Annotated in this window: 30 protein-coding genes, 1 pseudogene and 1 riboswitch; of the genes and pseudogenes, 19 read left to right on the top strand and 12 right to left on the bottom strand. The window is 59.1% G+C overall.

The window, feature by feature from the left end; translation table 11 throughout:
- The first annotated feature begins 62 nt into the window (after positions 1-62).
- The 3 genes from ACYPYD_RS02520 (at position 63) to ACYPYD_RS02510 (ending at position 3,344) form a co-directional block, all read left to right on the top strand.
- Positions 63-1,085: an amidohydrolase family protein gene (locus ACYPYD_RS02520; protein WP_459661950.1), complete on the top strand. Its 1,023-nt coding sequence runs from the start codon at positions 63-65 to the stop codon at positions 1,083-1,085.
- Complete coding sequence (locus ACYPYD_RS02515; RefSeq protein WP_459661949.1) at positions 1,085-1,978, top strand: amidohydrolase family protein; 894 nt, start codon at positions 1,085-1,087, stop codon at positions 1,976-1,978. Before ACYPYD_RS02520 ends, ACYPYD_RS02515 begins: the two co-directional genes overlap by 1 nt.
- 419 nt (positions 1,979-2,397) lie before the next feature.
- A protein-coding gene (locus ACYPYD_RS02510; RefSeq protein ID WP_156106025.1) for an IS630 family transposase occupies positions 2,398-3,344 on the top strand; the annotation gives its coding sequence in 2 pieces (ribosomal slippage) (positions 2,398-2,734 and positions 2,734-3,344; 948 coding nt in all).
- 12 nt (positions 3,345-3,356) lie between these two features.
- On the opposite strand, the gene ACYPYD_RS02505 is transcribed toward ACYPYD_RS02510, so the two are convergent.
- The gene (locus tag ACYPYD_RS02505; protein WP_459661948.1) at positions 3,357-4,283 is read right to left on the bottom strand and encodes an NmrA family NAD(P)-binding protein; all 927 of its coding nucleotides are present in this window, start codon (positions 4,281-4,283) and stop codon (positions 3,357-3,359) included.
- Between the two features lie 56 nt (positions 4,284-4,339).
- On the opposite strand from ACYPYD_RS02505, the gene ACYPYD_RS02500 reads away from it, so the two are divergent.
- Complete coding sequence (locus ACYPYD_RS02500; protein WP_459661947.1) at positions 4,340-5,041, top strand: TetR/AcrR family transcriptional regulator; 702 nt, start codon at positions 4,340-4,342, stop codon at positions 5,039-5,041.
- A 334-nt stretch (positions 5,042-5,375) separates the two neighbouring features.
- Here ACYPYD_RS02500 and ACYPYD_RS02495 read toward each other — a convergent pair whose 3' ends face one another.
- The 5 genes from ACYPYD_RS02495 to ACYPYD_RS02475 are packed head-to-tail and all read right to left on the bottom strand — an operon-like array spanning position 5,376 to position 10,152.
- Complete coding sequence (locus tag ACYPYD_RS02495) at positions 5,376-6,335, bottom strand: aldo/keto reductase (RefSeq protein WP_459661946.1); 960 nt, start codon at positions 6,333-6,335, stop codon at positions 5,376-5,378.
- The gene (locus ACYPYD_RS02490; protein ID WP_459661945.1) at positions 6,323-7,204 is read right to left on the bottom strand and encodes an alpha/beta fold hydrolase; all 882 of its coding nucleotides are present in this window, start codon (positions 7,202-7,204) and stop codon (positions 6,323-6,325) included. The genes ACYPYD_RS02495 and ACYPYD_RS02490 overlap by 13 nt, the downstream gene beginning before the upstream one ends.
- Positions 7,201-8,217: an NADP-dependent oxidoreductase gene (locus ACYPYD_RS02485; RefSeq protein WP_459661944.1), complete on the bottom strand. Its 1,017-nt coding sequence runs from the start codon at positions 8,215-8,217 to the stop codon at positions 7,201-7,203. Before ACYPYD_RS02485 ends, ACYPYD_RS02490 begins: the two co-directional genes overlap by 4 nt.
- A 22-nt stretch (positions 8,218-8,239) precedes the next feature.
- Positions 8,240-9,337, bottom strand: coding sequence for an alkene reductase (locus ACYPYD_RS02480; protein WP_459661943.1), 1,098 nt, complete (start codon positions 9,335-9,337; stop codon positions 8,240-8,242).
- A 35-nt stretch (positions 9,338-9,372) separates the two neighbouring features.
- Positions 9,373-10,152 carry an SDR family NAD(P)-dependent oxidoreductase gene (locus ACYPYD_RS02475; protein WP_459661942.1) on the bottom strand — a complete coding sequence of 260 codons (780 nt, stop codon included), beginning with the start codon at positions 10,150-10,152 and terminating at the stop codon, positions 9,373-9,375.
- A 107-nt stretch (positions 10,153-10,259) separates the two neighbouring features.
- Between ACYPYD_RS02475 and ACYPYD_RS02470 the strand changes: the two genes are divergently transcribed.
- Entirely contained in the window at positions 10,260-10,826 is a 567-nt protein-coding gene (locus tag ACYPYD_RS02470; RefSeq protein WP_459661941.1) for a TetR/AcrR family transcriptional regulator, read from the top strand.
- The gene (locus tag ACYPYD_RS02465; RefSeq protein WP_459661940.1) at positions 10,823-11,290 is read left to right on the top strand and encodes a PaaI family thioesterase; all 468 of its coding nucleotides are present in this window, start codon (positions 10,823-10,825) and stop codon (positions 11,288-11,290) included. Before ACYPYD_RS02470 ends, ACYPYD_RS02465 begins: the two co-directional genes overlap by 4 nt.
- 570 nt (positions 11,291-11,860) lie before the next feature.
- Here the strand turns inward: ACYPYD_RS02465 and ACYPYD_RS02460 are convergent.
- Together ACYPYD_RS02460 and ACYPYD_RS02455 are read right to left on the bottom strand one after the other, a co-directional pair.
- Positions 11,861-12,595, bottom strand: coding sequence for a DUF4198 domain-containing protein (locus tag ACYPYD_RS02460; RefSeq protein WP_459661939.1), 735 nt, complete (start codon positions 12,593-12,595; stop codon positions 11,861-11,863).
- A gap of 38 nt (positions 12,596-12,633) precedes the next feature.
- The gene (locus ACYPYD_RS02455; RefSeq protein WP_459661938.1) at positions 12,634-14,670 is read right to left on the bottom strand and encodes a TonB-dependent siderophore receptor; all 2,037 of its coding nucleotides are present in this window, start codon (positions 14,668-14,670) and stop codon (positions 12,634-12,636) included.
- A 243-nt stretch (positions 14,671-14,913) separates the two neighbouring features.
- Positions 14,914-15,168, bottom strand: a riboswitch (cobalamin riboswitch).
- 416 nt (positions 15,169-15,584) lie between these two features.
- Here ACYPYD_RS02455 and ACYPYD_RS02450 point away from each other — a divergent pair.
- Both ACYPYD_RS02450 and ACYPYD_RS02445 read left to right on the top strand, forming a co-directional pair.
- A complete protein-coding gene (locus ACYPYD_RS02450; RefSeq protein WP_459661937.1) occupies positions 15,585-16,895 on the top strand; it encodes a surface lipoprotein assembly modifier in 1,311 nt (436 codons plus the stop codon).
- A gap of 382 nt (positions 16,896-17,277) precedes the next feature.
- Positions 17,278-18,765 (top strand): HupA family protein, encoded by a 1,488-nt coding sequence (locus ACYPYD_RS02445; protein ID WP_459661936.1) that lies wholly within the window; start codon positions 17,278-17,280, stop codon positions 18,763-18,765.
- A gap of 634 nt (positions 18,766-19,399) precedes the next feature.
- Here the strand turns inward: ACYPYD_RS02445 and ACYPYD_RS02440 are convergent.
- Positions 19,400-21,730 (bottom strand): CHAT domain-containing protein, encoded by a 2,331-nt coding sequence (locus ACYPYD_RS02440; RefSeq protein ID WP_459661935.1) that lies wholly within the window; start codon positions 21,728-21,730, stop codon positions 19,400-19,402.
- Positions 21,731-21,931: 201 nt separating this feature from the next.
- Here ACYPYD_RS02440 and ACYPYD_RS02435 point away from each other — a divergent pair, with 201 nt between their 5' ends.
- From ACYPYD_RS02435 to ACYPYD_RS02415, 5 genes are all read left to right on the top strand, one after another.
- Positions 21,932-23,980 carry an ATP-binding protein gene (locus tag ACYPYD_RS02435; RefSeq protein WP_459661934.1) on the top strand — a complete coding sequence of 683 codons (2,049 nt, stop codon included), beginning with the start codon at positions 21,932-21,934 and terminating at the stop codon, positions 23,978-23,980.
- Between the two features lie 503 nt (positions 23,981-24,483).
- Positions 24,484-25,404, top strand: coding sequence for a hypothetical protein (locus ACYPYD_RS02430; protein WP_459661933.1), 921 nt, complete (start codon positions 24,484-24,486; stop codon positions 25,402-25,404).
- A 101-nt stretch (positions 25,405-25,505) separates the two neighbouring features.
- Positions 25,506-25,880: a hypothetical protein gene (locus ACYPYD_RS02425; RefSeq protein WP_459661932.1), complete on the top strand. Its 375-nt coding sequence runs from the start codon at positions 25,506-25,508 to the stop codon at positions 25,878-25,880.
- Entirely contained in the window at positions 25,877-27,958 is a 2,082-nt protein-coding gene (locus tag ACYPYD_RS02420; protein WP_459661931.1) for an AAA family ATPase, read from the top strand. Before ACYPYD_RS02425 ends, ACYPYD_RS02420 begins: the two co-directional genes overlap by 4 nt.
- Before the next feature lie 249 nt (positions 27,959-28,207).
- The gene (locus ACYPYD_RS02415) at positions 28,208-29,734 is read left to right on the top strand and encodes an AAA family ATPase (RefSeq protein ID WP_459661930.1); all 1,527 of its coding nucleotides are present in this window, start codon (positions 28,208-28,210) and stop codon (positions 29,732-29,734) included.
- Here ACYPYD_RS02415 and ACYPYD_RS02410 read toward each other — a convergent pair.
- Both ACYPYD_RS02410 and ACYPYD_RS02405 read right to left on the bottom strand, forming a co-directional pair.
- A protein-coding gene (locus tag ACYPYD_RS02410; protein ID WP_459661929.1) for an IS5 family transposase occupies positions 29,665-30,422 on the bottom strand; the annotation gives its coding sequence in 2 pieces (ribosomal slippage) (positions 29,665-30,089 and positions 30,089-30,422; 759 coding nt in all). The genes ACYPYD_RS02415 and ACYPYD_RS02410 overlap by 70 nt on opposite strands.
- Before the next feature lie 251 nt (positions 30,423-30,673).
- Positions 30,674-31,054 carry a hypothetical protein gene (locus ACYPYD_RS02405; RefSeq protein ID WP_459661928.1) on the bottom strand — a complete coding sequence of 127 codons (381 nt, stop codon included), beginning with the start codon at positions 31,052-31,054 and terminating at the stop codon, positions 30,674-30,676.
- Positions 31,055-31,248: 194 nt separating this feature from the next.
- Here ACYPYD_RS02405 and ACYPYD_RS02400 point away from each other — a divergent pair, with 194 nt between their 5' ends.
- The 6 genes from ACYPYD_RS02400 to ACYPYD_RS02375 all read left to right on the top strand — a co-directional run bounded on the left by ACYPYD_RS02400 (position 31,249) and on the right by ACYPYD_RS02375 (position 44,103).
- Positions 31,249-31,620, top strand: coding sequence for a hypothetical protein (locus ACYPYD_RS02400; RefSeq protein ID WP_459661927.1), 372 nt, complete (start codon positions 31,249-31,251; stop codon positions 31,618-31,620).
- Positions 31,621-32,407: 787 nt separating this feature from the next.
- Positions 32,408-34,114 carry a TolC family protein gene (locus tag ACYPYD_RS02395; RefSeq protein ID WP_459661926.1) on the top strand — a complete coding sequence of 569 codons (1,707 nt, stop codon included), beginning with the start codon at positions 32,408-32,410 and terminating at the stop codon, positions 34,112-34,114.
- A complete protein-coding gene (locus ACYPYD_RS02390; protein ID WP_459661925.1) occupies positions 34,107-36,281 on the top strand; it encodes a type I secretion system permease/ATPase in 2,175 nt (724 codons plus the stop codon). The genes ACYPYD_RS02395 and ACYPYD_RS02390 overlap by 8 nt, the downstream gene beginning before the upstream one ends.
- Positions 36,278-37,672, top strand: a complete 1,395-nt coding sequence (locus ACYPYD_RS02385; RefSeq protein WP_459661924.1) for an HlyD family type I secretion periplasmic adaptor subunit — start codon at positions 36,278-36,280, stop codon at positions 37,670-37,672. The genes ACYPYD_RS02390 and ACYPYD_RS02385 overlap by 4 nt, the downstream gene beginning before the upstream one ends.
- Positions 37,673-37,760: 88 nt before the next feature.
- Entirely contained in the window at positions 37,761-38,480 is a 720-nt protein-coding gene (locus ACYPYD_RS02380) for a hypothetical protein (protein ID WP_459661923.1), read from the top strand.
- A gap of 7 nt (positions 38,481-38,487) precedes the next feature.
- Positions 38,488-44,103: a hypothetical protein gene (locus tag ACYPYD_RS02375; RefSeq protein ID WP_459661922.1), complete on the top strand. Its 5,616-nt coding sequence runs from the start codon at positions 38,488-38,490 to the stop codon at positions 44,101-44,103.
- Between the two features lie 253 nt (positions 44,104-44,356).
- Here the strand turns inward: ACYPYD_RS02375 and ACYPYD_RS02370 are convergent.
- Positions 44,357-45,211: pseudogene (locus tag ACYPYD_RS02370) on the bottom strand (molecular chaperone HtpG); the annotation flags it as partial.

Below are 45,211 nucleotides of genomic sequence, written 5' to 3'. Positions count from 1 at the left end.
CTTCCAGGCGGCCTTGCCGGCAAGGCCGCCGCCATTCTTGCATCCGACGGAAAACACGCATCATGATTATCGACTGCCACGGGCACTACACGACGGCTCCTGCAACGCACACAGAATGGCGCGAGGCCCAGAAGGCTGCGTTCAAGGCGGGCGGCGACGTGGATCTGGCTTATCCACCGATCTCGGACGATCAGATCCGCGAGACGATCGAGGCCAACCAGTTGCGCCTCCTGCGCGAGCGCGGCGCCGACATGACGATCTTCAGCCCGCGAGCATCGGCGATGGCCCCGCATTTCGGTGACGCCGCGACCAATCGCATCTGGGCGCAGCGGTCCAACGACCTGATCAAGCGGGTCGTGGACCTCTACCCAGAGGCCTTCATCGGCGTATGTCAGCTGCCCCAGACGCGCGACCTTTCCATCGCGCAGTCGATCGACGAGTTGGAGCGTTGCGTCGGCGACCTGGGCTTTGTCGGCTGCAACCTCAATCCAGACCCCTCGGGGGGCAGCTTTTCCGCCCCGCCGCTCTATGACCGCGCCTGGTACCCGTTCTTCGAAAAGATGGTGGAACTGGACGTGCCCGCGATGATCCACGTTTCAGGGTCCTGCAATTCGGCGATGCACGCGACCGGTGGATATTACCTCGCTGCAGATACCATCGCGTTCATGCAGTTCATCGAAGGTGACCTGTTCCGGGATTTCCCGACACTGCGGTTCATCATCCCGCACGGCGGCGGCGCCGTGCCCTATCACTGGGGGCGCTATCGCGGCCTTGCCGATATGCTGAAGCGACCGCCGCTGGCCGAACATGTGATGAAGAACGTGTACTTCGATACCTGCGTCTACCATCAACCCGGGATCGACCTGTTGTTCGAGGTAATCGACGTGGACAACATCCTGTTTGGCTCAGAAATGGTGGGCGCGGTGCGAGGGATCGACCCCGAAACCGGGCAGTACTTCGACGACACCAAACGCTACGTCGATGCCTTGACGATTAGTGACGAGGACAAGCGCAAGGTGTTCGAGCTGAATGCGCGCCGGGTCTATCCGCGCCTCGATGCGCAACTGGGCGCACGGGGGCTCTGATGGCTGACTTTCAGATGGACGCGGACTGGTTGAGCTGGGATCCCGCCCCGAGCACGCCACGCTATACGCCGCCCGAGGGCGCCGTCGATGCGCACTGCCACGTGTTCGGCCCGGGTGATGTTTTCCCGTATGCGCCAGAACGCAAATACACGCCGTGCGACGCCAGCAAGGAGCAACTGTTTGCTCTTCGCGATCACCTCGGTTTTGATCGAAACGTGATCGTGCAGGCGACCTGTCACGGCGCCGACAACCGCGCCCTGGTTGACGCCTTGCACGCAGCGGCAGGTCGCGCCCGCGGGGTGGCGACGGTGCGCGACACCGTCAGCGACGAGGAACTCGCCGAGCTTGACGCTGCCGGCGTGCGCGGGGTCCGCTTCAACTTCGTGCGGCGTTTGGTCGACCCCAAGCCCGACGCCTACTATCGGGCGATCATCGACCGCATCGCGCCGCTTGGCTGGCACGTAGTGATTTATTTCGAGGCGGCCGACCTTGCGGAGCGCTGGGACTTCTTCACCAGCCTGCCGGTAACGGTGGTGGTCGACCATATGGGGCGACCAGATGTGTCGAAGCCCGTGGATGGCCCTGCATTCGGTCAGTTTATTCGCTTGATGAGCGAGCACGAGAACTTCTGGACCAAGGTGAGCTGCCCGGAACGTCTCTCGCTATCTGGCCCTTCAACCTATGACGACGTGGTGCCTTTTGCCCGCAAGCTGGTCGAGATGTTCCCTGACCGCGTCCTGTGGGGCACCGACTGGCCCCACCCCAATATGAAGGGCCATATGCCGGATGACGGCGCGCTGGTGAACATCATTCCGCGGATTGCACCGAGGGAGGACCTGCAGCGTCGCCTTCTCGTGGAGAACCCGATGCGCCTTTACTGGGCAAAGGAGTAACGATCCGTCCCACCGGCTCCGGCGATTTTGGGCGCGCGATCTGATCAGGTAGCTGGCACTGTGGCTGCCGCCCAACATCCGTATTTCTGGAATGGCGTGTGTCGGCAGAACCTGTCATTGATGGAAAACTTCGAAACGGCAGAATTATCGCAGACCTAGCCGTAACTGATTGTCCGCTTCCGGGCGCGGCAAAATCGCTGTCGAACGGCTTGAATGGGCGCGAAGCTGGCAAGCAACACACGCCCTCATCTCAGGCATTCAGCCTGGCACGTCTCGCCCTTTCAATAGGACGTGCCAGGCTGTGGAATGCAGACGTGCGAGCGATTAGAGCGGTTTCCACACGATCTGACTCGTCAGGGATTCCCTTCGCGGCGCCGTTGTGATTCAGCCTTCCTGCTGGTGGCAGGAGGCCAGCATGGATGGCACGAACGCTATCACAGGATCTTCGGGACCGAGTTGTCGCAGCGATTGATGGTGGGCTGAGTTGCCATGCGGCAGCGGCCCGCTTCGGGGTCAGCGTGTCGAGCGCGATCCGCTGGCGACGGCTTGCGTTGGAGCATGGCCGGGCCGTTGCCAAGCCGCGCGGCGGTGACCGGCATTCAGGTAAGATCGAAGCGCACGGCGGCTTCATTCGGGAACTGATCGCCGAGCAGGGCGACATGACCTTGGTCGAGGTTCAGGCGCGGCTGATCGAGCGTGGGGCCCTGGTCGGTATCGGCACGGTGCACCGCTTCTTCGTGCGTCACGGGATCACGCGCAAAAAAAGACCGGTCACGCGATCGAGCAGGACCGTCCCGACGTCCTGAGGCAACGGCAGCATTGGTTCGACGGCCAGATCGACCTCGAACCCGAACGCCTCGTCTTCATCGACGAGACGTGGACCGCCACCAACATGACCCGCAGCCATGGCCGCTGCCGGAAGGGCGAGCGGCTGCGGATGGGCTTCCCGCACGGCCACCGCAAGACCACCACGCTGGTCGCGGGCCTGCGCATGGATGGCATGGTCGCGCCGATGGTGCTGGACGGGCCGATCAACGGCGACTGGTTCGAAGCCTATGTCGCCCAGGTGCTGGTGCCCGAACTGCGTCCCGGCGACGTGGTCATCATGGACAACCTCTCGAGCCACAAACGGGCCGCCGTGAAGGAAAGGATCGAAGCTGCCGGCGCGACCCTGCGCTTCCTCCCGCCATACAGCCCGGACTTCAATCCAATCGAAAAGGCCTTCTCCCGGCTCAAGGCCATGCTCCGCAAGGCAGGAGAGCGCACCGTCAGCGGCCTGTGGGACCTGATCGGCAGGCTCGTCGATATCTTCAAGCCCGACGAATGTGCAAACTACTTCAAATCATGCGGCTATGAACCGGAATGAATGGAAACCGCTCTAGCCGATGGCGAACTTGTCTCGGTTTTGCGCGATGAAGTCGTCGAGGGTCGTCAGCGGCAAGCCCCAACGGCGAACGGTATCAAGGTCGACTTTGTAGCCCTCGACGTTGTCCCATGTCTCACGCTGGTAAACCAACTCACCCATCGGCTTTTTCAGCGCCTCTTCTTTAGACACAGTCACGGCTGAAACGGACTTCCCCGTTCCAGCGGCGATCTTTGCCGCGAGGTCGGGCATAGTGAGGGTCTCAGCAGCGAGATCGATCTCATGGCCGTGGAAGCGCTCCGGATCAGCGAAGGCAGCCGCCGCGAATGCTCCGATATCGTCGGCTGCAATCCAGTCGACGTGTGATTCCGTTTCGATCCCGGTCTCGAACTGACCGCGCTCGCGCAGCGAGGGATACTGAAAATCTGCCGTTGGCGGCACGAGGTCTTCCATGATCATGGCTGGCTTGAGGATCGTCCAGTGGCGGAAGCCTAGCGATTTGACCATGTCGTTCACGGCCGATTTGTTGTTCCAGTATAGCGGCTCCCAGCGCCCCTCGTCCCAGCCAACGAAGTTGTGCTGATCGCCCGCGCGCGCGACAGAGGTGTGGACGACCATAGCAACGCCGGCGCGCTTGGCCGCGTCAAGGAACGCCTTGCCTGTTACTACCTCGGTATCAGGGTCGCCGGGGTGCGATCCCATCTGTACGGAGAACGCCCCCCATGCCCCCTCCATCGCCGCATCAAGGCTAGCGGAATCGTGATAATCGCCTTTCACGATCTCAACGCCCTGCGCCGCAAGCGCCTGCGCAGCGGCCGAAGCTGGATCTCGAACCAGACCACGGACGGAGCGTCCTGCCTGCAGCAACGCGCGGGCGACAGCGCCGCCCTGCTTTCCGGTGGCGCCGGCCACGAGGATCGAGTGGGTATCGGAGTTTAACATCTTGAGCCTTTCCTGAGGGACAGCGCGGGGTGCGCTGTCGCCCTGATGATCCAAGAATGGGGCTGCGAAATACGAAACGCAAGAGTTTCGATACGATTGATTTTCGTTTTGGGGTTTGCTACATGGTTGTCATGAACGATCAACCTCGCAGCCACGAACATCGCTTGCCCCCAGCGCAGCGCGGTCGCGCACAGGACAGCAGCCGTGACGACCTCATCATCAATGCGGCGCTCGATCTTCTCAGTTCCAATGGGTATCACGGTCTGACAATGACGGACGTGGCAGAGCGGGCCGGCGTTTCGAAGGCGACGCTATATAGGCGTTGGACCGCGAAGGCAGACCTCGTGGCCGATGCCGTTGCCACCCTGAGCCCTATGAAGACCCCGCGCTACCCCGGCACATCGATGCGCGACGATCTGCTTGCGCTCGTAGAGCAAGCTGGCAGTTGCGATGGCAATTCGGAAATAGTGACCGCGACATATGAGATGGCACGGTCGCACCCGGACTTATATCGGACCGTCTCCGACCGCTTTGGCGCCTTCGTGCGTGAGGAACTGGAAGGCTTCGCGGCCCGTGCCCTCCGGGAGGGATACAAGCCTCTCTCGAGTGTCGAACTCGATCTTATGCGTGATACCGTCGTTGCATTGCTGGCCCATTACGGCGGACCGGCCGGGGAGCCTGTTACGCGCGAGCGGTTGATCGACCTGGTTGATCATGTCCTGCTGGTCCTGCTGACGGGAACGCGTGCCGCTGAGTAGGTGATATTGCCGGAAAGCGGGTTGTACCGCTTCGAGCGGCCAAGCCCTGAATGGCGCTATCGCCATCCACCTGACCGGAAACGGCCATTCCGCTCTTCACCCCTCCCCGCTGCTGGACAACCTAGAAGGCAACGGAAATTTGGTTGGTCCGCTCCTTGGCGCGTCAAATCAGACACGCAGCGACCGACTTGGGCGCTGCGTTGGGCAGCTGCCGACCCAGACATAAGCTACCGGTGCAGCTGTTACCTCCGGCTTAGATCCTTATCTGCGCCATGTTTTGGCACGGCGCTATGCCAGTTGGCGGACGGATGAGGCGCTCGCCCTTTGGGATTGATCAGACTTTCGCCCCTGCCGGGATCGTGCTTGCAAAATCGAGCCTACTGAGATGTTCCGACGAGAGTGATAATGCGGCGGCACCAAGGTTGCTCCGCGCCTGCTCAAGTGTGCGCGGTCCGATGAGCGGAACGGCGCCATGCCCCATGGCCCAAGCGATAGCGATGCGGTCCGGGCTGGTGTCGAGTTCCTGCGCAATTGCCAGCACAGAATCGACCGTTGCAGTACGAATTGCGCTATCTTCCGCCTGGAAGACGCGGCCGCCAAAGCCTTCCTTCCGGCCGGTCTCGCCCTTGCGATACTTGCCGGTCAGCATGCCGCCGCCAAGCGGCGACCAGGTGACGGGAGCGATGCCGAGCGCGCGGCATGCCGGGAACAGGTCGGTCTCCGGATCGCGGTGCACAAGACTGTGCTCGAACTGGGCAGCCGCAATCGGCACCGCGTTTGTAAGCGCGGCGATCGTAGCAGCATGCGCCATTCGCCACGCGGGGAAATTGGAGAGCCCGGCATAGAGGATCTTGCCGGCGCGGGCGAGATCGTCGAGGCCGCGCACGATCTCTTCCGACGGTGTGGCGGTGTCCGGATGGTGAACCCAGTAGAGGTCGATCCGGTCGGTCTTGAGGCGCTTGAGGCTAGCTTCTACCGAGGCGACCATCGCCTTGCGGCTGTTGCCCGTGACGAGGCGATTCGGCGCAGGTACGGCGCCGTTGGCAAACTTGGTCGCCAGCACGAAATCCTCGCGGCGGCCCTTCAACAGGTCGCCGACGATCTCCTCGGACTGGCCGAACTGATAGACATCGGCGGTGTCGATGAAATTGCCACCAGCCTCAACATAAACGTTGAAGATAGCTCGCGCGGCGTCGGCATCGGCGCCATAGCCCCAGCCGGTGCCGAAATTGCCGGTGCCAAGTGCAAGGTTCGAAACTTGAAGACCGGTGTGGCCGAACGTCACGTAGTCCATGTTCGTGTCTCCATGTCGACCGCTAAGGCGGCGAGGAAGGCCCTGGCCTTTTCGAGAAAAGCTTCATGATATTGGAAGATGCCGCCGTGTCCGGCGTCGGGGTATAGGACCAGCTCGGCGCCGGCGATGCGCTGCGCGAGGTCGCGCGAATTTTCGGTCGGGACCATGATGTCGTGATCCCCATTGGCAACGAGAACCGGCTGACGGATCGTTTCCAACGGTTGCTGCGCCTGCAGCCCCCACGCCTTGATCGCCTTGAGCTGCCGTCCGAACGCGCCGAGCCCGACTGTCTTGTCGCGGTCCACCTCGCGCATCCTCAAACGCTTCAAAAAGGCCTTGGCAGCGCTGCGGCTCTGTCTACTCGCCGTGAAGAACAGATAAATCTTGGGATCATGGAAGGTCAGAAGGCCTTTGAGGATCAACGGCCAGGATATCGAACCGACCTTTTCGACGCCGACGCCGCCGGCCGGCCCGGTGCCTGCCAATATCGCCCGCCGTACCAGATCAGGCGTATTCAGCAGGATCTGCTGTGCGACGAAGCCGCCGAGGGAAAAGCCAATCAGATCGACCTGCTCGAGTCCGAGTGCGCGGATCGCCGCGATCATGTCCGCCGCCATCGTCGCAACGGTCAGCGGCGGTTCGCCACCAGATGCGCCAATCCCGCGATAATTTATGGCATAGACGGGCCTGTCAGCAGCTAGTCCCGTGACGATGGGTGGATCGAAATTGTCGAGGTTCGCACCCCAGTGGTTGAGCATTACCACCGGCACGCCCGCTTTCGGTCCGAGGCGGCGATAGGCAAAGCGTGTTCCTGCTGCCTCGACATGGCGGGTCTGCACGGTGTCCCAGTCATCCCGGCGCTGTGTCATGATCCGGCGGTGCCCTGCAGACTGACGACGACCTTCCCCTTAGCGTGGCCTCTGTCGACATAAGTCATGGCGTCATTCAACTTCCCGAACGGAAAAGTACGATCGACCACCGGACGCATTGCCCCATCCTCGATCAATTTTGCGATCTCGCCGAGTTGCGCGCCATCGGCGCGCATGAACAAGAACGAATAATCGACACCCACACGCCTGGCTTTTCGGCGAATACCTGCGCTCATCACGCGCAGAACGAGACGAAGCACGCCGTTCAGTCCCTGCGCCCGAGCAAAGGCCGGGTCGGGCGGCCCTGAAATCGAGATTAGCTGGCCGCCGGGCTTCAACACCTTGAGCGAAGCCTCCAGCGTTTTGGCATCGAGACTGTTGATCACGACGTCGTAGCCAGACAGCATCGCCGAGAAGTCCTGCGTCTTGTAATCGATCACCACGTCCGCCCCGAGGCTGCGCACCAGCTCGGCATTGGCCGCGCTGGTGGTGGTCGCGACGGTGGCGCCAAGATGTTTGGCAAGCTGGATCGCAATCGTTCCGACGCCACCCGATCCTGCATGGATCAGGATCTTCTGCCCGGCCTTCAGGCGCGCCCGTTCAACCAGCACCTGCCAGACGGTGAGCGCGACCAGCGGCAGCGAGGCCGCCTCTTCCATCGAAAGGGTGGCTGGCTTGTGGGCCAGATCGGCCTCGTTGACTGTGATGCGTTCGGCAAAAGTGCCGATCTTACCATCGCGAGGACGGGCATAGACGGCGTCGCCCGATTTGAAGCGCCGCACGGCGGAGCCCACCGACAGGACAACCCCAGCCAGATCATGGCCCAGTACGAAAGGCGGCTTGTACGGCAGGATCGGCTTGAACGCGCCGTCGCGAATCTTGCTGTCGAGCTGGTTGAGCCCGGTCGCCTGGATTTCGACCAACACCTCGTCGGAGCCGGGCACCGGATCAGGCAGATCGCCAAGGCGAAGGGGCTGCCCCTTGCCGTAGCGGTCCAGAATATAGGCCTTCATGGCATCTTCCCCTTGTGGTCGATCACGCCGCCGTATCGGCGTTTGCTACTGGGTAATCGGTGTACCCCTTTGCGCCGCCGCCGTAGAGGATGGCGGGATCGATATCGGCCAGCGCAGCGCCGGACTTCAGGCGTTCGACCAGGTCGGGATTGGCGATGAAAGGCCGCCCGAAAGCGATCACGTCAGCTTCGCCCTTCGCCAGATGCGCCTCGGCCAGCGCATGATCGAAGCCGTTGTTGGCAATGTAGGTGTTGCGGAACGTTTTGCGCAGTGCTGCGAAATCGAACGGAGCGACGTCGCGCGGGCCACCGGTCGCGCCTTCGACGACATGGATATAGGCAATGTCCAGCTTATCCAACTGGGCGACAATATAGTCGAATTGCGCCTGCGGATCGCTGGACGAGATACCGTTAGCGGGCGACACGGGAGACAGGCGGATACCGGTGCGGTTTGCGCCGATCTCTCCGGCCACCGCCGCTACGACCTCGAGCATCAACCGGGCCCGGTTCTCGACCGAGCCGCCATAGCTGTCGCTGCGCTGGTTGGCGCCGTCCTTGGCGAACTGGTCGAGCAAGTAGCCGTTGGCGCCATGAACCTCCACGCCGTCGAACCCGGCCGCGATCGCATTGGCGGCAGCCTGACGGAAGCTATCGACGATACCGGGGAGCTCATCGAGTTCCAGCGCGCGCGGCTCGGACACATCGGCAAAGCCATTGTTCACGAACGTCTTGGTCTCCGCCCGGATAGCCGAGGGGGCTACGGGCGCTTCGCCGCCATGGAGATCGACATGGCTGATCCGTCCGACATGCCACAGCTGCACGAAGATGCGGCCGCCCTTGGCATGGACGGCATCGGTCACCTTGCGCCAGCCGGCGATCTGTTCGGGCGTATAGAGCCCGGGGGTGTCCTGATAGCCCTGCGCCTGCGCTGACACCTGCGTCGCCTCGGTGATGATCAGCCCGGCGCTGCCGCGCTGGGCATAGTACTCAGCGGCAAATTCGCTTGGCACCAAGCCTGCGCCTGCGCCTGCGCGATTGCGGGTCAGCGGGGCCATCACGATGCGGTTGGCGAGCGCGATGCCGCCGAGGTCATAGGTCGAGAAAAGTGTGGTTCCGGTCATAAGCGGTCGTCCCTTCGTATCGATATGGTGAAAGTTCAGGCGACGTAGCGCGATGCGGGCTGCGTCGTGCCGAAGCCGGGGAGCATCGCCTTGCGGGCGCCATCGAATGCATCCCACAACCTGTCATCATGCAAAGGCGGGATGGTGACGCCCTCGCGCTTGTCGAAGCCGACCAGCGCCGCATCGACCAAAGCGTGCACGTCCATCATCGGCGGCAGGTTCGCCTCGTCGGCTCCGGCACGCCCCCACAATTCCGTACGGGTCGCGGCAGGAAGTACCGCCTGAACATACACGCCCTTTGGTCCAAGCTCCAACGCCAGTCCCTGCGACAGGAACAGAACGAACGCCTTGGTTGCCCCGTAAACCGACATACCCAATTCCGGCGCCAGTCCCACGACTGAACCGATGTTGATGATCGCGCCATCCCCGCGCACGGCCAGACGGGGGGCCACTGCACTGGTGAGGCGCGTCACAGATGTCGCGTTGAGCGCGATCAGCTGTGTGATCGCGTCCGTGGACTGATCGACGAAGCTGCCGTTCAGACCAGCACCTGCGTTGTTGAGGAGGATGCCGATCCGATCGTCATCGCGCAGCCGCGCCTCCACCGCCGCGATCTCGTCAGCGCGGGTCAGGTCGGCAGGCAGGATGTCGATCGACACGCCGTTCTGTGCGCGCAGGCCGGTCGCCAGCGCCTCCATGCGGGCGGCGTCGCGCGCAACCAACACCAGATCGTGGCCGCGCCGGGCAAACCGATCGGCATATGTGGCGCCGATCCCGGTCGAAGCGCCGGTGATAAGAACTGCAGGTTTGTTCATCGCATTGCCCTTTTTCCAGAAAATCACTATATTCATGATGATCATCGCGTTTCCATAAATGTGATGGCCATCATGAAAGTGTCAATGGGGATCGTGGAGATTTTTCGATGAGGGTCAGTCGTGAGCAGATGGTGGAAAATCGCGCGCGCATCCTGCGTGAGGCCAGCCGCTTGTTCCGCGAGCACGGCTTCGCAGCCGTTACTGTAGCGGATGTGATGAAGGCTGCCGGGCAGACGCATGGCGGCTTCTACAGCCACTTCGCCTCGAAGGATGATTTGATCGCGGCGACGGTCGCCGCGGCGATGACGGGCGAACGCAGCGGCATGGCGGATCTGGAGACATGGACGGATGCCTATCTCTCGACCCTACACCGCGATCATCCCGAACAGGGGTGCCCGACCGCAAGCCTTGCTGGGCTGATGCGGCAACAAGCGTCTGCAGCGCGTGGTGCGATGGCAGTGGGACTGGAAGCGCAAATTGAACATTTTGCGGCGGCGCTCCCCGGCGGCGATCATGCCGAACGCCGCCGCGACGCGATTGGTCGATGGTCGGCGATGGTCGGTGCAGTGGTGTTGGCGCGTGCGGTTGACGATCAGGCACTTTCGGACGAGCTGCTTGCCGAGACGCGCGCCTGGCTTTCCGAGAAGCCCACAGAACCAGGAACATCGGCATGAACGTGACGCAGGATCTCACCGACCTCGACGGCCATGATCAGCTGGCCGCGCTGATGGCGGCCAACCGTCAACCGCCAATCGGCGAGACACTGGAATTCCGGTTGGTCGAACTGGAGCGCGGGCGCGTGGTCTTCGAAGGATCGCCGTCACGCAAAGTGTTCAATCCGATCGGCTCGGTCCACGGCGGCTATGCCGCTACCTTGCTCGACAGCGCCTGTGGCTGTGCCGTGCATTCTAGCCTCCCGGCCGGACAGGGCTACACGACGCTGGAACTCAAGGTCGCCTATTACCGCGCGCTCACCGAATCGAGCGGCCCGGTTCGCGCAGAAGGAAAGCTGGTATCGCTGGGACGCCGTGTGGGCTTCTCCGAGGCGCGACTGGTCGATGCGCAGGGCAGGTTATGCGCCTCTGCAACCTCAACGTTGCTGGTGTTTCCGATCAGGCGCGAAGAGCGCGAAGATTGATTTCCAGCGCTCCGGACTGGCGACTTTCTCGAGTATGGCGCTAGCTCCTCGCCAGTCTTTTTCCTGGCAACACCAAACGCCGACGATGACAGGCGTGCAAGGTCGGTACGCCCGCGGACGACAAAACGCGCCATTAGAAAGACTACTTGGGAACGACGGCTTCGTCCCAGCCCGGTCCTCAGCAGAATGTCGGCTAATGGGCGCGCCATTTTCCCAATTGAACAGCCAGGATGGGCGCGTAGAAGCCTTTGCCGCCCTCGACCCATCCTTGCCATTCAGAAGCAAATTTCGCGTCCCCAGGAGCGGTTGGTCCGCTTTCGCATTTTGAGCGCTTAGGACCGCCGTTAGGAAGGTCCCGGGTGGCGTAAGGATCGCAAAGATGTGGGCGTTTCAAAAAGGGTGTGACCTACTGCTTTTCACCATTCACCCCTCAGAGATGCTAGCCGAAGATGCACGGCTTGCTCCGCCCTCTGGCCGTGCATGAGCGGAGTAACTCTTCCGATGGACAACCACAACTCTCTTCCTGCTGGCTCGCCTTACCGCTGTTTCGGCGCAAAGGCGAAGCCAACGCTACTCCGGCTTGTGCTCCAGCGTGAAACTCAGCGTCGCCGTAAGTTCGACGTTGCGGTACCTGGTCGGGTTGTCGCTCGGCCCGTTGTAGACGGCATGAACGACATTGAGGCCCTGGTTGCGCACTACGAGCATGACCGTGCCGTCCGCCCCGGTCACAACTTCCTTCGCGTCCGGGTCGTTCACGAAGTCGGCGATGAGGCGGGCCCCGGCCACCGGCTGCCCCTGGAAGAGAACCTTGTACTTCAGCTTCTGCCCCAGCAGCTTCGGGATCGGGCCGACCGGCATGATCTGCAGCGCCTGTCCGGATAGGGCCGGCACCCTACCCATAAGTTCGCCCTGGATGCGGACCGCATACTTGACGTTGTTGGTCGAGATTTCGGCGCCGGGCATCTCGTCGAGGCCCTTCTTCTCGTACTTGCCACCCTTCATGCGCGACCACACACCGTTCTGCAGAATGGCAGCGACGAATGCGGGCTTGGCTTCGGTCTCGACGAGCATGGCGAGGCCCGAGACCCGGTGGGATGCCTTGATCGGCGCGCCCGCAGCATCATAGGCGGCGACGGTGTCGATCAGCGGCTCGCGCTTCACCATGTCCATGTCGTCAGCCCCTTCGCCGTAGACGAGCACGATCTGCTTCGAGCGTTCGGTCAGGTAGATGCCATGGGCCTGCGCGGGCACGGCACAGAGCGTGAGGAGCGAGGTGAGGATCGTCGCATTCAACGCGGTTTTCATCGTGCACATCCTTGCTTGGTTTTGATCGAAGAGGCGCATCACAGGCCGACCGTGATGCTGGCGACCGCACTCAAGGGCGCGCCCGGATACAGATTGCTGCCGAAGCCGCGCTCGGCGTACTTTTTGTCGAACAGGTTGTTGACGTTGACCTGCAGCTTCACGTTTTCGGCCAGCGGGTAGTACGCGAGCAGGTTCACCGTGGCGTAGGGCCGGATGTATGGCGCGGTGGCCGCCGTGCCGGCTATGCGTCCGCCCAGATAGGTGACGCCCGCACCGGCACCCAGACCCTTGAGGGCGCCGTCCTGAAACTCGTAGACATTGAGCAGGCTGGCCGAATGGCGCGGCGTGTTGGGAAGCCGCTGCCCGAGCGGCAGGCGGTTGTCCTTCGTCACCTCGGAATCGGCGAAGGCATAACCGCCCACCACGCGCCAGGCGCGCGTGATGTTGCCAGTGACGGAGATGTCGATGCCCCGGCTGCGCACTTCGCCTGCAGCGATGCTGTAATCGAGGTTGTCCGGGTCGGTCGTGGCGACATTCTGCTTGGTGGTGTGGAACAGCGCCGCCGTCGCGCTCAGCCTGCCGTCCAGCAGTTCGAGCTTCACGCCCGCCTCGTAGCTGGTGCCCCGCTCGGGATCGAGCACGTTGCCGTTCGCATCGGCCGCCGTGTTCGGTTTGTTGGAGCGCGCATAGCTGCCGTAGAGCGATACCTGCCGGTTGAGCACGAAGACCGTGCCCAGACGCGGGGTGAAGACCGTCTGCTTGAAGGCGGAAGTCACGCCGTTGCGCAGGTTGAGGTTGTCGCTTTCGAAGCGTTCAAGCCGCCCGCCGACCAGCACTTTCAGCCAAGGCAGCAGCGATAGCTGATCTTGCGCATACCCGGCGAAGGTGCGCGTCTGCGTGCGGATGCTGGTGAAGCTGCCGTTGAGCGGCGGAATGGCCGATCCGTAGACCGGGGCGAAGATGTCGATCGTGAAGGGCGAGAGCGTCGGGCTCGAATTGCGGATCACCTCGGTATAGTGAAACGCCTCGAATTCGGCGCCCAGCAGCATTTCGTGCTCGATCGTGCCGGTGGCGAATTTGCCGGTCAGGTTGACCTGCGCATCGAGATCGCGCCATCGCAGCGTCCGTTCGCTGTAGGTGCGAACCAGGGTGCGGCCATCGGCCCGCACGCTGGATGCCTGGATGCCAGGGCCGCCCAGCTCGCCGTTGTAGTACTGCATCCCCGCGCGCAGCTGCCAATCGCGGCCCAGCTTGTAGTCGGCGACGATGTTGCCGAGCCCATTGCGTACGCGCCAGCGGCCGACCGACGGCTCCCCGAAGAACCGGGAGGAAGGGATAGCGATGTCCATCTGGGTACGGAAAGCTGGATTTCCGCGATCGAGCGGGGTCTTGACCTGCACGAACTCGCCGCCAAGCGTGAATGTCAGATCGGAGGACGCATCCCAGGCGACCACCGGGGCAACGACGATGCGGTCGGACTGGATATGGTCGCGGAAAGTGTCGCCGCCTTCCACCGCTGCGCCAAGGCGATAGCGCACGGTCTGGCCGCTATCGACAGGGCCGGTGGCGTCCACCGTGCCGCGCCATCCGCCGAAGCTGTCAATCCGCCCGCTGACCGTCTGCGCCGTCCGCTCGGCAGGCGCGCGCGAGACGATGTTGAAGGTGCCGCCCGGATCGCCGCGGCCATAGAGTAGCGCCGCCGGTCCACGCAGGACATCCACGCGCTCCACCGCGATCGAATCTGGGGCGGGTGGATAGCCACGGTTCATCGGGAAACCGTTGCGGAAATACTCTGAGGAGGTGAAGCCGCGCAGATTGTAGTCGGTCAGGCCGGTGCCGCCGAAGTTGTTGCCCCGCGTAATGCCGCCCGCATAAGCCAGCACGTCCTCGACGCGGTTGGCCTGAAGGTCGTCCACTACCTGCCGCGTCAATGCCGTCACCGATTGCGGCACTTCAAGGAGCGGCGTGTCGGTGCGGGTCGCACTGGTGGAGCGGGTGGCGTTGTAGGTGCCGCTCTTGCCCGTGACGACGATCGGATCGTCAGCGCTCTCGGACTCGGCGGCTTGTGCCAGCATGGGGACCGGGATCAGCGCAAATGCGCCAGCAAGCAGTCCGGCCTTGGTCGTCGGTTTCAAGTCATTCCCCCCGGGGCGTCGAGCAGCACCAGGCGGGAGGCGTCCGCGCGAACGGTCGGCACGCACGGCAGCCGGACACCCCAAAAGGCGGCCGACGCACGACACCGATGCGGCCCCCCGCCGCATTCTCGTCGCTCAGACGGAGAAAACTGACCGTGCCGAGACCATCCCCTGGGTCAGGCAAGAGCGACCAATGCTTCGGCAGGTCTCCTGGCTTGCGGGTCACAGCTTGATGCACGGCCTTCCCAGGCCTCGCAGGAGTTAGCGTCCGGCCCAGTGGCTGGCGGCGCGGGCCTTGCCCGTCCGCACATGTACATCGCGCTCGCCGCTCACAGTTGCAGGGACAGCCTCGGATTCGGGCGAGCCGAGAGTATCGGCCCATCCTCACCGCGTTCCCTTTTAAGCCTTTCTCAAGGCACCGACGCGATCAGCCCGGCTGCCGAAGCGGCCGAACACGACGGGCGTTATCCGGATTGATGTCAATTCGCAATAGCAGATCTATTGGTCAAGGCGTTCGAAGCCGACCCTTTGTGGACGTTCAGGGGCCAAATCCCCATGCTCAGGTGCAGACGGTCTGGTTCCGGCAGCTCGCAACCCTCCCCTGTCATGAAAAAGTCTAGATGTCCTTAGCCCCTACTCTTCAGCAGTCTTTCCTCCGCGCTGTGCTCCGCAGAAGGGCTTCGGTTGCTGGGATTGTCACAGGGCCTGTTCGTTAGACAACGCAAGACCGAGCTAAAAGCGAACGACGCACAAGACTGGCATGCGATCCATCTGGACAACAGCCGTTTTAGTACGATAGCAAGGCGTACAAACGGGGGTGTATCATTTCAATTCGTCGACTGCTGGTCGTGGCGATGCTGGCGGGCATCGCGACCAGCGCGGGCGCGCAGGTCCAGGGGGCCCTGACCGTGCCGGTTTCCGCGCCTGACCATCTCTCGGCCGCGCAAGTGTTCGCGCTGGCCGGGCGGGCGCGTGATCGCCGCGATTTCCCCACTGCCGAAGTCGCCTATCGCGCACTGACGCAGGATGTCGACCTCGAGGTGCGCACCGAGGCGCGCTTTCGCCTTGGCCTGATGCTGGCCGACGATCTCGGGCGCTACGGCGATGCCGCGCTCGAATTCCGCCGCATCCTCGACGACAAGCCGGGCGCCGCGCGTGTGCGCCTCGAACTGGCGCGAATGCAGGCGATGCTCGGCAACATGGGGGCGGCCCGCAAGGAACTGCGCGCGGCTCAAGCCGCCGGACTGCCTTCCGCAGTGGAGCAGCTGGTGCACTTCTACTCGCGCGCGCTCAACGCCCGAAAGCCGCTGGGCGGCTCCGTCGAGGTCGCGCTGGCGCCGGACAGCAACATCAACCGGGCCACGCGGTCCGACACCTTGGGCACCGTGATCGGCGACTTCTCGCTCGACGAGGATGCCCGCGCGAAGTCGGGCGTGGGACTTGCCCTTCAGGGCCAAGGCTACTTTCGCCTCGGCATCGAGCCCGGCGCCGATCTGCTGGTGCGCGCTTCCACGGGCGCGACGCTCTACCGCGAGAAAGACTTCAACGACGTCACCGTCGCGATCCAGGCCGGGCCGCAATATACCTGGGGCAGCAACCAGCTGACCGTCTCGGCGGGCCCGGCGCGGCGATGGTTCGGGGGGCATCTGTTCAGCACCACGATCGGCGGCGGCGTCAGCTGGCAGCGGCCGGTGGGCAAGCGCGGGCAAGTGCGGCTCGACGGCAACATCGCCCATGTCACCAACCGACGCAACGCGCTGCAGACGGCGGACGACTTCACGCTTTCGGCGAACTTCGACCGCGCCTTCAGTGCGCGCTTCGGCGGCGGCGTGCAGGCTTTCGGCTTCCGCGAGGCGGCGCGCGATCCGGGGTACTCGCTGGCGATGGGCGGAACCTCGGCCTACTTGTTTCGCGAAATGGGCCGCACGACGCTGGTGGGCACGCTGGCCTACAGCCACCTGGAATCGGACGCGCGCCTGTTCCTCTACCCGAACCGCCGGGTCGAGGACCGCTACAGCGCCAGCATCGCTGCTACCTTGCGGGCGCTGCACCTTGGCAGCTTCGCGCCGCTGGTGCGCCTCAAATGGGAGCGCAACCGCTCCTCCATCGAGATCTACGACTATCGCCGCGTCGTCGCCGAGTTCGGCGTCACTTCGGCATTCTAAAGGGGGAGGGCTCATGACTTCAATTCCAACCGCACGCAATTCGGCGATCGTTTCGCTGACCGCGCTGAGCCTCGCACTGGCGGCCTGCGGGGGCGGAGGCGGCAGTACCAACAGCACGCCCCCACCCCCACCCACGCCAAGCCCCGCGCCCGCGCCGACCCCGGCGCCGTCTCCAACGCCTACTCCGGTGCCAACTCCGACTCCCACGCCAACCCCGACCCCGCCCCCCACGCCTACTCCCGCGCCGGAGCCAACGCCCACCGCCGGAAATTCATCGCTTATCAATCCCAGCATCAGCGAAGTCTTCAGCACGGATGCCGGCACCGTCTCGGCTCTGTATCCCGGTGCGGGCACAAGCCCGGAGGCCAAGGGACGCACCACGTTGACGATCGCCTATGATGCGGCCAACGGCAGCTATACGATCACAGCGCCGCATGCATCGCAGACCTTTGGGATGGCGGACCGGGCAGCCGTCAGCGATGATGCCCGGATGGCTCGCTACGTGAAGACCCAAGGGACCATCACCGACAGCCTGGCCCTCACCAAAGCGGGCGAGAGCGGAATCCTCACCTATCGCTACGTCGGGGGCGGCATTCAGCGTCGCACTGACACGGCAGAAGGCATCCAGAACAATCGCCTGAACGTGTTCACTTATGGTGTGCGAACGGCAAACGGCGCCGTTCCTGGGACAGGAACCGGCAGCTTCGCATTCGACGTCATCGGCATCGAGGCGGGAGACCAAACCCTCATCAGGTTCGATGGCAGTGGTATCATGAACATCGACTTCGCATCGGCCACGCTAAAAGGGAGCGGCCTCAAGACATCGCGCATTCCGAGCCTGAACGGGTACTACGTGCCAAGCCAGTCGGCCTTCACCCTGGATGGTCGTTTAGGCGTCGGCGAAAACGTACTGACCGGTTCGATCAGCTTCAACGATGCCGCGGCTGTCCTTGAGGGGCGCTTCTACGGTCCCGCAGCCCAAGAGGTAGGCGCCACGTTCCATGGTGCCAATTCGCGCGACCAGATAATCTCCGGCGTGCTGCTCGGCAGATCGGGCAACGTTGCCTCCGAGTATGAAACGCTCGTTGATCTTGTCACTCCCGTGTCGCTACAGCTCCATTCGACGAGCATTGTCTTTACGTCCAATGTCGGCACCGGCGACTATGGCGATGTCGCGTTCGGCGGCGGCGGCCAGACCGAATTGTTGGCGGCTACCGATCCTCGTTCGTACAAATACTTTTATGACTTGAACGATGGCAACCGCGTGGCAGCGCAGTCGGATGCGCGCTTCACAACTTACGTGCCGACACCCGGGCAGACCTATCGTATCTACAACCCCGGCCGGGGCAACGACGAACTCGCGCTCACGTATACCGGCTTCGGTCTCAGGGATGTCCGCATCGCGGGCAGCCGGCCGATGAACGAGGCCTTCGTGTTCGGCCTCGAAACGGGCTTCCTGCAACTGCCTCGCAGCGGTCAGGCTAGCTATCAGGGCGTGGTCCATGGCAGCGCGCTCGGCAGCGGTGGAAATGCCGACCTGTTCGCCCTGCATGGCTCTGCCGCGTTCGAGTTCGACTTTGGCCGGAGCGCGTTCACCGGGTCGATGCAACCCACAGCCACCAACACGCGCACGCAGGTCGCGACCGACCTCGGCACTTTCACTTTCGTCAACAGCTGGATGCCTGGGGCTCCGGGCATGTCCAACGCCTTTGCCGCCGACATCGCCGGCGTGCCGGGTGCCAGCGGCCGTGTGACGGGCCGGTTCTACGGCCCTCAGGGTCAGGAAGTGGGGGCGAATTTCACGCTCATCACGCCCGGAGCAGGAACGGTCTTGACTGCAGCCGGAGCGCTGGTCGCCATGCAGCAGTAGACCCGGTTCAGGCAAAAGGCAGAGCTATCGTTCGATGTCCGTCTTGCAGCGTCATCATCAGGCCTATCGCTACCTAAAAAAATCGACAGCGAGGGACGGTTCCAGTTCATCGGGCCTGCCGCCGGGTATGGCGGCAACCCACTGCGCCCGGCGGAGCTTTTCCAGCGCGGGGCGGTCGAAAGGTATCGAGCCTGACGACGTCGTCTTGGGCAACGTCGGCGGGCCTTGTCGGGTCTTTCGGGCTGTCCGTGCCAGGCCTCTGTCTCGGCAAGCCCGGGCGATGGGGGCTTGAGCGGTTCCGGTCGCTTTCGAAAGCCGACGCTGTAGGAATCTGGCCGGAACGCCGGGCTTGTTCCATGGCGTGCCTATGAAAGCCGACCCTTCCCGGTCGTTCAGCACGGAACTTTTCGCTCCCAGGTGCGGACTGGCAGCTTTTCTCATTGAGGATGCCTTGGAGTGGCCATTTGCGTCCATTCCGGCGAACGTTTACTCGCTTCTTTGTTCAGACCAGTGATGACAGCGGTCAGCGGGCGTGTTGAGTCTGACGCCAGCGGACGGGCGGGCAAATGTCATGGGCAGCCCGCTGGATCGCGTGTCCCATCGCCCTGCGGTCGCCGACGTCTTGGTTTGCGGATTAGGCGGATCTGGATTGGGATAACAGCCTACGCACGTTCGCCTCAGCGCGTCGGACCGCCGCGATGTCAAGGTTTCGTTCCTCACGCCAGACAGGCGCCATGAAGCTCGCTGGGAACGGCAACTTGGCTCTGACGGCGGCGGGCAGATCCTCCACGGACCCGATCAGAATGGTCTCTGGATTACCCATCTGTGCGTACCGGATCGTATCGGAGGAGGCGATGGTCGATCGCAGGTGGTTCGTGAAGTCAACCAGCTCGGAAAGTTCTTGCTCGAGATACCCTATCGCGCTTGCTCCGCTGTAGTTGGCATGGAAGGATGCCTGCGCGTGCATGGCGTCGTACTGGTCTTGGGCGATGATCCCGGTAGAGAGGAGTGGGCGCAGGAGATCGGTGACGAACTGCATGCGGAGCATGCCTCCGACCACTTCGCTCCACCGGGTGATGCGGCCGTTCGCCGCTGCGGCGATCGGCAGAAAACTCGCCAGTCTGAAGATCAAGCGCGCTATGAACACCGCGCCCTCCATCACCCCGACAGGCAGCAGCGTGGCCAAGACGGTCCGAGCTCCCAGACGCAGGAATGCGTTGCTGACGCTCGGCCAGTGGCGGTCCGCCGCGTGTGTGTCGCACGCGCTCAGGATGACAATCGGCGGGACACGGACAGCGGAGGGTAGTTGCCAGACGTCCACCTCTTCCTTGCCGAGCAGGAGCTTGCCCTGTCCATTGCGCTCGTGCTTGCCGTGGCCGTCGAAGATCATCAGCGGGCCTTCGAAGTCATTGATGGCGGCGACGAACTCGGCCTGCGTGCCGACCCGGACGAACTTAATGCTTACCCGCGCGGACCAGTTCGCTTCCGTGACATCCAGCGCCGCGCGGATGCGATCAAAGCTGTCGCCTTCCTCGAACGCACTGACGACAAGCACGTCGGCAAAATCCTCCACGGGGATCCGGATCGGCTCGTGATGGGACAGCAGTTCGATGGTCAGGTCACCGGGGGTTGCCGGGATGCGCGACACGTCGCGCAGCAATGTGAGGGGCAGCCCCTGCACCGGGAGCCACTCAATCGGCGCGTCGGTGACGGCCTTTACGCCCCACGTCGAGCGCTCCACTCGGTCTGTGATTTCCTGCGGAACGCCCGCGCTGAGCTGATCCTGCACGTCGGCGAACAGCTTGGCGACCTTTGGCGCAGGAGTGTTGGCTTCGGCGCGGACGTTCTCGGCGAAGACGCGAACCCTACCTGCCGCCTGCATGATCGCTGGCGTCAGCCTGTAGGCGCTCGCCATGGTTCCGGCAGTCGCCAGCCCAATGGCGGCTGCGAACATCCTGGTCTCGACGTTACGCGTCGCCTTCATAGCTTTGGCCGATTCGGATTCCATCAGCAGGTCATGCTGCTCCCGGGTGAGCCGTACCCCGAAGTCGCGCTGGCGTTCGTACATCCGAATCGTCGCCTTGGCCGCCTTTCGATCGTCCCGGCTCATCCCGTCCAGCTCGATGTTCCGCTTGAAGTCGGGGAGAAGCGCCGGCGATATCAGCCAGGTGTCCGGACGCGGAGGCACAAGTCGTATCGTATCGTCAATGCGGCCACGGGAGCGTTCCTTGTCGACGGCGCGTGCGCTCTCCAGGATGGCGTCGATGTAATCCTGCGGTTCGTCGCTGGACCAGTCGTGAACCTCCTTCCGGGGCTCGATGCCGGTTGACCGCAGTGCCATGTGGTTCGGCAGCAATGTGTAGTTGCCCTTGAAGTCGAATGCGCTTCGCCGCCTGGGGCGCCGCTTCCAGCGCGAGATTACGAGCCGCTCCGATTTTAGGTCCAAGTTCGGGTTTGCGTCGATGAATGCGATGAAGTGCCTCTTCAGCGCCGCGATGTCTGCATGATCTGGCGCGATCGCGCCCGGGACGTCTTCCGTCGAGATGTGTAGCGGCGCGTCGGTGCGTTTTTGGAAATGGCGCGATATCGCCTGTGCTGCAGCCGGGTCAGCGGTAAAGACCACCGTGAATGGAGCTGAGGTGGCCATCGGAACGAACCTGATCCAGCTCGCCGGAATAACGCGATGTCTCCAGGCGGCCATTCCGCAGGCACGCATTGCGATGAGGGGAGGCAGCGGCGCCGCGCCTTCAAAGATCGTGGCCGGAAGCCCCACCATAGTCTCGAACGCCCACGATAGATTTAGCAGGGCGCGATCGAAACCTTGGAATACAGATTTGCCCGATCGCTCGTCGGGCAATGCGAGAAGGTATGCGATCCGTGGGCTGACCGGTCCTGAAGCAATCCGGACCGGACGCATGGCGGCGGCTTGCGCGGCCTCTTCATTAATATAGGGGATCAGCACCATTGTTCTACCTCGTCTCGTCAGGCGCATCCGAGCAAGTCGATCCTCGACCATTGTCGATTTCCACCCGGCCCGCCTTGCAATCCCCTTGGGTCTGGCTCCGTCGTAGGTCGCCGTCGGCTATATAGGCATAGACTTGCCCTCTCGGCACGCGATGTGCATTTTGCTTCCGTCTGGCGCCCGCCAGTCGCCGTGGGGTTGTAAGTGAAGCACAAGTCAATCGATCTGGCCTCCGAGGTCAAGCGCGCCACCCTCCCTGAAGGCCTGCATGGCTTCCTTTTCCCGCTGTTCGAGGCCGTGTCCAACTCCCTCCATTCCATTGAGGAGCGGTGGGGCGCCGACGTCGAGCGGGATGGGCGCATCGAGATCGAGATCTCAAGCGACGATCGCCAGATAGTCATCGCCGACAACGGCGTGGGGCTCGATGACAAGAACCTCACCGCTTTCCTCACGCCGCTGACCGGCAACAAGTTCGAGCGTGGCGGCAAGGGCTTCGGCCGCTTCATAGCCTTCAGAATTTTCAGGGAGGTGTTCTACTCCTCCCGTCAGACCGACGCGTCGGGCGGCGTTACGGGCGGATCGTACCGCTACAAGCCGTTCGCGACCGATGACAACCTGGTCGAGATCGCCGCCGACGAAGGGGCACGGGAGCATCGCTTCGAATCCGGGCTGACCGCGCTCATGCGGTCGCCCCTCGACGAGAGCGAGGACTATTTCGACCTCACGAGCCAGCGCTACCTGGGCGAGGCTGCGGAGGATGCGATCGCGGCCGCTCTGCTCGACCATTTCCTGATCGAGTTTATACAGCGAAAGATTCCGAAGCAGACGGTTCTGGTCGTCGATGAGGCTCACTTCAATCTATACGATCACTTCAATCAATCCCTTTCGGTGGGTGGATCCCGGACCGAGTACCTGGAGATCGGCCAGAAGAGCCGGCGGTTCGACTTCAGCTACTTCAAGGTCGGTGAGGCTCAGGCCAAGAAGCACCGGCTGTACTTCTATGCCAACAACCGCGCTGCGAGCGATTTGGAGAATATATCGTCGGGCGTGAACGACAAGCCCTTCGTCGAGGCGGGCGAGAACGGGCCCCGCCGCTATTTCTATCTGGTGGCCGTATCGAGCGACTTCTTCGTGTCGTCTCAGTCACGTGACCGCATCACGAACCTGCACGGCAAGGTCATGCGCGACGGCGTGAAGAAGTCGATCCGGGACCATCTCGTCGCCTTGGCGAAGCAGCATATTCTGGAGATCGAAAGCACCTATACCAGCGAGCGTCGTGCAAAGATGGTCGCCGACGTCGAACATCTAATCGCTGTCGATCCGCTACTGCGACGCGGGCTGGGCGATCGCTCTCCCGAGGACTTCGTTCGGAAGCGGTCCATAACAGAGACCCGTGAGCAGCTGGCGCAGGACCTGTTCGTAGAGCGCTTCCGCAAGAAGTTCGACTTCTCCAAGCTGGACCAGAACGCCAGCGTCGAGCAGCTCGAGCATCTGGTCAAGACGCAGATCCCGGCGGACGCAAAGGAGGCGCTGGCGGTCTATGTCGCCTACCGCAACCATGTCATCACGATTTTCCGCGAACTCCTGAAGAAGCAGGAGGAAGGTCTTGCCACTGAGGACAAGGTGCATGCGCTGATCTATCCGCGCTACAAGGACAGCGACGAGATAGACTACAGTTCGCACAACCTGTGGCTGCTCGACGACGACCTGGCTTACGCGCAGTACATCTCCAGCGATCGCACGCCTGACGGCAACCACAGGGCCAAGGGCGAGTACGCGCACGACCTGCTCGTGAACAACCAGAACGAGCTCATGGTGGTTGAGATGAAGCGGCCGCAGAAGACAGGATACTCGGCCGGAAGCGACAGTTCGACCAATAACCCGGTCGATCAACTGAAGCGCCAGATATCCGACATCCGCACCAAGGGCAGGATCAAGACCTCGGCCGGACGTGAGATCGCCGTTCCACCGGATACGATGGTACGTGGGTATGTGATCGCGGACTGGAACGACAATCTGCAGAGCTATCTCAGAATGGAGGACTTCGTCATCACCAACTACGGTGGGCAAATGGCATACAGGTATTTCCAGTCGCTCAACCTCATGCTTGAAGTCGTCGCCTTCGACCGTCTGGTCGATCGCGCCTCCAACCGCAACGAGGCCTTCGTGCAGATGCTCGAGGGCCGATCCACCTACGATCGCAAGCCGAAAGGGACGCTCGGAAGTCTTGGCACGATGGGCGAGGCCGGATAGCGATCGTCGGTGCGTGCTGTGGTGGCTGAATTACACGTTCGAGATTTTCGCGTCGCATTGGACCTGCCGCTCAGCAAACGCCACCGATGTCGACTGCAGCAGTAGTGTTTCGACGTCGGCTTCAGTCGCGCGGATTGCCAACCAACGGCCAAGTTCCGAGCTTCAAGCAGCACTTGCACGAACGACTGCTTCCGCGGCCGTGAATGGCCGGGATTGGTCACTTCGCCAATAGCGAAGGCTTGGTGCGCGATCTGCGGCTGCTGTCAGAGACCGTCGTCTAGCGAGCTGGTTCGGAATGACCGCTTCATTCCAGAGCCTGCCCATCCTAGCCGCCCCTAGTTGGCCACTCAGCCGCCGAACTCCCACGCCCATATAGGGCCGATCCGCTCGTTAGCGGGCGCTGATCGAGGCAACATTCTTTTTAAATTACGCACTATTTACAAAATATAGGGTTCCGGAACGCGGTGATCCGGTTAAGTGATCTGTGTACGCAAGGGGGGCAGATGACATACCGCCGAGAATGGAAGGGCGTTGAATGGCAAGAATTCGCGCTACAGCTTGTTCAGCGCCGCCATGGCGCCGAGAATGTCCAGATCGTTCCCGACAGGGTTAAGGGCGATGCGGGCCTCGAGTTCTTCACGACATGCGGCTGTCTCTACCAGTGTTACGCCCCTGAAGAAGCTTCGGACGTAGCCAAGGCGGCGAGCGCGATGAAGGCAAAAGCAAGTCGCGATTTGAAGAAGCTCGACAAGAACAAGGCGACGATCGAAAAGATCCTTGCCGGAACCAAGGCGAGACGGTGGATCCTTCTTTGCCCGTTCCTGGACAATAAGGACGTCGTGGCGGCCGTGCGCGCCCACGGCGTAGCCGCGAAGGCCAAAGGCCTTGCATTCCTCGACAGCAGTTTCGAAGCCCTCTGCCACTCACAACATGATTTTCAGTCAGAAATCGAGCTTCTGAAAAGCCTTTCGTTGGGGCCACCGATCAATGTGGTCGTCCCGACCGACGAGCAGGTCAAGGATGCCGCCGCAGCCACAGAAATTGGCGCACGGATCGATGATAAACTCGGACGTGCATTCGGCCCTGCCATTCCACTAGGTCAAATCGCTGCGAGGCGTGACCAGTATGTCAAAGCTCATCTGCACCGCGAAAACGCACTTGAACAGCTGCGCGAAAACCATGCGGTCTTGTGGGAGCGTGCCTTCGAAACAATTGATGCCGAGGAAGCCCGGCTGATTGCCGTCGGAGCTTCATCGACCATTCCCGTGCAGCAGCTGCAGGAAAGCATGGCCCGGATCGAGACTTCGCTCGCCGAAGCACTGCCAACGCTGGGCAAGGGACTTCTTACCCGCATCGCGCTCGGCACGATCAGCGATTGGCTGATCCGATGCCCGCTCGATTTCCCAGAAAGCGGCCAGGCGTGAGCACACCAGATTTCACTAATACCCGCTTCTCGTTCAAAAGGCGGCCTACACCTGTGCCAGGCGACATGCGGATCGCATGGCGCGTGTCTCTAATCCTTCTGATGCTGGCAGCCTCGAGGTCGAGCAAGGCATCACTCGCGAAGCTTCACATCCTGAACGATGCGATCAGGTCCAACCAGGTCGCTCGGCTGAAGGAGGCTACCCATGCGGGAGCCACGATCCTGCCTTGGAACCTGCGGGTAGAGCCCGCCTTCGCGCGAGCGATTGACTTCGTGGTCGGTGAACGGTTCGCGACTTGGACAAAGGCAAGCGGTCGGGCTTCGCTGCAGCTGACGGCCATAGGAACTGCGGCCGCGACCGAGCTTGAAGGCGTAGAGGACGCGCTCGAGCTTGAGCGCAACATCATCACCGAACACGCGAAGAAACTTACAGAGACCCGCGTGTCAGAACTGCTTGGCGAAAGAACTGCAGCATGATCAAACTTCGCCACCTGCGGCTCCGCTCCTTTACGGCAGAGCGAGCTTACAAGGCTGATATTGGGTTCAAGGACGGACTGAATATCATCCAGGCTGGCAACACCTCAGGCAAGTCGACGTGCCTCCAGGCGATCATTTACGCGCTGGGGCTTGAGCGTTCGCTGGGGCCGCAGCTCGCGATCCCACTTCCCTATGCCATGCGCGAACGTATCCACGCTGCCGAGAAGGCCGAATATGAAAGCGTCCTGCAGTCTTTCGTCGAACTCGAGATCGAGAATGAAGCTGGAGAAATCGCCGTCGTCCATCGCGACGTGGTCGGAGGCAAGGACACCAAGCTGATCCGGGTCACTTTCGGCGCGGCGCTCAGCACCGGCTTGCCCTCGGCGCACCAACGCGATTTCTACGTCCTCGACGGCGGGGCCGCAGTCCAAGAGGATGGGTTCCACCATTTCCTCACCTCGTTTTTTGGCTGGGACCTGCCGATTGTCTCGAGGTTCGATGGGAACGAATGCCCGCTCTACCTCGAAGCCATCTTCCCGATGCTCTTTGTTGAGCAGAAACGGGGTTGGTCTAGCATCCAGGGACCGTTCCCAACTTTCCTTCGGATCCAAGACGTTGCCCGGCGCGTGATGGAGTTCCTACTCGACCTTGATGTGGCCCTGTATCGTCGGCGGCGCTCGGAACTGCGCAATGCCATCGCGGAGTTCAAAAACCAGTGGTCACAGGAGCGTATCAAGCTTCAGGACGCAGCCGCCAAGATCGGGAGAATTCGGGGGCTACCGGAGAAGCCTACTGCCGAGTTCGCTCAGGAGCCTGAGATCGATCTTCAGCTATTCCATGAAGGGGAATGGGTAAGACTAACCGAGCTTATCGGCGAGATTGAAGCGGCCATCACCGCTCTCGAGACCGCACAAATGCCGACGATCGATACGATCGCACCCGAGATCGAGGCCCGAATTGCCGTTCTGCGAACGCAGATCGACGCAGAGACGGCAGTTCTGGAAGCTGTTCGCAACGAGCACGCTGCCGAGGTTCAGGATAGCAAGGCTCTGACCACACGGGTCCAGGCGCTTGAAATCGACCTGCGCCGGAACAAGGATGCGCAGAAGCTGCAACGTCTCGGTTCGGATCTCGGCAAGGCCGCGTACGAACATATCTGCCCGACCTGCCATCAGGATGTGACCAGCGAATTGCTCCCGACCGTGGACTCTGTCGGCATGGCGCTCGAGGAGAACATCGCCTTCGTCAAATCGCAACTAGAGCTCTATCGCTCTGCCCTCGGCGCATCCGGTCAACGATTAGAGGAAATCGCGGGCCGTTTTCGCGGCGTTGATCGCAATCTTCAGGACAAGCAACAGGAACTGCGTAGTCTGCGGCAGGAATTGTTGCGGCCTGGAACTTCGCCATCCCGTGCTGCAATTGAGAATCTGGTTCGGCAGCAGAACTTCCTCACGCAGCTGCGCAGTATCGACGATCTGGCCATCTCGTTGATTGACGATCTGCAGAGGATCGCGACCGATTGGGTAAAGGCGAATGCCTCTTTGCGCGGCTTGCCCGAAGACAACCTCACCACAGCCGACAAGAAGAAGGTCGAATTGCTGACCGCCAAGATTATCGAGCAATTAGCAGTCTACGGGTTCCGATCGTTTGAACCGGAAGAAATCGCGCTCTCAACCGATAACTTTCGTCCATTGGTTCGCGCCCGCGAAGGTGACGATGTCATCGAAAAAGAGATCAATTTCGAGATCTCGGCGAGCGATGCCATCCGCCTTAAATGGGCCTATCTCTTGGCCACATTCGAATTGAAGCGCGCGAACACCACGAACCATCCGGGCCTCGTTGTGTTCGACGAACCCGGACAGCAGGAAATCGCGTCGCACGATCTTTTTGCCTTCCTCAAACGTGCTTGTACAGCGAGCAAGGGCAATGGACAGGTCATTGTGTCGACCTCGGAAAAATTGCCGCTCGTCCTCGGTGAGATGCAGGGCCGCGCACACATAATCGATTTCCCGGGGTTCATTCTGCAGCCGGATCTGGACGTCCCCCCGCCGGACGATTTCGAGGCGCAATTGGGCTAGCCACGATGTAAATCGTTCGGTTTGATTTTCGCCGATAAGGGATAGCGGGGATAGCCACCCTTTATCTTGACCGCCAATCAGCACAGGCCATCGATCGTTGGTAACATTATTCGGTTCGATCTATTTCGTTATTATTTGCGGGGAGACAAATAATAAGCTTATGGATCCTTTAATAATCTCGTAGTCGATCCTCGAACATTCACTAAAATTGTTCGATTTTCGAAGAGAATCATAAGAGACAAGGCGCCCGTGCAGATTATTTTACTCAACAAATTTGCGGACTGGCCCGATGGCGTGGAGCGGAACTATCCGCTTGTAGCGCTGCGGCGGGACACGTGGAATGATTACGGGTTCGAGACCCTGTTCAAGGCGACCTACTATCCGACGCAGGATGAGGAAACCGCGATCAGCCTGGGCGGGGTCAAGATCGCTCCGCGCGGCCTGAAATCGAGTGATCCAGCAATGCGGGCGCAGCTGAGTGGCGCCTATCCCGGTTTCGAACAGCATTTCATTTCGCTCGGTCAGTCGACGGAATACTATGAGAAGCTGGCCGAGTTGGGTGGTCCCGCTCGCAGAGCGTATGCCGAGGCGATGCGCGACATACCTCTGCTGGACCTTTCTCGCGACGAGCTTGAGAGCGAAGACGTCTTTCGCATCAGCTTCCTACGGACTACATCTGCCCAAAGGGCTCTCGACTTTGCTCTCGATCGGTTCGTGGGCCGTGTCGAGTTGGTCAACAGCTTCGTTTTGGAGACCCAGCTCAAAGGCGCACGCGGGGCCCATCTCGTTCCCTTCGACTTCGAGCCGGGTGGCGGACTACCGCACCGCGTCAATGTTTTGGTCGGCGTCAATGGGGTCGGTAAAACGCAGCTGATGGCCAATCTTGCCGTTCTGCTTAGCAGATTCGAACGATCGGAAACGACAAAATCGCGAGAAAAACGGGGGGAGAGCTTTGAGGCGCTCGGCTCTCTTACGCCGCGACCGTCGCTCTACGGCGTCCTTTCAGTTTCCTTCAGCGCATTTGACGATTTCGCCCTTCCCAGCGTCAAGGAAGGCAAGGATTTTCTTTACACTTATTGCGGTCTACGACGTCGCGACGGCGTTCAGATTGACGTGAAGAAGATCGCATCGCGCATCCCAAGCGCTATCGAAAAGATGAGCGATGAGCAGAAGAGGCTATTTCGCGAAGCGCTTCGCATGGTCATTCCTGGACAGGATTTCCCTCAAGGTGCTCCGGTAAGTGCGTCGGTCTATAAGCGGCTAAGCGCAGGCCAGCGCATCGTTCTCAACATCGTCTGTGACATTGTTCTAAATCTTCGAACCCGATCGCTGGTCCTTCTCGACGAGCCCGAGGTGCATCTCCATCCGCAGCTGCTAACCACGTTGCTCACCATCCTCAACGAGATGCTTGAGGGCTTCGATTCTTTTGCGATCATTGCGACGCACAGTCCGATTGTCGTCCAGCAGGTGCCGAGCAGGCGGGTTCATGTCGTACGCCGCCCTTTCGATGACGTGCCGAATGTGACCTCTCCCCACATTGAAACCTTCGGCGAAAACCTTTCCGAGATCGTGCGTGTAGTTTTCGATGCAAATGAGAGTGATCGCGATTACCAGGCTGTCCTCGATCAGCTGCTCGCCGACTATAATAACGATCCGGACCGCGTCGAGGCGCTCTTCGGCGGAAAGCTAGGCTCAGGACTCGTTGATCAGAGCCAGAATAGCACAGTGGCTGCCAGAGCGAGGGCGGAGAAGAACACGGTTGGGCAGCGGTCGTAGCGGGTTGCCACGCGGCGCCAGTCTTTCAAACGGCCAAACATGATCTCAATGCGGTTGCGGCGCTTGTACCGGCGCTTGTCGTATTTGATGGGCAGAGAGCGGGATTTTCGTCCGGGAATGCAGGGCTTGATCCCCTTTTGCTCGAGCGCGTCCCGAAACCATTCAGCGTCATAACCCCGATCGGCCAGCATCCACCGCGCCTTGGGCAAATCATCGAGCAGGGCCGCCGCACCGGTGTAATCGCTGATTTGCCCTGCCGTGATGAAGAAGCTCAAAGGGTGGCCATTGGCATCGGTGACGGCGTGCAGCTTGGTGTTCATGCCGCCTTTCGTCCGCCCGATCAGGCGTCCGAGATCCCCTTTTTTACCCCAAGGCTCGATGCCGTGCAGTGTGCCTTGAGATAGGTCGCATCGATCATAACGGTCTGCGGCTCGGCCCTCTGGGCGGACAAGCCTTCCATCATTCGGGCGAATACGCCCATCGCACCCCACCGTTTCCAGCGATTATACAATGTCTTGTGCGGTCCATATTCTCTTGGCGCGTCCCGCCAGCGCAACCCGTTGCGATTGACGAAAATGATCCCACTCAGAACGCGACGGTCGTCCACACGTGGCTTGCCGTGGCTCCTGGGAAAATAGGGCGACAGACGCGCCATCTGCTCGTCCGTCAGCCAATACAGGTCGCTCATGCTCAGTCTCCTTACGGAGCCTGAATCACATCAACCTTCGTCAATCAATGGGTCCTGAGCCTAACCAATTGAGCGAGATCATGCGCTTTGACCTGCCTGCGGCCCCGACGGCAATGGCGCTTAGGGCCGATCATCGCCGCTAAAGCTGCGAATTTGGACTGCCTGAAAACGGTCGGGCAGCTTTACCTCGCCAAACGATGCGATCCGCGCCCCGGAAAGGCGATGATGGGTGGATTGCGGACGATGTCTAATCAGTCGTTTGGGCTAATGCGATAATTCCATCCGGCGATGTAATAAATGAGGTGCTGCTGTACTTTTGACACGCCAGATATTCCACCTCGACAAGAGGTTTTCTCGAATTCTCGCACATATCGAGATACTCCAACCGAAGCTCTTTCGAATAGGTTCATAGAAAAGTCTGTACTTTCTGATGAATCCATTTCGTCAGGATGAGATAAAATACGGTGCAATTCAGGATGCCGAATGCGGAGCCTCTCTGCCATTTGAGATATTTCTTTATCGGTTAGGCCAGAGTTCACTACAAGCTCTGGCGCGTCGGGCCTCTTTGCCTGAACGCGGCTACGGCCTCTTTTCAGAAGCAACTGGATGCGAGCAAAAATCTGGCGCTTCATAAAATCAAAGTCGCATAAGTCGTAAGCGTCTGCAAAGGGGCGTGAACGGAATTTCCGGTTCCGGCCAGTTGGCTCCGAAAAGGAGACTTTCGGTTCACGCCCCATGGCGGACGTCCAGCGTGATGGTATAAGAACGAATGCGCCATGCATTGCTCTTCGTAATCCTCATCCTGCTTGGCTCATGCTCTGAGGCGGTGAGCCTGATCATCGAGAACCGCAGCGGAGCAGGTGTCACGATAATTAGTCAGGTCCGGACTGACCGCCACACCTATATTTTGACGGCGAGCCAATCGCAGGAAATCAGTTGGCCTGATCCAAACCATTATATCGTTGTTCGTTCTGCTAAATGCTCGCGTCAGTTTGATTTGGATGAATTTTATAGTCCATGGAATGACTGGCGAGACGGTAAGGGAGAGCTATCACGGCGCTATGCAGTTCAACCGGATGGGATGTTGCAAATACTTAGGCCCAGCAACGACAGAGGCGCCTATCTAGGTTTGCAAGATCCACCTAATTGGAAGACTAAAACTCTCGTTCCACTATCTGAAGAATGCAACGGCAGCTGACCACCCATCGTCGCCGCTAGAGCTACGGATTTGGGCTGCCTGAAAACGGACGGGCGGCTGTACCTCGCTAAGCGATGCGATCGGCGCCCCGGAAAGGCGATGAGGGGTGGTAACTGGCTATGCACGCTGGAACCTTACTTATGGCCGCAAAATCCAGCCTCCAACTAAAATCAGCGCGACCAATGCTGCGCCTATTCCAGCCAAAGCTCCAATAGCAGCGGAAATTACCGGCTTTTGGTGTGTACGACTAGCCGCGACAATCGCGGACACCACTATGCCGACGGTAGGAGCAACAAGATCAAGCATTCGGTTTTGTGCCGGTGAAGGCAGGCTTTTGCAATGACCGACTTGGGGCGTGACCCGTCAGGCTGCATTTCTTCGGGAGCAGCGGGCACCGGACGGGCCCCTATAGAGCGCAGCGCCCACACTCGGAACGTCGAAAACGGGTGGTTGCCGACTAACTGTAATCAATTTGTAGAATTTTGAACTTGGTAGCACACGCGTCGAACGGTCTTGATCGATGAAGTAATGCTTAAACGATATTTACCGTTAAAATTCTGCAAGGACCGCCATTTCGTCGTAAATTTCTTGCCCAACTTTGGCATAGGTGAGACGCTAGAAATAACCACCGCGGGGGGCGCTATGGGCAACGTGAATTTTTATGATGGTGTGACATCAGCTTGGCGAGCTGCTGTCATGTCTTCGGTCGTGCTTGGCCATAAGAGCGCCCCTTGAAGCGTCAAAAACCTGAATCTCGTGTATACGCATCGGCTCATCGATCTCCACGATGATTTTGCTCAACTTGGCGGATGGGCGGTTTTTCCTTATGCGTTTCTTTAACTCCCATGAGCTCGTGTTTGCGGGGGTGCTTTGCATCATGGTTGGAAGCCAGTGCAATGCCGCAACAGTTGGCATGGATAATGATGCGTCGATAGTCGAAGGATTAGTTTCTGATTCGTATGGCGGGCAAGGAGCGATCCCTGATAATGCGCCCACTGAAACCCTCGCTGCCGCAATCGTCGCGGCATATATCGGCAATCCCGGCCTTGCCGCAGATCGTTATGACCTGCGCGCTACGGACGATGACCTGGGTATTGCGCTTGCAGCTGCAAGACCGTCGATCGATCTACAGATTAGCGGGCAATACGATCTAACATTACCAGGACGCACAACTCAGGCCTCGCGATCCCTGATCGACCGTCGCAATGGCCAGAACATCGAACGAAATAGCCTAGCTTCGAGCTTGGTTGCAGATCAAACCTTGTACGCGGGTGGACGGATTGTCAGCGCCGTTGTGAGCGCGCGGTTTGGGATTGAGGCGGGCAGACAAGGACTTCGTGGCAGTGAGGGGGACATGTTGGTCAACCTCATCGCTGCATACAGTGACGTGCTTCGTGGCAGAAGGGTGGTGGGCATCCGCGAGACAAATGTGCTGGTGCTGGAAAAGATGCTGGACGAAGTCGGCGCCAGACGCGAAGCGGGCGAACTGACACTGACGGACATCGCACAGGCTCAGACACAGCTCCAGGCAGCGCAGGTGCAGCTTGATGCGTCACGCGCGGAGATGGAAGCGAGCCGGGCGACTTTCGCCGCGATTGTTGGCCGCGAGCCAGGTGTTCTTGCTGCGCCTCCTGCGCTAGCAGGGCTCCCTCGAAGCGTCGACGAAGCGTACTCGATAGCGCTGGAATCAAATCCCGATCTTCAGCAGGCGATCGCTCGCGACAAGGTCTCAGAGGCTGAGATCGCCGTGGCACAAGCCGAGGGACGTCCGAACCTTTCTCTACAAGGGGTCGCCGGGACAAGTGGTCGGGCGCTTCCGTTCGAGCGCCGGGATCAGGACGTGACATTTACGGGACGCGCAACGCTGACCGTACCTTTGGTGGCCGGAGGTCGTATCAGGTCGTTGGTGGCCCAGGCACGGAACCGCGAAAGCGCCGACAGGTTGAGGATAGATTCAACCAAGCGGCAGGTCGTCCAAAGCATCATCAATGCCTGGAACCAATGGGTTACCGCCGAACGTAACGTCGCGACTCAGAATGTGCAGCTCAAGGCCGCACGGGTTTATTACGATGGGACCTTCGAGGAATATCGTGAAGGCCTGCGCTCTACATTCGATGTGCTCTATGCGCAGAATGCCCTGAGAGAAACCGAGATTTCGATACTCACCAGTGAACGGGACAGCTATGTTGCGCAAGCTTATTTGCTGCGGCAACTTGGCCGACTTGAGGCGGGCCAACTTGTTCAAGGGGCGGCGACGTACGATCCAGCGGGCTATACCCGCAAAGCTGAGGCACGTGGTGCCATTCCATGGGCGGCGGCCGTCCGTGCTCTCGACAATATCGCAGCACCCAAGGGGAAAACTCAGGCGCTCGTGAGGCCAACCAGCGGCGAACCGGTGAACGTGATCGCAACGCCTGTGTTTGCACGCGAGAAGCCGCTGGCAACCAAGGGACCTTCAAATATTTCTCCAGTGACCGGCTCTCCCAATGAATGATATGCATAACCCTGACCTTGCGGATATGCTCGGGCATCGAGACGATAGTGGTCTGTTCGCCTACGCGACACTGCTTGCTCTTCACCGGATTTCGGTCGATCCACAGCAACTCAGGCATAGTCTCGGGCATGACCGCGCCATCGAGGGCGACGACCTGAAGCGACTTGCCAAGCGGCAAGACGAGGTAAGAGCGAGATCTAGCCGGTCGAGCTATAACAAGTTGCGCCAGATGCCGTTGCCCGCGTTGGCCAACGGCCCGAGCGGATGGTTCGTAATAGCCCGGGTTGCAGCAGACGAAGTCTTGATTCAGCCTCCATGCCGCTCGGTCGATGGCGTACAGCCCCAGATCATGAAAGTCGGCCGGGAAGCGCTCGAAGCGATGTGGTCAGGGGAATTGCTGCTGGTAACGACGCGTGAGGGAGTCGGCGGGGTTAGCCGCGCGTTCGACGTAAGCTGGTTCATTCCCCAGATCGTGAAGTACCGCAGTCTCATTGGCGAGGTGCTGCTGATAACGTTGGGTCTCAATCTTCTAGGTCTGGCCTCGCCTTTGTTCTTCCAGAACGTGGTTGACAAGGTGTTGGTTCACAACACGCTCGATACCCTCTCTATCCTAGTGGTTGGGTTCGGGGTTGTATCTGTGTGGGAAACTGCCTTCGGATGGCTGCGTACGCGGCTTTACTCGGAAACCAGCCAGAAAATTGACGTGGAGCTTGGTGCCAAGCTGTTCCGGCACCTCTTGGGACTCAATCTGTCATACTTCGAGGCCCGGCGCGTCGGTGACATCGCGATGAGGGTGCGCCAGCTCGAAACGATCCGCGAATTCCTTACGAACGCCTCGTTGACGGTTCTTGTCGATCCGCTCTTCACAGTGGTGTTCCTCGCGGTGATGTGGATCTATTCAACCAAACTGTTCCTCATCAGTGTGCTGGCAATTCCTTGTTACGTAGCGGTGGCTGCTCTCCTTACCGCGCCGCTGCGGGCGCGTATCGAGGAAAAGTTCGAACGGTCGGCCGCCAACAATGCGTTGCTGGTGGAAAGCATCGGCGGCATTCAAACAGTCAAGGCTGGGGCTGTCGAACCGCAATGGCAGGACCGTTGGGAGCGTCAGCTGGCTGGCTACAGTTTCGCATCGCAGAAGGTTATCAATCTCGGCAATACGGGTAGCCAGCTGATCCAACTGATCTCCAAGATCAACATGATGCTGATCCTGTACTTTGGCGCGCTTGCCGTGATCGACAAGGACATGACCGTTGGTGGCCTGGTCGCGTTCAACATGTTCGCGCAGAGAGTATCAGGGCCGGTGATCCGCATGGCGCAACTGTGGCAGGATTTCCAGCAGGTTCGAATAGCGATCGAGCGCTTGGGTGATGTGTTGAACCAGCCCGTGGAGCCGGGAACTGCAAGCCGTGTCGCTCTGCCTCAACTCAAAGGGGCAGTGAGCTTCGAGGGTGTGAGGTTCCGCTATGCCCTCGATGGCCCGTGGACTTTAGACGATATCGATCTCGCCGTGCCGGCCGGCTCCACACTGGGTATCGTGGGCTCATCAGGTTCGGGCAAATCCACACTGACCAAGCTGCTGCAGAGGCTATACGTGCCAGCGGCCGGTAGACTTACGATAGATGGTGTCGATATCGCGCAGATTGACCCGGCGTGGCTGCGGCGGCAGATCGGTGTGGTGCTTCAGGAGAACCTCCTGTTCAGCCGCACGATCCGAGAGAACATTGCTCTGTCGAACCCGGCGATGCCGATCGAAAAGGTGATGGCAGCCGCTGAACTAGCAGGCGCCCATGAGTTCATCGTCAGACTGCCCCAAGGCTATGATACAATGGTGGAGGAACGCGGCACAAACCTCTCGGGCGGCCAGCGCCAGCGCCTCGCGATTGCTCGCGCGCTGGTCAATCAGCCCCGTATTCTGATTCTGGACGAAGCGACAAGCGCTCTCGATGCAGAGAGCGAGGAAATTATCCAACGCAACCTCAAGGCCATGGCAGCGGGGCGAACCGTGATCATCATCGCACACCGGCTTTCAGCCGTGCGGCAATGCGATAGTCTTATCGCGCTGGAAGCAGGTAAGATCGTCGAGCGCGGTAATCATGAGCAGCTCTTGCGCCTGGGAGGTCGGTATGCCGACCTCCACCGCCGTCAAAGCGGAGGGTTCAGCGCATGAGCGCGGTACATCACCACTGGCAGGTTCTCCGGGAAGCGCTGCGCGCCGAGAAAGAGCGAGCAAAGAACTTTGCGCCCACTCGGGAGGCGGATTTCCTACCGGCCGCTCTCGAAGTGGCGGAACGCCCGGTTTCGCCAACAGCGCGTGTAACAGCGTGGTTGTTGTTAACCGGCTTGGCCGTCACGATTGCCTGGACAGTATTCGGGCGGCTGGACGTGGTTGCATCTGCGCCAGGTAACTTGATCGCGACGGGTAACACGAAGCTCGTGCAATCGCCTAGTCAGGGCGTCGTGCGGGCAATTTACGTACGCAACGGTGATGTGGTGAACAAGGGTCAAGCATTGCTAGACCTAGACCCCACTTTGACGGGAGCTGACCTGGCAAAGGCCGAAAAAGCCCTGGAAAGTGTTGAGCTCGACATTGCTCGCAATCAGGCGATTGCGGATGCCTTGTCGGGCAAAGGGTTGCACTTCCAGGCGCCGGCAGGAACCTCGGATAGTATAGCACGGACGCAATATCGGCTAATAGCGGCGCAACTTGCCGAGATCGATGCGACGACATCCAGCCTGCGCTCAGCGCGCCAGTCGGCGTATTCGGACGCTGCCGCCGCTCGAGCACAGGTCGCTAGACTGTCAGACACTGTCCCAATCCTCGATCGCCAGATTGAGCGCATGAACCGGCTCGACGCTAAAGGTTATGCACCTGGTCAGCGGTTGTTGGAACTGCAGCGACAGCGCAGAGGGGAGGTTGGTGATCGAGCAGTGGCGACCGCTCAGGTCAGTCGAGGATTGGCCGAAGCAACCAAGCTCGATCAACAGATTCACGAGACGAGACAAAATGCGCTGCGCACTGCACTGACAGACCTCGCCAAAGCTGAAGCTGAGGCCATCCTCCGCCGGGAAGAGGTGACAAAAGCACGTCAATTAAGCCGCTTCCAACGTCTTTCCGCCCCTGTGAACGGTACGGTGCAGCAACTCGAAGTGCATACCCTTGGCGGAGTGGTGGAGGCGGCAAAGCCACTAATGGCAGTTGTTCCTACCGATGGCCAGCTGGAGGTGGAAGCTAAGTTGCTGAACAAGGATGTGGGCTTTGTGCGAGCCGGCCAATCTGCCGCGATCAAACTAGAGGCATTTCCTTTTACGCGTTATGGAGCAGTTCCCGGCCGCGTCCAAAGCATCAGCAGAGATGCGGTGCAGGATAAAGACCTTGGTCTTGTATACCTTGTCACGATCGGCTTGGAACGCAATTCCATTGACGCTGACGGTCACCGCATCGATTTGACATCGGGTCTTGTCGCCACCGTTGACATAAAGACCGGAAAAAGACGGATCATCGATTATCTACTCAGCCCGCTCCAGAGAAGTGCCAAGCAGGCGGCGCGTGAAAAGTAGCCCCATGTCCAAGCGGAGCGCATTAAAGATCGTAGAGAAAGTGTTAGACACTATGCATAAAGCGAAAGAGGGTGGGGTCTCACGTCAAATGTTAACGTACATCTGGCGCCTGCTTCCTTCAGCAGTCCTGCTGACGACGACCGGCTGCAACACCCATCCTGTTTATAAATATCGTTATGAATTGACAGTGGTAATTCAGACGCCTGATGGTGATAAGCAATCCTCAAGTGTCATTGAAGTCGCCTTCAGAGAAAACAGTTCGACGAATATCACCGGTCCCGGAGGAATCACGCGGTGGATCAAGGGGGAGGCAGTATGCGTCAAAATAGACAAAAAGCGCAGGATGCTTGCGCTTTTAAGATCGGAAAGTAGTGCCGCCTGGGCTGAGAGCGTTATGTTGGCGGTAGGAAGCTTTAAAGCCGGCGGCGTTAAGCATTGGGCAGTAAATCAGTACGAGAACCTCATAGCAGATCGTAGGCTAAAAACGCTCCCCCATCGACAAGCAACGACCGGCTATAGGATCGGTCCGCGATTGCGGCCTATGCTTGTGACATTCGATAATATCGCAGATCCAGATTCTATACGCCGTGTTGACCCTGACAACCTTTCCGCGACATTCGGACCTGGAATTTCATTAAAATATATTACAGTTCAGATTACTGACAAGCCGGTTGAGTTTAAGAATGAGAATTGCATGCCGGCCGCAGTTCTGGATCCCAACTATAGTTCCCGAAAGGCTATCGACACAACGGATGACGTTGAACAAAATGGCGTAGCCGTCAATGCATTCAACTTTAGGAAAAGGTAATCGGCAAATGTCTATCGACCAGAACGTTTTCCTTAGCATACTTGCAATGGACTCGTACAACCGCGGTCCTGCGCAAAACTTGGATGTTCCCGGAAGCTCGCTAGGAAACGCAACATTCTCCTTTAATAATGACAGTATAGCTTTACTAGGAAACTCGTCGCTTTCCACTGGATTCTACGCAGCTGCCTACACATGGAATGGCCAGATTGTCATCTCATATCGGGGTACGGATACACAACTCGGAGAGACGCCCGCCGAGTTTCTCAGTAGCCCAATGCTAAATGACATATTTAACGGTTGGAGGGTGGGAGCAGGATATTCATCGGCAGCGCAAGCTGGCCAGGCCGTCGCGTATTATGAAGCGGTTGCCGGGCGATCGGTCTTCTCAAATGTCAATAATGGCGTGCCGATCTTGTTAACGGGGCACTCACTTGGCGGTGGATTGGCGGGTTTTGTAAGCTCGCTGTCTGGAAATCAAGGCTACGGCTTCGATCATATGCCGTTCGGGATTGCCGCGTGGCAGGCAGTATTCAGTGAAGCGCTTATCCGAACGATTGATCACTTTGGCTTAACTGGCCTGGGCGCAGCCGACTTCCTATCGAAGATTGCAGATGAGACAATATTTGCAGATCTCGACGATAACGTGAATATTGAAGATATCGCAGAAGAGTTCTCTAATAATCTGAATGAACTTGAACCAAATTTTTCCACATTTGAAGGATTTCATGTCACTTCTGAAGTTCTAGATTTTGTTAGAAAAGGTATAGTGCAAATAGGATCTGGAAGTATACTGGGAAATTTGATTCCAAACTCACTTGGAGTCGCGCTTCAAGCGTTTGGAATTAATCTTGGGCTAGATACCGCTGCATTGGAAGCGCAAATTAGCCAGCAGACGGCAATGGATCTTTATGGCGCTGATCTTGATGCTATCGAACGCCATAGCATCGGCCTACTGACGACAATGATGTTTGCGGAAGATCAATGGGCATCCGAAGGCGGACAAACCGATTGGAAGGCGTCGGCGAAATACTACATACCGTCTCTACTTGATGAAGGCATTGGCGCCGCGCTAGACATCGACAGTAGACTTAGCGGCGCCTCGAGCCCAGGGGCAAAACTTACCTCGATCATTGCATATTCCGCGATCGACGAAGGGGTCCGACCTTTCGGAGATACCGGAATTAGATCGCTTTTCAATGATGCCGATGACCTTGGAAAGACGCTCATATATTTGCCAAGCTTTGTAAATGAAACCCTCAAAGCCTCAGTAGGTAATGTAATTGTCGAATTTGCGGGCCTTCTGGCGATAAATGCGGTAAATCAAGTTGATTGGAATGAAGCAACGCGTGGTGTGCTAGACGTCGTTAACGACACTGGGCTACTGATTGATCTGACCTCTCAAACTTGGTCTCTCAATGACATGCTGCCAGAAAAGCATGTGTCATTGGAAGGGGTCGAACTGGTCGAAAACATAATTACATCCGCAATCCAGCAGACGACCACCGAGCATGCTGACTTTGTCCTAGATAAATTCAAAGGTTGGTTGAATTCGCAGAACGCACACGGCCTATCGGTGTTTGACGTAGTTGATGCCATCTCGTTTTCAGCAAGTGATGGCACGTTAGGCGGGGTTCCAGGCAGCGAACAGTATACACTGTATGTGGGATCACAGCTCGATCAGTCACAATCGATCGACAATGGCTCGGCCGTTTATGTCTCTGGCGGAGGCACAGACACTTTCTGGGGAGCTGATGGCGCAGATGCTCTTATCGGGAGTGCTCAGAGTGATACGTTGGTCGGTCGGGGCGGGGATGACTGGTTCTTTGGGGGCTCTGGAGGCGATACAATCTGGGGCGACGATCAAGGACAACTTGTGGGAGGCGGTACAGATACTGTGGTCTATGCCACACAAGGCGAAACTCTTTTGATCAATTACGGCACTGCGGCCACCGGCGCGCTTTCCGTAACTGGCCCCTCCGGAACCGATACATTGTATTCGGTCGAAAATATATTCCTTAAAGGTGGCAACGTCAATTTCTCGGTATCCGGGCATATTATCTCGGGTACCGATCTGACGATTAACAACAGCGCGCCGGCAGGCGAAGCAATCCAGGTTGTAAATCTTTCAAAAATGGCGGGAGGCGTGGGGCTCGATTTGCGCGACCCGGATCAGAGCTTCATTTATGACACTTCTACCGGAGGAAGCATCGCTTTGGTGGGTTTCCACACGCAAATCCTTGGGAGCAAGTATGATGACGAGTTATACGATGGAAGTGATAGTGAAAAAACAATAAGTGGCGGTGACGGGTCTGATTATATTAGCGTCGAAGACACAGATAAATCTGCGATCATCTTCGGCGGTGAAGGTGTCGATGAAATCGTGGGGGGCGACGCAAACGATTTCCTCGTCGACGTAAACTACCGGAGTACTGGTAGGCTAGGTGATGGGCCTTTTTCCGGTAATTACGCAGGAGCAATAAGCGCCGGCGCGGGCAATGATGTGATCGTTATAAGTTATGTGATGAATGATGCGAACGAATCTGCGTATTACTATCTCAATGCCGGAGCAGGCGATGACGATATTGATATCGCCAATGGCTCGGGTCGGTTTGCGTATCAGTACGCTCGAGGTGATGGAGCCGACACTGTAACTATGCATGGGAGTTCTACGCTCCAATATAATTCTAACATGAATGCAATACGTCCTCAGTCAGAACGATCGACGCAGCCTTTTATGTCTATTAATCTGGCCGATTACACCTCGTCGGAGGTGTCTGTCAGCTTTCAGATGAGTTCGGCCCGCATCGTATCTGAAAATTTGCCTAACATGGACTATCTCCCGATTTGGGAAATGACAGGCTCGATCGTGATTTCTCTATCGGATGGAGGGTCCATAACTCTGCAGAATGTCCTCGTTTATGGACAAAGTGAGAGCTACGCTACGTATGGTAGTCCACCTTCCGATTTCTCGCACCTGAACCTAACGGACAGCGGTGGTTTCGGTGGCAGCTTCTCCCTTGGTATGATGGTTGTACGTGCAGTGCCGCTGCGGATCACCACTGCAGACAATGGCACAATTCCGATGAGTACGGGCGGCGGGCAAAGTTTGAGAGGATCTTCTGTCGAACCCGATAATGCCGCGTCAGTGCCGAACTCCAGTTTGATTACACCTTTGATTGAGGAATCAGAGGGTCAGGAAATCTCGCTTTCAAGTGGGTCGCAAAGCTTTACTGGAGGAGCAGGGCTGGATCGTTTGAATGTCACCTGGGACTTGAGTGCACTGCAGACAGCCCTGAATGGCAATACTCTTGTCGTATCAGATAAATGGAATCTCATCGGAACAACGACGCTCGTAGATTTCGATGAGGTATATGTCGTGGCGGATGGCCGTTCTTACTCGATTTCTGAGTTTGACGACTTGGTTGGAAGCTATGCTCCAGGTGTGGTTGAAACCGGAAGCTTCGGAAACGACACATTGACCGGGAGCGGTGGCCGTGACGCTCTTTATGGTATGGATGGAGACGACATCCTTTACGGTCTTTCAGGAGATGACATTCTCGATGGAGGAAGCGGTGCTGACACAATGGTTGGCGGTGCAGGGGATGATACGTATGTCGTCGACGACGTATCTGATCTCATCGTTGAAGCTGCTGGCGAAGGTAACGACACAGTGCAGTCGAGCGTCGATTTCACATTGGCGGACAATGTTGAGAATCTGGACCTGCTAGACGGTGCAATTGCCGGGGCCGGAAATAGCCTAGATAACGATATTCGGGGCAATTCTGGGGACAATTTGCTGACTGGTGGCGGCGGCAACGATAACCTTTGGGGGGGCGAAGGCGATGATATTCTCGAGGGAGGAGACGGAGACGACGTTCTTTTCGGTGAAGGCGGTAATGACACACTCATTGGCGGCGCCGGAAACGATGTTCTGATCGGAGGGAGTGGAGATAGCTCTATCGACGGTGGTGGCGGATACGATATTGCGCAGTTCGAAGGAGCTGTTGACGACTACGATATTTACCGTGACGTCGATGGGAAAATCTACGTTTGGAGCCCCAATGGTGAAGCCGCGTTAGTCGATGTCGAGGCTCTGTACTTTGCGGATGATCGCACCACTGTATTGGCGGCCGATTTCGCGCCGATCGGTTCGGAAGGTGATGATGAAATCATCGGCTCAGAGCGTAGGGATTCTCTCATGGGGATGGGCGGCAATGATGTATTGATCGGTAATGGCGGCGCCGATTATATTTCAGGCGGTTCAGGAAGTGATCAGATATACGGTGGTTCCGGAAACGATTATATTCTGCCCGGTGATGGCAACGACTATGTGAATGGTGGTACTGGTTGGGACATCGTTTCTCTTAGTGGGGCATCGTCAGATTACGAGATCACGTTCGATGATGATGGGCGGGTCTCTGTCGCAAACCTTATTACGACCGAGATTGATATCTTGGAACGTGTCGAGGCCTTGGAAACTCAGGAGGATGGAGGTTATCTCGAACTCCCCTCAGCAGGGATCGATATAGACGGTAGTGCTTCAAGCGATGAGATCGTTGGTGCTGCAGCCGATGAAACGATCCGAGGGTTCGCTGGCGATGACGTCATTTCTGGTGGTGGCGGTTTCGACTTCATTTACGGTGGAGCCGGCGTCGATACGGTGAAATTTGAGGGAAGTAGAAGCGACTATACCATTGGCATCACTTCCGACGGTATCGTAACAGTCGATGGAGAAGAGTACGCGAATTACCTTCGCGGAGTTGAGCATTTGTTTTTCGAAGGTAGCGCGGAATTGGTTGACGTAGTCGACCTGCCTCCGGCTGGGATGTCGGGGCCTGATGTTCTACATGGGACGGCGATGAGTGATATTCTTAGCGGCGAAGCCGGCAACGACACACTATATGGATATACAGGCCACGACTGGCTCTTGGGTGGTGCAGGGGCGGATCTGATGATCGGCGGGCCGGGCGATGACACTTACGAAGTAGACGATCTCTCTGATGTCATCATTGAACTTGCAAATGAAGGCGTTGATTTCATCCGGACAACGATTAGCTTAACGTTGCCGGATAATGTCGAGAATATCGTCATGGTTGGGGAGGACGCTGCCGCTGCAACCGGCAATAGTTTGGACAATACCTTCTGGGGCAATAACTTCGACAATCATTTTGTTGGGCTGAGCGGAGATGACATGTTCAGGGGCCTGGGAGGGGACGACATACTCGACGGTGGTGACGGTGTAGATACTGCTCGCTATGCAGGCGAAGAATCCGGTTACTGGTTCACCAGACAAGAAGATGGAACTGTGAGTGTGGAAGGGTACTGGTACCCAACAGGGCATGATACCTTGATTAATATTGAGAATATATACTTCGAGGGGAGTGATAGTTTGGTGTCGCTTGCCGATCTCGCTCCGCAAAATTCCGCAGCCTCGCGTCAATCATTCGCCGAACAGTCCAGTGCGATTTCACCTCTACCAACAAGTATCGAGACCGCGGCTACACGGCTGGCATCCGCTATGTCGGTTTTCTCCGCGCAGTCTTCATTTGGTTTCGATGCAGCGTATGGTAATGTACGTGCGAGCGAAGCCATGCAGATTGCTGTCAGCAGCCATGTGACGTGACCAGAGCCTGATGATTCGACCGAGACAAGAGAAGAGATGCATGTCCATTTGGCCTGCTAGTGCTAGCTGGCAGGCCACTTTCGATACGGTTGTTACGGTATTCTGAAGATTAACGGCCTTGACCCTATCCCCGTTCTGCCAGTGGCCAGAACGAGAGGTGCTGCGCTTCATAGGCCCCGGGACGACATGCAGCGTATTGGGAGCCTCGAAAAACGAGGGGGAGCCCGTCGGCTCCCCCCGCCCATGCCTTGTTTTACCCCAGCGTCTTGGCCATCAGGCGTTCCAGCCGCTGCGCGAAGGCTCGCGGATCGGCGGGAGCTTCTCCCTCAGCGATACGCGCCTCATCGAACAACAGGAATGCGATGTCCCGCCGCTCATCCTCGCTCGCCGTCGACTGGTCCAATCTGGCGATGAGCCCATGGCGCGCATTCACTTCCAGCACAGGCTTTTCGCGTTCGGGCGCACGGCCGGCGGCGGCCAGCATCTTCTCAAGCTGAAGGTCCATGGCGTTGTCCGGCGCCACGATGCACACGGCGCTGGTGGTCAAACGGTCGGAGATACGGACGTCGGAGACCTGATCCGCCAGCACCTGTTTGGCGAAGGCGATGAACCCGCTGACATCCTCTGCGGTGTTCGATGTGTCTGAGCTGTCCTCTGCCAAAGGGATCAGGCTGAGGTCGCTGGCGCCCTGCGTCACCGACTTGAAGGGCTTGCCTTCATAATCGACGCCCATCGTCGTCCAGAAATTGTCGACCTGGTCGGGCAGCAGCAAAACCTCGATGCCCCGTGCCTTGAACCCTTCGAGCTGGGGAGACGTCGCGAGCCGATCGAGGTCATCTCCGGTAGCATAGAAGATCGCAGTCTGATTTTCCTTCAGCCCCGCTACATAATCCTTGAGCGAGCGCCACTCGCCGTTCGATGCCGTCGTCTTGAAGCGAGCAAGCCCAAGCAATTGCGCGCGCCGCTCGTAGTCCTCGTAAAGCCCTTCCTTGAGCACAGCCCCGAAGTTGTTCCAGATTCCTGCGTAGCGATCGGCGTCATTCTCCGAGAGCTTGTCGAGTTCCGAGAGGATGCGATTGCTCACGCCTTTCTGGATGGCCGACAGCAC

It is taken from the genome of Novosphingobium sp. 11B (assembly GCF_054589055.1).
The sequence above is the reverse complement of the archived record's forward strand: the minus strand, read 5'-3'. Positions and strand labels throughout refer to the sequence as shown.

Excerpts from the sequence above, each read along its gene's own strand:
- ACYPYD_RS02520 (WP_459661950.1), top strand. The coding sequence starts at position 63 with ATGATTATCGACTGCCACGGGCACTACACGACGGCTCCTGCAACGCAC.
- ACYPYD_RS02515 (WP_459661949.1), top strand. The coding sequence starts at position 1,085 with ATGGCTGACTTTCAGATGGACGCGGACTGGTTGAGCTGGGATCCCGCC.
- ACYPYD_RS02505 (WP_459661948.1), bottom strand. The coding sequence starts at position 4,283 with ATGTTAAACTCCGATACCCACTCGATCCTCGTGGCCGGCGCCACCGGA.
- ACYPYD_RS02500 (WP_459661947.1), top strand. The coding sequence starts at position 4,340 with ATGGGGCTGCGAAATACGAAACGCAAGAGTTTCGATACGATTGATTTT.
- ACYPYD_RS02495 (WP_459661946.1), bottom strand. The coding sequence starts at position 6,335 with ATGGACTACGTGACGTTCGGCCACACCGGTCTTCAAGTTTCGAACCTT.
- ACYPYD_RS02490 (WP_459661945.1), bottom strand. The coding sequence starts at position 7,204 with ATGACACAGCGCCGGGATGACTGGGACACCGTGCAGACCCGCCATGTC.
- ACYPYD_RS02485 (WP_459661944.1), bottom strand. The coding sequence starts at position 8,217 with ATGAAGGCCTATATTCTGGACCGCTACGGCAAGGGGCAGCCCCTTCGC.
- ACYPYD_RS02480 (WP_459661943.1), bottom strand. The coding sequence starts at position 9,337 with ATGACCGGAACCACACTTTTCTCGACCTATGACCTCGGCGGCATCGCG.
- ACYPYD_RS02475 (WP_459661942.1), bottom strand. The coding sequence starts at position 10,152 with ATGAACAAACCTGCAGTTCTTATCACCGGCGCTTCGACCGGGATCGGC.
- ACYPYD_RS02470 (WP_459661941.1), top strand. The coding sequence starts at position 10,260 with ATGAGGGTCAGTCGTGAGCAGATGGTGGAAAATCGCGCGCGCATCCTG.
- ACYPYD_RS02465 (WP_459661940.1), top strand. The coding sequence starts at position 10,823 with ATGAACGTGACGCAGGATCTCACCGACCTCGACGGCCATGATCAGCTG.
- ACYPYD_RS02460 (WP_459661939.1), bottom strand. The coding sequence starts at position 12,595 with ATGAAAACCGCGTTGAATGCGACGATCCTCACCTCGCTCCTCACGCTC.
- ACYPYD_RS02455 (WP_459661938.1), bottom strand. The coding sequence starts at position 14,670 with ATGCTGGCACAAGCCGCCGAGTCCGAGAGCGCTGACGATCCGATCGTC.
- ACYPYD_RS02450 (WP_459661937.1), top strand. The coding sequence starts at position 15,585 with ATGCTGGCGGGCATCGCGACCAGCGCGGGCGCGCAGGTCCAGGGGGCC.
- ACYPYD_RS02440 (WP_459661935.1), bottom strand. The coding sequence starts at position 21,730 with ATGGTGCTGATCCCCTATATTAATGAAGAGGCCGCGCAAGCCGCCGCC.
- ACYPYD_RS02430 (WP_459661933.1), top strand. The coding sequence starts at position 24,484 with ATGACATACCGCCGAGAATGGAAGGGCGTTGAATGGCAAGAATTCGCG.
- ACYPYD_RS02425 (WP_459661932.1), top strand. The coding sequence starts at position 25,506 with ATGCTGGCAGCCTCGAGGTCGAGCAAGGCATCACTCGCGAAGCTTCAC.
- ACYPYD_RS02420 (WP_459661931.1), top strand. The coding sequence starts at position 25,877 with ATGATCAAACTTCGCCACCTGCGGCTCCGCTCCTTTACGGCAGAGCGA.
- ACYPYD_RS02405 (WP_459661928.1), bottom strand. The coding sequence starts at position 31,054 with ATGAAGCGCCAGATTTTTGCTCGCATCCAGTTGCTTCTGAAAAGAGGC.
- ACYPYD_RS02395 (WP_459661926.1), top strand. The coding sequence starts at position 32,408 with ATGATTTTGCTCAACTTGGCGGATGGGCGGTTTTTCCTTATGCGTTTC.
- ACYPYD_RS02390 (WP_459661925.1), top strand. The coding sequence starts at position 34,107 with ATGAATGATATGCATAACCCTGACCTTGCGGATATGCTCGGGCATCGA.
- ACYPYD_RS02385 (WP_459661924.1), top strand. The coding sequence starts at position 36,278 with ATGAGCGCGGTACATCACCACTGGCAGGTTCTCCGGGAAGCGCTGCGC.
- ACYPYD_RS02380 (WP_459661923.1), top strand. The coding sequence starts at position 37,761 with ATGTTAACGTACATCTGGCGCCTGCTTCCTTCAGCAGTCCTGCTGACG.
- ACYPYD_RS02375 (WP_459661922.1), top strand. The coding sequence starts at position 38,488 with ATGTCTATCGACCAGAACGTTTTCCTTAGCATACTTGCAATGGACTCG.